Origin of the sequence: Vreelandella sedimenti (assembly GCF_013416325.1) — a bacterium.
GTDB classification, from domain to species: domain Bacteria; phylum Pseudomonadota; class Gammaproteobacteria; order Pseudomonadales; family Halomonadaceae; genus Vreelandella; species Vreelandella sedimenti.
Genome location: NZ_JACCGK010000018.1, coordinates 57109 through 113831 on the forward strand (window position 1 = coordinate 57109; position 56723 = coordinate 113831).

A 56723-nucleotide genomic window follows, 5' to 3' on the forward strand; every position below is an offset into this window, starting at 1 on the left:
GTTCAACACTGCTGGCGGCAGTGCCGCAAATACCAGCAGCACCGCCGCCTGAAGCGAATTTAGTGGCAGTAGCCACATCAACGGCAAAGCAATAACTAATCCGGAAAGCGGACAAAGCACCGCCCCTAGTATCCCCGTGCGCCAATCGCTAAAGTCGATCTCCAAGAGCCGTACCCCTAACGCAAACAGCATTAGCGGAATACATACCCCGCCTAGCATATGCATCGCCTCCAGCAGCCAGCCGGGCAGCGGCAGGCCACTGATATTCACCGCTAAACCCGCCAGACTCGCGAGTACAATCGGCATGCGTAGCATTCGCCATAGCGAGGTGCGCGGGTTAAGCATGTAAAGCCCCACCGAAAAGTGCAGCAGCATTTCAACGATAAACACTACCACCGCCGCAGGAAGTGCCTCAGCCCCAAATGCCAACACCAGCAGCGGCACGCCCATATTGCCCGCATTGTTGAACATCATCGGTGGAAGGAAGATTTTGCTATCCAGCTTTAGCCACTTTGCCAGCGGCCAAAGTACAAGCCCCGACCCTAGCACTACTGCTATCGCTGCCGTGGCCAACCAGGCGTACTCAGCTAACGGCGCTTGCCTGTCAGCCAGCACGGCGAACACCAATAGCGGAACGAACAGCTCCATATTGAGAGTATTGAGACTGCGAATATCCGGTGTACGGTAACGCCCATAGGCTGCGCCACAACCAGCGATTAAAAATACCGGCAATAGCGTGGCCAGAATATGACCAATCATGCGGGCCACCCTGCCCAATTGCTTTTTATCACTGCTGCTTCCTGGTTATTCCGATAAGGCGTCTGACTAGCTGTTATCGGCGGTGGAAGGTTCAAGAAAGCGCTGCCAGAGCGCGATGACTATATCGCGATGAGCACGGAACTCCTCACCATCGCTGAGTGCTTTCTGACCGGTGAGCGCCGCTCGGTGCGTAGCGCTGCGATAAGCCAGATAAGCCTCGCGAAGGCGCTCCGCCTCTTCCGCTGGTAAGTGCCCACTCTCCGTTAGGCTTTCTAGGATGCGGATATTATCGCTGTAAGTAAGTAACGCAGGCGTTTGGTGAGCAAGCGCTAACACTGCGTATTGGCAGAGAAACTCGATATCCACCATACCGCCCGCATCGTGTTTGACGTTAAAGGTATTGCTGGTGGTTTTACTGCCCAGATGGTCGCGCATTTTCTGACGCATCTTGACCACCTCTTCGCGCAGTGCAACTTTATCTCGCTCACCACCTAGAATATCGCCCCGCAACTGACTGAATTTCTCGGCCAGCGCATCGCTACCCGCCACCACTCGGGCGCGCACCAATGCCTGGTGCTCCCAGGTCCAGGCATTCTGACGCTGATACTCGGCAAAGGCTTTAAGCGATGTCACCAATAGCCCTGAATTACCCGAAGGCCGCAGGCGCATATCCACTTCATAAAGCGTGCCGGTGGGCGTTACCGCGGTGAGCAGGTGAATAATACGCTGCCCCAGACGGGTAAAAAACACTGGAGTATCAATGGGTCGTGGTCCGTCAGTCGTGCCCTGACCATCGCTATCGTGAAGGAAAACAAGATCTAAATCGGAGCTGTAGCCCAGCTCAATGCCGCCCAGCTTGCCGTAACCAACGATCAGAAAAGCCGCTTCCCCGGTATTCAGCCCCTCAGGAACACCGTGCTTGCGGGTAATGTGCTTCCAGGCCATCGCCAATACTGCATCGAGAATCACTTCGGCGATAAAAGTTAAGTAATCGCTTACTTTCATTAGATGTCGCGTGCCCACGATATCCGACGCCGCCACGTGTAGCGTTTGAGCATGTTTAAAAACGCGCAACGCTTCTAGCTGGGCCTCCTCATCATCCTCTGGCAAACGATTCAGCGTTTGGCGCAGCTCATCGGCAAGGCGCGCTTTATCGGCGGGGGTATACAGCGTTTCTGGCGTCAGCAGCTCGTCGAGCAGAATGGGGTAACGTGACAGCTGTTCAGCTATCCATGGGCTCGCGGCGCACAGGCGCATCAGGTGTTCAAGCGCCTGGGGGTTTTCGCGCAGTAGCGCAAGGTAAGCTGTACGCCGCAGTACGGCCTCAATCAGCGGCTGTACCCGTTCAAGCGCGGTATCCGGTGCCTCATTGTCCGCCACGGCATCCAACAGCAGCGGCATTAGTGCATCCAAGCGCTCGAAGCCAATTCGCTGCATGCTTTGCACTTGCCGAGAATGATAAAGGCTATGCAGCCGCTTCAAGGCTTTTTCTGGCTCGTTAAAACCCGCCTCGGCAAGGTGCGCGCTGGCCTCCTGCACTTCTAACTCGCCGCACCAAATAAGCCGCCACTGAGCCAAGCCAAGCTGGCTATCATCGTTGGCCTCATCGACATCCTCTTCGGGGTCGGCAATGACGGCATCAAAATGTTGGCGCACCCGCTCGCGCACTTCGTCAAGTTGGGCTATCAACCCCGGCCAATCTTCATGCCCCATGGCGAAGGCTACCCGTTCACGATCAGCATCGTCGCTAGGCAAGGTTTGTGTCTGGCGGTCTTCCAGCGCTTGTAGAGCGTGTTCGACATCGCGCAGAAAAGCGTAATCGGGCAGCAGCTCATCGACCACTTCCTGCGGCAACAGGCCCAGCTCGGGCAAACGATTGAGCGCAGCTTTTAGCGATGTCACCTGCAGTTCCGTATCGCGGCCACCGCGAATCAGCTGGAACGCCTGCACGACGAACTCAACCTCACGAATGCCGCCGGAGCCAAGTTTGATATTGCTCTGCATGCCTTTGCGCTTTACTTCGCGATTGATCATCGCTTTCAGTTCACGCAGCGACTCAATGGCGCCAAAATCCAGATATTTGCGATACACAAAGGGGCGCAGGCCGGCCAACAGTTCATCGCCCGCGTCCAGATCCCCCGCGACCGGGCGCGCCTTGAGCATGGCGTAACGCTCCCATTCGCGGCCTTGATCCTGGTAGTAGCTGGAGAGCATGGCAAAACTGCCCACCAGCGGCCCGCCGTCGCCCAAAGGCCGCAAGCGCATATCGACACGGAAGGCGAAGCCGTCGGCGGTCATGGCATCCAGGGCGGCGATCAGCTTTTGCCCCAGCTTGGTAAAGTATTCCTGGTGCTCTAACGGTTTGCGCCCACCTTGTGTCTCACCTTTTTCAGGGAAGGCAAAGATCAGATCGATATCGGAAGAGAGGTTCAGTTCCCCAGCACCTAGTTTGCCCATACCCAGAATCACCAGGCGCTGGGGCGTGCCGTCTTTACGTGGGGCAGGTAAGCCCCAACGCGGCGCGTAAAACCGTTCAAGCCAGGTTAATGCCGCTTCCAAACATATTTCGGCAAGCTCAGACACCGCCGCGGCGGTACTCCACATGCTATGATCAGAGGCACGGTTAAGGTCACGCCAGATAATCCCCAGCATACGCTTGCGGCGAAAACGACGGATCACCCGCTGCATCGCCTCTTCGTCTTCGGCACCCTCAAGTGACTCACTCAGCCAGCTAGCCAGCTCATCTCGACCTGGGTTTACGTCCAACTCACCGGCAATATCCAACTCGGCCAACCACTGGGGGTAGCGAACCAAGGTATCCAGCGCGAAGGTCGAGATGGTCAATACTCTAGCAAGCGCCTCGCGACGCTGTTCCGAAAGCCCTTGCCAGTTACTGGAAGGCAATTCCTGCTTGGTCATCTCGGCGACATTATCGGCTTGAGCAAGCGCCTCGCTTAGCCGCTTCCAGGCGGATTGGGTGGCGGTATGTAACGACGCTGGCAGCGTCGACAACGGTAAGAAATCGTCGTTCAATTGCATAACTACCTCGCTGACAGCGCGTCAAAAACGTTCGTTTTCAATCACCTACTTAGCTAAAGAACTTTTCCCAGCCCAATAATCCCCAGGTAAGCCCGGCCATGATCAGCGACAACATCACCGCCGCTGAACCAATATCCTTGGCCCGCCCTGAAAGTTCATGGTGCTCGGTACCAATCCGGTCCACCACGTTCTCAATCGCACTATTAAGCAGCTCCACTATCAGTACAAAAAACAGACTACCCACTAGCAGTAGCCAACTGATAGGCCCTTCACCGATCCACCAGGCAAGCGGCAGCAGTACTACCGTAATGCCGACCTCTTGACGGAAAGCTGCTTCGTTTCTGAACGCCGCTTTCAGGCCTTTCCACGAATAGCGCGTGGAGTGAACCAAATGTGTTAAACCGGTATGCCCAGGTTTCATGCAGATCGCCTCACCTTGTGAGCGTAGAGTTTGTTCAATTCGCTAACATCATTGCTTCTAGATCCTGTGACAACGGATCCAGCACTTCAGACCAGCTTAAATAAGGCGTACTGCCGTTACCATTGACCATGACACTAAACACCCCCCAGCGCCCTTGCGCAGTGCGAAAATAGCCCGCCGCGGCGCGTACTGCAAAAGGTTGGTTAAGCGTGCCAGTTTTGATCATGACATTGTTTTGAAACGTGGAGGAACCTCGCCGAATGAAGCGCATTACCCCGTTAGCGGGTGACTGAAAGGCCGCCACAAAGCTGGGAAACAGGCTACTTTGACGAAACATGTCCTCCAGCATTACGTTAACGCCCTGAGCCGATGTACGGTTTTCAGTGGTCAGCCCGCTGCCACTATACAGTGTTAACGGTCCGTGCCCGGGCAGGCTTTGCGCGTAAGTTTCAATCGCCTGGCCCGCCTGACGTAGCTGCGCCTGGGGTGTCTCGACGAGATCCAGCGCCAGCACGTCGGCCATATAGTTATTGGAGTAGTTCATGATGCGCAGCAATAGCTCTTGCAGTGGCTGGCTGTCCACCGCCGCCAGACGCTGGGCGCTGCTAGGCGGCTGAGACGAGCTAACGCGCCACGGTTCGCGCACCTGTATACCCGCCTGGCTCAACATGCCCATTAGCACTTGCGCGGTCGTTTCGGCGGCATCCCCTGCCCCACGGTAGACATCGCGTGCAGTGGCATTGGTGGAGATCTGCCCCGTCAAGCGCATCACGTCGCCACGCTCATCGGTAATTCGTTCAGCGCTAATCTCCGTACCGCTATTGGCGGGGCGAGTGATTACTTGGTTATCAATGGTGATCAGCGACGTCTGGCTATCGCATAGCCCCACTTGGGCGGGCTCACCCGCGCTAATCGCTGGCGCGACATTAACGCACCAGCTACCAAAGTTAACGCCAGCCGAGGAGAGCGGCGCGCTATAGGCATTGGCAACCCGAGTCAGGGCATTGCAGCGGTCAGTGGTAATACAGTCCACTGAACCAAAGCGCCACTGGCTGACCACCAACGCCCCCTCGACCTCACCCACCCCGGCTAAGTGCAAACGCTGCACCAAGCGCCAAAGGTTTTCAGTGGTTAGGCCCGGGTCCCCGCCACCCTCAAACACCAAGTCACCGCGTAACACTCCATTTTCGATGCTAGCGGAACTGACCAATTGGCTGGTGAAACGGTGCTGAGGGCCAAAACGGTTTAGCGCCGCCGCCGACAAGTAGGCTTTAGTGACCGAAGCGGGCGACAGCTGGCGGTCCGGGGTGATGCTGCCCAACAACGCATTGGCGCCTGCAGCAGCATCCAAAAGGCGTGCTTCTGCGCTAATCGAAAAGCCTTTGCTCTGCAGTTGGCCCAGGCGATTGAAATCGGCGAACAGACTGGTGCTGACACACAGCGCCAGTGTGGCTACACCTGTCACCAGCGACCAGCGCTGCATACGTTTAACAGCAAAAAAACACCCCATTACAGTTCCTCAATGCACATTCATTTTTGAAAACATTTGCAGCATGACCACGCCTGCTACTATCAAACTAATTCCTATCACCGCCGGCAAATCAGGCTTCTCACCGAATACCACTATGCCGACCAGGGTGACCAGCACAATGCCCAGGCCTGCCCAAATCGCATAGGCAACCCCTACCGGGAGCGTGCGCAGCACCAGGCTGAGCAAATAAAAAGCTAACCCGTAACCCACTACCACCACCACGCTGGGTAGCGGGCGCGTGAAGCCCACGGAGGCTTTTAAGGCACTCGTGGCGATCACTTCGGCCACAATCGCCAACACCAAATAGACAAACGTCATGTTCGCTCCAACTCAACGCATAAACGCCACAGAGCCTGGCCACTCTGAGCATACTTAGCTTCGAAAGGGGTTAAATAGTCCCCTTTAGGCGCAATTTCACTCACCGCTGCCTGTTTGCCGGTTACCTGAGCTACTGCCAAAGCAAACTCTTCAACGTAGAGTGACCAGTTGGAGCGCAACTCAAGGCGCCCGCCAAGCGCCAACAGTGTGGGTAAAACCGCATGGCCATGCCAGCGCATTTTTAGGTGCCCCGCCTTGGGATAAGGGTTTGGATAAAGGAGAAAGTGATGCTCTGGCACCCAGCCAGCCTGATAGGCCAAGCGCCAAAAGTCGACCAGATCCGCTCTTACCAGCAGCGCATTGTCAGGCAACTGGCCGTGGTTGCGCCCCAAACGATCCTCGCTGCGATCCACGCCGATTACCGCATGGGCAGGGAACTGCATCGCCAGTTGGCGGGTCGATATCCCCACGCCACAGCCCGAATCGAGTATCAACGGTGCCTGACGGCCCACGAACCACTCCGCCGCCAGGGCGAAACTGCGCTGCGTGTGTTCGGCGATTGGTTTACGTAGCGGATGCGTTAACGCTCGACTCACTCGTCGGGCAAGATCCTGATGTGGGCCTGGCTGATTAGAAACCACTGGTCGAGAAGTATGCTGCATGCCATTACTCGGCTGAAAAGCGTGATTCTATCAGTCTCGAACGCTTGCGGCATGACGCCGTTGCTCAGCCGGTGCTATGATCACGCATAACGTGCTTCTTAGCGTACTTATTAAGCGCATGGTACTAGGCATCACATACCGAGTACTTTTGCCGATAATTGTTATTACCACCACCGCACCACGAGGAACCCGGCTTGTCACACTTACCGGTGATTGTCGGCATGGGCGGCATCAATCCCGCTGGCAGAACCTCTGGCCATCAGGCCTTCCGCCGCACCGTGCTTGATGCCCTTCCTGCTGACCAGCAACGCCAGACACTGGAAGGCTTGGCCGCGCTTATGCGTCTAGTCGAGCACTCCGAAGAGGGGTGGCACGATAGTCAAGGTCAGCCCGTAGAGGCCCCAGCGCAGTCGCTGCGCGATCAGGTGCTGAACCACACCCTGATCCGACGCAACGAAGACCCGCGCTTTCTCGACCCTGGCATGCCGTCAAACCGGCAAGCCAGCATGCAGTTGGCCGAGCCGCTACGCTTTACCCTGCGCCGCCGCCAGTTACCCGAACATCTGCCGGAGGATTGGCAGGTGCGCGACATTGATGCCCGCGAGGTAGAGGTGAGTGTACCTGCAGGGGTGTTAGAGGTACTGCTTCCCGACGCGCAGTTACCCAAGGTACGAGCGGCCGCCCAGCTACCCAGCGGCTTTGACCCTGCAAACCTCTACCGCAGCGTGCACCATCCCCGCGGACTATCGCTGGCGGTATTTGGTGCCAGCGACTGCCTGGGCGCCAGCGGTCTTTCCTGGGAGACGCTTCGCCAGCAGTTGAATCCGGATCATATTGCCGTGTACGCCGGAAACTCCATTGGCCAGCTAGACGATCAGGGCTGGGGCGGCTTACTGAAAAGCCTGGTGAGTGGTCAACGCGCCACCTCCAAGCAGATGCCCCTGGGCTATGGTCAGATGCCCGCCGACTTTTTGAATGCCTATGTGCTGGGTAGCGTAGGTGGCACCGGCGCAGCCTTAGGCGCCTGTGCCAGCTTTCTCTATAACCTGCGTCTGGGTATTGATGACATTCGCGCTGGACGCTGCCGTGTGGTGATGGTGGGTACTGCAGACGCTCCCATCACCCCGGAAATAATTGAGGGTTTCCGGGCCATGGGTGCGCTAGCTGACGACGCTGGTCTGAAAGCCCTGGATGCTCTGGAGCTGCTCACCGACAGCGATTATCAGCGCGCCTGCCGTCCGTTTGCGCGCAACTGTGGCTTTACCATGGCGGAAGCCAGCCAGTTCGTACTGCTGATGGACGATGCCCTAGCATTGGAAGTCGGCGCGGATATTCTCGGTGCGGTGCCTGATGTGTTCGTTAATGCCGACGGTTACAAGCGCTCGATTTCGGCGCCGGGCATCGGCAACTACATCACCCTCGGCAAAGCGGCTGCGTTGGTGCGCGATATGCTGGGCGAAAAATCCCTTAAAGAGCGCAGCTTTTTGCACGCTCACGGCACCAGCACACCCAAAAACCGCATTACCGAATCCCATGTGTTCGACGAAATTGCCCGCGCCAACGGCATTAGCGACTGGCCCGTAGTGGCCATTAAAGCCTTTATAGGCCACTCACAAGGCTCCGCGGCAGGCGACCAGCTGGCGAGCGCACTGGGTAGTTTTGCCCACGGCTTGCTGCCGGGCATTCCCACGCTGGATGCAGTGGCTGACGATGTCTATGCTGAGCGGCTGCGCTTTTCACAAACGGCGCAAACTTTCCACGCGGACGCTGCTTTTATTAACGCCAAGGGCTTCGGCGGCAACAACGCCACCGGCGTGGTGCTATCGCCTGCGGTGACCGAACGCCTGCTGACTCAGCGCCACGGCGCGGCGGCGGTGAACGCCTGGAAAACCCGTCGCGAAACCACCCGCAAAGCGGCAGCAGCCTACTTGGCCCAGGCAGACCGTGGCCACTACGCTCCACGCTATCAGTTTGGTGAAGCGGTGCTGGAAGGCCCAGAGCTGGATATTCACGCTGACCGGATTCATATCCCCGGTTACGACCACGCCGTCTCATTAACCAGCGATAACCCGTTTGGCTGCCTGGACGAGGAGAGCGAGGAATGACCACGCGCAAACTGAATATCGCCGTCTATCCCGGCACCTTCGACCCTATCACCAATGGCCATTTTGACCTGATCGAGCGCGGCGCACGGATGTTCGACAAAGTGGTCATAGCGGTGGCGGCAAGCCCTGGCAAAAGCCCCCACCTCGACTTGGAAACGCGCATGAGCCTAGCGAAAGCGGTCTGTGCGCCGCTGCCCAACGTTGAGGTGATCGGCTTCTCGACCCTGCTCACAACCATGATGTACGAACAGGGTGCGACAATCATTCTGCGTGGCCTGCGCGCAGTCTCCGACTTTGAGTACGAGCTGCAATTGGCCAATATGAACCGCGCACAAAACCCAGAGCTGGAGAGCGTGTTTTTAACCCCCGCGGTAGAAAATTCGTATATTTCTTCAACCATCGTGCGCGAAATTGCCAAGTTAGGCGGCGATATTTCCCCCCTGGTGCATCCTCAGGTCGCCGAAGCGCTGCGTAACCACTACACTAGCTAGCCAACGCCATTGTTGAGTAAAACACTCAGGTATCTATACGCTACCTGGGTGTTAACGCCATCCGCGAGGTATGCCCATGGCCCTGATGATTACCGACGAGTGCATTAACTGCGACGTCTGCGAGCCCGAGTGCCCCAATGATGCGATCTCCCCCGGTGAGGAGATCTACGTCATCGACCCTAATCTATGCACCGAGTGCGTCGGTCACTATGACGAACCTCAATGCCAACAGGTCTGCCCGGTGGACTGCATTCCGCTTGACCCTGAACGCCACGAAAGCCAAGAACAGTTGATGAAGAAGTACCGCATCATCACTGCCGCCTAAGCCGAATGCGGATTTGGGCCCTTGCCTGGCCAATCATCCTCTCCAATATCACCGTCCCGCTGCTCGGGTTGGTGGATACCGCTGTGGTCGGGCACTTGCCCGACTCCCGCTACTTAGCCGGCGTTACCCTCGGTGCCACACTGTTTAGCTTCCTCTATTGGGGGTTTGGCTTTTTGCGCATGGGCACTACGGGGCTTGTCGCACAAGCCATGGGGCGCGAGAACGACACAGACGTGCGCAACCTGCTGGGACAATCGCTGATCATGGCGCTGGTGGTTGGGAGCCTGCTGATTGTGTTTGCCTCACCTCTTATTACACTGGGTCTGTGGCTGTTAGATGGCAGTGAGGTAGCGACTGACTTAGCCCGAGAGTACGCCCATATACGCCTCTGGTCTGCACCTGCGGTGCTCGCCAACTACGCCATTCTGGGCTGGTTTTTGGGCCAACAGAACTCCCGCGTTACGCTGATGATTCTACTGCTCACCAACAGCGTTAATATCGTGCTGGATTTATGGTTTGTGGTGGGTCTGGGAATGACCAGCAACGGCGTGGCCTGGGCGAGCGTAATCGCTGACTACAGTGCCCTAGCATTTGGCAGCTACCTGGTACTACGCCAGCTAACCCGACTGGATGGCCATTTTTTGCGTGAGCGTCTGCTGGCACTCGCGGCTTACACAGCCCTGTTTAACGTCAACGCCAATCTATTTGTGCGCACCCTCGGCCTGCTGTTTGTCATGGCGTTCTTTACCGCCCAGGGTGCCCGTCAAGGCGACACAGTGCTTGCTGCCAACGCTGTGCTGCTGCAATTCATCATGCTCACCAGCTACGCCCTGGACGGCTTTGCTCACGCTGCCGAATCACTAATTGGACGCGCTTATGGCCGTCGGGATTGGCAGGAGTTTGCCGCCACCGTGCGCGCCGCCGCGCGATTTTCATTCTGGACGGCTGGCGCGGCCGCCCTACTGTTCGCGCTGGGCGGCAATGCGCTCATTGCGCTGCTCACCGGCCTTGAAGAGGTGCGTGCAACGGCGGCGCAGTACTTGCCCTGGATGGTCGTCATGCCGCTGATTGCGGTATGGAGCTACCTGCTTGATGGGGTGTTTATTGGCACCACTGCGGTGCGTGAAATGCGTAACAGTATCTTTATTGGCCTAGCCGCCTATCTGCCCATTTGGTGGCTAACCCAGGGACTGGGCAACCATGGGCTCTGGCTGGCATTTATGCTGTTCACGCTGGTGCGCTCTGCGGTGCTGATCGTCTACTACTATTTTCACTACCATCGCCCCTACCGGTTAAACCATTAGCGTTAAAACAGGCGCAATTAACCTCAACTACGCTAACGTAAGATTAAGCGGGCAGCTTCAACGTGAAAATTTACGTACTCCCCCGTATATTAGCTATGCCGTTACACTTCCAAGACCTTGCTTAGCCACTTCCTAATAATGAATAAAGAGAGCATCCCATGCTTAAAATGATCTCAAAACCAGCGGTAAAGCTGGTGGAGCGCTATCTCCCCGACCCGTATATTTTCGTTCTATTGCTGACGTTAATTGCCTCGGCCGCCGCGATCGCCATTGAGCGGCAAACACCGCTGGCAGTATTGCGCTTCTGGGGCGATGGTTTCTGGGGCTTGCTGACGTTCTCTATGCAGATGCTGCTGGTGCTGGTTACCGGTTTTATGCTGGCAAGCTCACCGCCAGTAAAACGCATTCTGCAGAAAATAGCCGGTACTGCGAAATCCCCTGGCGGCGCAATCATTCTAGTAACGCTGGTCTCATTGGCGGCCAGCTGGATTAACTGGGGGTTTGGCCTTGTGGTCGGCGCGCTATTTGCCAAAGAGCTGGCCCGATTGATTCGCGTTGACTATCGGCTATTAGTGGCCAGTGCTTACTCAGGCTTTGTGGTGTGGCACGGCGGTTTGGCAGGTTCAATCCCGCTAACCATCGCTACCGAAGGGCATTTTTCCGCCGATCAAATTGGAGTGATTGGTACCGGCTCTACGATTTTCGCCTTCTTCAACCTCGCTATTGTGGTCTGCCTATTTATTGCCATCCCGCTGGTAAACCGCATGATGCTGCCGGATGAGAAGGATAGCGTCTATGTCGACCCAAATGTTCTGAATGAAGAGCCCGAGCCGGTTGGCCGCATTACTCGTCCTGCTGAACGTCTGGAAAATAGCTTTATCCTCGCCCTGCTGGTCGGTGTGCCGGGGCTGCTGTTCTTGCTTGATCACTTCCTGCTACGGGGTGGCGGCTTAAACCTTAACATCGTTAACTTTATGTTTCTGTTCCTAGCCATTGTTCTGCACCGCACGCCGCGTAATCTGCTCAATAGCCTGCACGAAGCGATTAAAGGCGGCGCAGGGATTGTCATCCAATTCCCATTTTACGCTGGCATCATGGCCATCATGGTGCAGTCCGGGCTAGCAGAGAGCATGTCCGAGTGGCTGGTCTCCTTTGCCACCACCAATACACTGCCGTTCTGGTCGTTTATCAGCGCGGGTATTGTCAACCTATTCGTCCCTTCCGGCGGCGGCCAGTGGGCTGTTCAGGCGCCGGTGATGCTACCGGCTGCTCAGGCCTTAGGAGCTGATATTCCGCGGGTTGCCATGGCGGTGGCTTGGGGCGATGCCTGGACTAACCTGCTACAGCCCTTCTGGGCACTCCCGGTGCTCGCCATTGCGGGCCTAAAGGCGAAAGATATTATGGGCTTCTGCCTGATTCAGCTTTTTATCACCGGCATTATTATTTCCGTCGGTCTGGTATGGTTTTAAACAACCGCCAATGACTGCCCACCGCTCAATTTGCCCAGCATATGGGTGGCGGGTAGTCGTTATTAGTTTCAAGTAACAGCAGGAGCACCGTATGACAGACGCCGAGATCAGCGCTAACGCTGCCCTGCCTGGGCAGCATGAACTCTCCATGACCGTATTGATGACGCCCGATATGGCGAATTTCAGCGGCAAAGTGCATGGTGGCGCGATTCTTAAAAAGCTCGATGAAGTCGCTTTTGCTTGCGCTAGCCGCTATTCGGGCCACTATGTGGTGACGCTGTCGGTGGATCAGGTGTTGTTTAAGCAGCCGATTCATGTCGGCGAGCTGGTTACCTTTCTAGCCAGCGTTAATCATGTTGGTCGCTCGTCGATGGAAGTGGGCATCAAGGTCGTGGCTGAAGATATTCGTAATAAGTTGATCCGTCATACCAACAGTTGCTACCTCACCATGGTAGCAGTGGACGCTGATGGTAAACCCACTAGCGTACCGCCGCTCAATTTAGCCACGTCGCTACAAAAACTGCGTTTTGAAAAGGCGGCACTGCGCAAAAAGCTACGCAAACAGGCAGAAAAAGAGGAACTGCTGACCCAGCAGCATTACCAGTCCCAGGCCCATTAAAAGACCCAACGACAAGGAGTTCGTATGCCCGCCAGGGAACGCTATCCGCACCTGCCTAAAGCGGTTGAATACGCCCATATTGGTTGGGATTTTTTTATTCTGACGCTGGTGGTGATTAACCTCACGCTGCTGCTGTTTGATTCGCTGTTTCTGCTTGGCCCTATTAACCAGGGCATCGCCAACCTCGCCCCCGGTTTTCACACCTTCTACGATGACGTGATTCATAGCCGTTTTATCACCATCGACCTGGTGTTTGTCAGCTTTTTTATCGCCGATGTACTGCTGGGCTGGTCAATCGCAATTGCCGAGCGGCGCTACCACCGCTGGTTCTTTTATCCCTTCGTGCACTGGTACGACGTGCTGGGCTGTATTCCCCTCGCGGGCTTCCGCCTGCTGCGTATTCTGCGCGTCGTATCGCTGCTCCACCGCCTGCAACGCCTCGGCTTGATTGATGTCACCCGCTGGGATATCTATCTGTTTTTTGCCAAGTATTACGACATTCTCCTTGAGGAGCTTTCTGACCGCATCGCCCTGCGTCTGTTGGGCAATGTACAGCAGCAGATACGTGCCAGCGATTCGCTGACCGAGCGCGTCATTGAACGTGTGATCATGCCTCGCAAAGCTCAGCTGATTCATGAGATCGCTCAGCGGCTAGAGAGCACTATCGGCAAAGCCTACCAGCACAATCGCCAATCCATTATGGGGGCAATCAGTGATTTAGTTAGCCGCACGCTACGGGAAAGCCCCGAGATTCAGCGCCTTAAACGCCTGCCCATGGGGCAGCAGGCCACCAGCGCGATGGAAGCATCACTCAGCGGCGTTGCTCAACGGCTAGTCGATGAGCTGCTGCTAGGCATTCATTCGGATGAGTTTAGGCAGTTAGTGGAGCGCACCGCCGACAGCGGCTTCGACACCTGGCTGACGGTTGACGAAGGCAGCAATCGGGTCACCGAGCAGGTGCTGTACGACGTCCTCGAAATGCTTAAAGACCAGGTGCGCCACCAGGGCTGGAAAGACCGCTACGAGTAATTCACAAAGTAACAGGGGCTAATGGGCGCTCAGTTAAACAGGCGGCGATGATACTCAATGCCTGAATTAATTCACTGCGATCCGCCGCGGCCCCAATACATAGCCGAATCGCTTGGGGCGCTGGCGTGCTCCCGACACAAAAGGGCTCTGCGCTGCTGACCTTAACGCCCCCCAGCAGTAGCCGTTCACACAGCTCTACGGCCCGGCTCCCCTCTGGCAGCGCAAGCCATACATTGCTGCTGTGCGAACGCCCGCTTAAGGAAAAATCTTTTAGCCATTCGGCAGCCAATTGCTGACGCTCCGCGAGCTCTTGGGTTTGCCAAGTAAGTAGCTTCTCAGCCGCGGCCTGGTTAATCCAGTGGCAGACCACATCGACCATTAATGGCGGCACCATCCAACTCTGGGCGCGCAGGCCAGTCGCTAACCGCTCGTGCAAGCTTTTAGGCGCACGCAGTACGCCAATTCGTAGCCCACCCGCCAGCACTTTGGCGGTACTAAACACAAACAGCGTGCGCTCCGGCGCAAGCCTGTAAAGGGGTGTACCGCGCTGCTCAGCGGGCAGATACTGCACGCCATCTTCAATCAGCCAGATATCGTAGCGTCTTGCCAACGTTACCAGTCGCTCGCGGCGCGATTCGCTTAAACACGCGCCGGTGGGGTTGTTCTGTTCCGGCGTTAGATAAATCGCTCTAGGCGGCTGCCGGGCACACTGCGCCTCAAGCAGATCCATGCGCATCCCTTCACCATCTTGACCAATCCCCACCAGCTTTAAATGGCCCTGCTGCGCTGCGCTGATAGCACCGGGATAGGTCAATGCATCAGCAGCCAGTAGCTCACCCGGCCGTAGCAAGGTGCTGAGCGCCAGACTAATACCGTGTTGGCCACCCTGGGTGATGAGCAGTTCATCAGCCATCAGCGGCATGCCTAAGGTATGTAACCAGCGAGCGAGTACTTCACGATGTTCATGGCATCCCTGGGCCTGTTGGTAGGTGACACCGCGCGCTAATGCTGCCGCGGACTGGCTTAAGGCGAGCAGCGCTTCGCTCAACAGCGTCTGCCGCAACGGGTGGGGCGGTGGCAGGCTAAGGCTTAAATCGATCACACCGGCCGTTTCGTCAGCGGGAAACGTCAGGCTAAAAGCATTGTTTTGGGTTTGGCTTTTCACATAGGTACCGCTACCCACCCGTGCCGACACCCAGCCATTGCGTTCAGCCTCAGCGTACCCCCGGGTTACCGTGCCGATGGTCACACCTAGTGCATCCGCCAAGCGGCGCTGAGGCGGCAATCGCTCCCCTGGCAATAGTGCTCCCGACTGAATAGCGGCTTCAATGGCGCTGGCAATAGCACGGTAGCGTGAACCAGAAAACTCAGCAAGCAAGGGCACCCACATTGTCATGGTGACAATAAAACCTTTGACGTCAATTTAAACCCCATTATGCTAGCAAAAGCGGCAACAAAACAATCCTTATCACAAAATTGTATGGATACAATAAATGAATAGCGAATGGGTAATCCTCGGTCCGGCCGCGCTCTATATGATGTCGATGACGCTTACCCCAGGGCCGAACAACGTTATGCTTACCGCCTCTGGCGCTAACTTCGGCTTTAAGCGCACGCTGCCACATATGTGGGGGATTTTAGGCGGCTGCTTTTTGTTGTTTGCAGGCATAGCACTGGGCTTGGGCGTGCTGTTCGAACGCTACCCGGCGATTCAAACGGCACTGCGTTGGATAGGCAGCGCGTATTTGCTCTATTTGGCTTGGAAAATTGCTAGCGCCCCACCGCCCAATCTTAAGGCGCAGGCCCATAGCGTACCCTTTACATTTTGGCAGGCAGCGGCGTTTCAGTTCGCCAATCCTAAAGCGTGGGTAATGGGGCTGGCATTGATGGCGGGTTTTCTACCTGAAAGCGGCCAACCGGTATTTAATGCACTGTTACTGGCAGGCTTTGCAGAAATGGTAGCCCTGCCCTGTATTACCTTATGGGCCGCCTTTGGCACGGCGATTGGGCAGTGGATCAAAACGGATACCGCGTGGCGGGCGTTCAACATCACCATGGGCGTATTGACCGCCGCCTGCGTCGTGCTGATTTTAGGTTAGCCGCAGCGCAGCGCTTCAATGCCATCTTGATCATCAAGATGGATATTCAAGCGATCTGGACGGTGATCCATGGTGGCCATATCTCCAGGACGCAGCACGCGCACCTGTCGAGCACCGCTATCGCTTTGTAACTGCGAAACGTTAGCCTCGTCGAAGGGCTCACCGATAGCGGACTGAATAGCGTCTAGATCACAGCTGGCAGACTGCTCACCACTGGAACCGTTTGGCACTACCGTTGGCGGCGGTGGCGCTGCGTCTACGTCGTCATTGGCAGGGGAAATCGGCATTTGGGAACTAACGCAGGCCGTTAGCAGCAGCGCACAAGCGCTAACAGCGGCAAATTTAACCAGAGCAATACGGGGTTTCATCCTTGAATCTCCAAAAAAACAAGTTATCAGAATCGACTATAAACCCCACGGGCCAAGCTAACGCCTAGCCCGTGGGATACCACTTATTTTAAAACGCAGACTTATTTATTCAGCTGCATCTTGGACGGCTTTACCGCCCTCTTGCACATCCTGACCAGCGCCAGAGATGGTGTTACAACCAGTTAGAACACCCGCAGTCATCAGCAGCATAAAGCTCATGGCCAATAATTTTTTCATTTTCCGTTCTCCTTAACGAGTCATTCAATATCGGGAAACTCCACTGGCAATGTAATTTGCCACTTGGGAGTTTTTTCAGGGTAACAGCGTTTTGGTAATCGCGCTTGCTTTCCCTACTTCACTTCGCGGCTGCTATGCTAACAATTATCAAAACCGCTATCTGGAGCCTATTACTTGATCAAATTCGAGCTAGATGAACGCCTTGCCGCCGACACCTTACCCATCGCAGACCTCCCGCTAAGCCGTGCACTGCTGATGAATGACGCGCGCTACCCCTGGGTGATTTTAGTACCACGCCACGACGCTATCAGCGAGGTATTCGAGCTTTCTGCCAACGACCAGCAGCAGCTTTGGCGTGAAGCCACTCAGCTAGGCGAAGCAATGAAAACAGCGCTGGGAGGCAACAAAGTCAATATTGCCTCGCTAGGCAATGTGGTTAGCCAACTGCATGTACACATTGTGCTTAGACGGCACGGCGATGCGACATGGCCAGCACCGGTATGGGGCAATGGCAGCCCAGAACCCTACGATCTGGATGGCCAGGCGCAGTTACGGGATCAGTTGCTGGCACTTATCGACGGGCTTGATATATAGACGACTTTTATCCCGTTAATGGGTGGCCTTGACGAACAGGCGGCTCATTGAGAAGCGGCCCACTGGCAGGCTGTGCGACACCCGCAACGCTAAGCGAAATCCCCAGCACCACTATCAACGCACCGCCGGCCAGAGCCACCCAGCCGGTAGCTTTTTGTACACCGCGCTGGCTGTACTGCTGCTTGGATAAGCGTCGCTGCGCCCAGCCACGGGCAAAAATGCTCGCCAGGGCGAGCGCTGACACAGTTATCCCCGTGCCGATAGACATGGCCACTACCGATGCCACGCCCACCTCAAACTGACCCAGCAAGCTGGCTGCCCCCAGCATTAATACCGCCCCACTACAGGGACGCATACCAATGGCGCCGACCGTCATCATTGCTGTTCGCCAATCCAATACTTGCTGCGGCTCAATATGGTGAGCACCGCCGCAACAGTGTCTGTGGTCATGGCTCTGGCTATGTTCATGGTTTGGATTATGTTCGTGGCCTGGACTGTGCGAATGAGCCGCTCGCTCCAGCTGATAGGCTCGCCGCAACTGCTTGACAGCCCGCCAGCATAGCCACGCCCCTAACGCCGCCACCAGCAGAAAACTAGCCTGCTCTACCCAGGCAACGCTGCCCATGGCCTGCCGAGTTATCCAGCCTAGGCCGTAAACCAGCACAACGACCAGCGCAATGGCGGTCACGCCTTGCAGTAAGGAGGCGGCAAAAGAGAGCCCCAAGGCGCGCTTTACCGCACCGCCGTGGGTGGCTAAGTAGGTCGCCAAGACGGCTTTACCGTGCCCCGGCCCAGCGGCATGAAACACGCCATAGGCGAAGCTAATGCCTAACAGACTCACCCAGGTCGCCATGGTGGGGGTGCGCGACAGTTCGGTAATCGCCAGCGTTAGCGAACGGTGCAGGTCACGCTGCCAACCGAGTAGCTGGTAGCTCGCGCCCTGAAAGCCGCCTTGCCAAACGATGATGAGCACTGCCGCGACTAGCAGCAGGCCCAGCATTAACCCTAACTGACGTGTAAAGGGTCGTGTTAAGAACATCTAACCGCTCCATTGAGAAGTTGTTATAAGGTAACATAGCTATAAAATAACACGACACCGCCTGTTTTCGAACAGCGCCTAGCGACAATCAATTTGGCCGGTTTCGGCAAAATAGCGCCCCAAGCCGGGCTCACCACTCTCATCTTTATCGAGCAGCGCCGCTTGCATCACCAGCTCAGGGTCGGGGTCAGCGGGGAGAATAGACAACTTGCAGCTAGGCTCACCGTGAAGAATCAGCGCATCATCCCGTGGCTGGCCATCCTCCTCCTCGTGCACCACTTCGATGTAGTAGGTAGGGTCAAACACTTGGTACGTAAGCAGAGCATCATTCAGCGCTTGAGGGGCCGCCAGCGGCAGAATAAACATAAAGGTTAGCCGTCCTTCGCGCTCCATGGCGGTATATTCGCTTACCTCGCCCAACGCCTGACGTTCACCATTAATACTCACTTCGGTTAAATAGTGCTGCACGGCGAGATTATCGCGAATCTCTTTGCCAAGCTGATCCAATCCCTCTTCTAGACTGGCGTTTTCCACCTGCTGTAGTTCTTCAAAAACGACCAGGCTGTAGAAGGGATCCATCCGCCAGGTTTGATGCAGGCCACTCACCCTGCCCTGCTCATCGGTGATGACCCGCACACTCAGGTCGATCCAGCCGTGAGGGTGGGCACGGGCATCGGGACTAACCACAAGGCTACTCATGCCCAAGCAAACGGCGACTACGGCACCTGTCCACTTCATGGCGCGACACCTAATTTATGTTGCAAGGCGACAAGCCAAGGGTCGAGCAAATAGGGCGGCAAGGGCTGGTTACCTCTCAGCGCCGAGACGCGAACGCGGCTGCCACTGCCCTCTTCACTCACCTGCAACTGCAGGCGGTACTCTGGCCAGCGGGCAAGGGATGCCTCGGCGCGCCCCAAGGACAGATCCGCATGGCGTACCACGTAGCCCTGCTCCACCATCAATTCCACGGCTTCGCGGAAGGTTTCCTCTGAAGAGGTAGCGTAAACCAGTTCACGGGGTTCCAAAGGCGTTGTCGTCGCGCAGCCAACCAATCCCCCCAGTAGCCCGATTAACAACCAGTGGCGCATTTTCATAACGGCCTCCCGGTCACAGGGGCGGTTTGCGTAAAACTGGTCTGAAAACGCTGACAGAAATCGTCGTTGCTGGCACTGTAGGATTCACGCAGATCACCCCAGTGATCGAAGCGGCGAATATCGCGGGATATACGTATATGCGCGTCGTCCACCAATAGCGACACACGCTCCACCTCCACCGGCTGCTGGCCCACGCCACCGCCATAACCAATCCCCCCGATGCCAAAACCGACACCGGAACCACCGCGCCCTATGCCCACACCACCAAACAGGCGCATTCCACGCCCATAGCTGTAGGCATCGTCGTAAGGATCATAATAGCCGTGCAGTGGCCGTTCGCGGCTGGCGCTGATCAAGCCCAGGGAGGTATCGGTAGAGTTCAGGGTAAACCCCCACTCGGTGAGCACCTCAACGCTGGTTTCCAGCGCCTGCTCATGGGTGGCGGGGAAATAGCACGAAGCCGCTGGCGCTGGTTCCGCTTGGGGCAGACGGTCAGGAACCACTTGGCAGCCAGCAAGTACCAGCAGACAGGTTAAGCTTATGGGTATCGACTTCATGTTAGTCCCTCTAAATGGGCGAGGCCGCTGGTTTGGCGCAGGCTAGCGCGCTAAGCTCGCCAAAGGTGGTCATACTTAACTGATATTGTAGGGTAATGAAGACACCGTATTGAAGACACCGTTTTGCGGAGATCGTGCTAATGAATGTTTTGCTTTGCCCCGACAGCTTCAAAGATGCACTAAGCGCCCAAGACGCCGCAGCCGCCATGGCGCGGGGCGTGCAGCGCGCTGTACCTGATGCGCACGCTCAAGTTTGCCCTTTAGCTGACGGCGGCGAAGGCAGTTTAGACGCACTCATCGCCGCTACTGGTGCCGAGCGGCGCCAGCTAAACGTTCAAGACGCCCTGGGGCGCCCTCGCCAAGCAGCCTGGGGCTGGCTGAGCGACCAGCGTACCGCGTTTATTGAGTTGGCTGAAGCCAGCGGATTACAGCACTTAGCGCTCGACGAGCGTAATGCGCTACACACCTCTACCTTTGGGGTGGGTGAACTACTGCTGGCGGCACTGGATCAGGGCGCAGAAAAAGCGCTGCTGCTGCTTGGCGGCAGCGCTACCAATGACGGCGGCGCCGGCATGCTGCAGGCATTGGGCGCACGCTTTTTAGATCAACACGGCGAACCGCTTCCCTCCGGCGGCGCGGCGCTGAACCAATTGGCTAGCTTAGAACTCGATGGGCTAGACCCACGGCTAGCCAAGTTTACCCTGGAAGCCGCCGTCGATGTGGATAACCCGCTGCTGGGGGAACGCGGTGCCAGCGCGGTATTTGGCCCGCAAAAAGGTGCATCACCTGAAGAAGTCGAGCAGTTGGATCGTGCGCTTGGTCACTTCGCCGATATTAGCGCTCATGCATTAGGCGACGATTATCGAACGCTGCCGGGCGCAGGGGCCGCGGGCGGCATGGGGTTTGCGGCCAAAGCTTTTTTAAATGCCACGCTAAAGCCCGGCATTGAGATGATTATGCAGCAGGCCGACATGGCTTCGCTCTTGGCCCGTGCCGACCTGGTGATTACCGGCGAGGGTCGTTTGGATGGGCAGAGCCTGGCGGGAAAAACGCCCATTGGCGTTTCCCGTGCTGCCAAACGCCTTAACAAACCCGTTATCGTGTTAGCAGGCAGTCTAGGCGATGGTTGGCAAGCCTGTTTTGATGAAGGCGTCACCGCTGCTTTCGCGTTAGCCGATGGCCCCATGACATTAGCTGACGCACTACCGCGTACCGCTGAACTGCTGGAAGCACGCAGTGAAAGCCTGCTTCGACTGTGGGTGCATAGACGTTGAAACACACTCAGACCTTGAAAAAAAACCCTACCGCCAGCATCTAATTAATCAGCAAAGGGTAACAGCAGTGACTTAATGTCGAAGCACGAATGCCAAAGCCCTAATGTCAAAGTGCTAATTCCTAAAATCTAATTTCAAAGTTCTAATTTCAAAGATCTATGGCCGCGATGCAAAAAACTTGTTTTGCATCGCCTCTATGACACTCTATTCTGAAAGCATGTATCAACCACCGCCTACTGTGGCATAAACACTTCGGCATAAAGAGGAAGCAGGATATGACTGACACCAACAGCATTGGCCTACACGAAGGTAGCGCTAGTCAACTCGCCGAAAAGCTCAACCACCTGCTGGCCAATTACCAAATTTTCTATATGAACGTACGCGGCTACCACTGGAATGTTCGCGGTAGCGACTTTTTTGAGCTGCACGCCAAGTTTGAAGAGTTCTACACCGACCTGCTGACCAAAGTGGACGAGGTTGCCGAACGCATTCTGACCCTGGGCCACAAGCCGGTACACGTCTACAGCGACTACGTAACGCTGTCACGTATTCAGGAAGATAAAGACGTTCACGATGGCACCACCTGCGTCAAAGGCGTGCTGAAAGGCTACCAAACCATCATTGAGCTTCAGCGTGAGCTGCTGGCACTCGCTTCTGATGCCGACGATGAAGGTACCGCGGCGCAAGCCGGTGACTACATCCGTGAGCAGGAAAAAACCATCTGGATGCTCAACGCCTATTTAAGCAAGTAGGCGTCATCTTTTGATGCAAGAACGGCACCGTCTAGGTGCCGTTTTTGTATTCGCGCAGGAGAACTAGCGCTGATCGGCAAGATCTTCAATCAGCGCACGCAGCATTGACCAAAACTCCTCCACAGAGGCGATCTCCGCCCGCTCATCTGGCGAGTGGGCGCCACGAATCAGCGGTCCAAAAGAGATCATATCCAAATGCGGGTATTTGCCGCCAAGAATGCCGCACTCGAGCCCGGCATGAATCACCTTCACCTCCGGCTCGCGGCCCAGTAGCGTCGTGTGGCGGGCTTTAAAGGTCGCCAATAGCTCGCCATTCGGATTAGGCGCCCAGCCTGGGTAGCTGTTCTCAACTTTTACCCGTGCGCCAATCAATCCAAACAGCGCTTGAAAGCGATCCGCCATGGCCATTACCGCACTATCGTGCAGTGAGCGTACCAGTGCGCAGAGATGCAGCCGCCCATTATCCAGACTTAGCACACCCAGGTTATTGGAGGTTTCCACTACGCCTGGTACGTCCGCACTCATCCGCTCGACGCCGCAGGGGGCTGCGTGAAGCGCTGCTAGCAGCATCACACTGGCGTCCAAGGTTAAAGGTTCCGCGTCGGGCGCCTTAGTCAGGCGCTGGGCGCTGATGCGAAGGCCACTATCACCACTACCTAATTCTCTTAACAGGATCGTTTCAAGCCCCGCGATAGCCACCATGGCAGCATCTACTTCGTCGGCGGGCAGCGCCACCTGGGCAAAGGCTTCCCGGGGAATCGCATTGCGCAAGGTGCCGCCATGGTAGCTAATCAAGCGCGCATCAAACGCTTCAAGGGAGCGCAGCACTCTGACCAACAATCGGTTGGCGTTACCCAGCGGCTTATGGATATCCACGCCGGAGTGGCCGCCCTTCAGGCCGGTCAAGGCGATTTCGATCACCCGCTCGTGGTCGCCAGTGGCGGCACTGGGGAGTTGGGCATCGACTTCAACGTCGGCCCCGCCCGCACAGCCAATATAGACCTGCCCCCGATCTTCGCTATCCAGGTTGAGTAGCAGCGAGCCAGCGAGCCAATTCTCAGCCAGGTTCAGGGCGCCGCCCATGGAGGTCTCTTCTTCCAAGGTGAATAGCGCTTCCAACGGCCCGTGGCGTAAATCAAGGTCTTCCAGCACGGCGAGAATCGCCGCCACGCCCAATCCGTTGTCTGCGCCCAAAGTGGTGCCATCGGCGTGCAGCCAGCCGTCGGCCACATAGGTGCTGATAGGGTCGCGGGTAAAGTCGTGAGCATGATCGCTGTTGGCCTGGGCCACCATGTCCAGATGCCCCTGGAGTACCACGCCAGGCGCCTGTTCGCAGCCGGGAGAAGCTGGCTTAAGCAGGCGTAAATTACCGAAGGTATCCCGGTCGTGGGCGAGGCCTTGAGCATCGGCCCAGCTTTCGAGGGTAGCGACGAGTGCCGCCTCATACCCAGAGGGGCGCGGCGTATTACAAAGCATTCGAAAGTGGCGCCAAACCAAGGAGGGCTCAAGCGCGTCAAGATGTGCGTTCATAAAGACTCTTCGTTATCGGTAACCGGCCTACTTTACCTCAATGAGGCTGTTGACAGCGAGGCGCAGGGATTTCACTGCGTCGTTATGAGCATCCGCCAGAGCGATATTTTGGAACGCCCAGGCAGATAATTGTTGATGTGCCTGCTGTTGTGTCTCAGTTAAAGCGCGGTGGCTGGCTATGCGGGCCAAGGCTTGCAGAGCCGAGCGGGCAAGAGCGGGGTCGCGATGGGCGGTCGTTACGTCCTCGATATCCTGCCACTCGCGGTCACTCAGTGGCATGCTTGGCATTTGAGCGAGCAGCACTACGAGCACTGCTGCGGGTAGCGCCTTGAGTTCAAAGGCAAGCAGACCAGGGAGCGCGGCCAGAAAGCGTTCGCTGAGTTCAGCAAGCACCACCTCGCCCTCTGAATTCAACGCTTTAGCCACCATAACAGCGAACTCCCCGGTGGATGTCTCCCGGGTAATCCCTAAGCGCACCGGCGTAAAACCCAGCGCCAGCCAAAAGCGCAGCAGCGACGCTTCAGCGCCGAAGGTCGCGCCATAAAGTGCAGCACCTTGCTGCTTGGCAGCGTCCATATCCTCGCCTAGTAACGTTTGCCCCAAGCCTTGGCGTCGCCGCTCGGGGTGAGTAGCAATACGCACCACTCGACGCCAGCGGGCGGTCAATGCCCCGCGACTACCGGCATGGGTTGCCAGCGATTGCGCCAACAAATGCCCCTGGGGACGTCGTTCACCGCGGGCAACCTGGTTGGCAAGAGTGGCCTCAAAGCCGCCCTCTTCACGGGTGACCAACACCGCTTGAGGTTCACCTGCCTGCTCAATCATGCGTAGCTGAGCGCCTGGGCTGTCAAGCAGTTGGCGCAGGTCATTGGGAGAGGTGCGGTAGTGCGACTGTACCAGCAGCCCAAACAGCTTCTCCAACATAGCGTCTTGATGGGCGAGGCGAGCTCGATCAATCACCTTGGTTGCCCCTGCGCGGCCAGCCGTCTGAGCGCTGGGCAACGGTGCTTTTAACAACAGCAGTTGGTTGACCAGAGCTTCCAACGGGTCGCCGCTGCGCCAGCGGATGGGCGCGCTAAGCGTTAGCGCTTTCCACTGGGGCGTCAGGCGATCAAGGGTCGCGCGAAAGCGCAAGGCGAAGCCTCTTCCCGACCCCTCATAGCCGTGCACCGTGGTGGCAAAAGCAATACGCGGAAAGACCGCGAGCCACTGGCCCAACAGTGCAGAGGGAATCGCTGCCGCCTCATCGACCATTAGATAACTGCCATCACCGCCCTGCTGCTGAGCGTTAACCTGCTCGGTGAGCACATCTGGGGGTAAAAAAATCAGTTCGCTGCCCTCGGCCAACACAAAGTGGCCGGTAGCGACACGACGGCCGTCCGGGCAGAGTGCCGCTACCCGCTCGAACACGCTCTCCACCGCACTCAGCCGCGGCGCGGTGAGCACTACCCGTTGGGCTTTGTGGGTCAGCAGCCGAGCACAGGCAATGCCCAGCGCGGCGCTTTTGCCGCGCCCACGATCAGCGGTTATTACCAACGGGCGGCGGCGCTTTAAGCCAACCAGCTGTGTCACTGCGTAGGCTTGGTCTGAGGTCAGGCAGTCGCTATCACCACTTTCGGCTTCATCTGCTTTGCGCACAGGCAGTCGAGGTAGATACAGCGTCTGGTCAGCGCGCCAGCGCACTACCTGAGACGAGGCCTGCAACTGGCGCGCTAAGCGCGCCAGGTAGTGGCAGCTCAGCTCTGACCAGTGCCAGGGGTGATCAGCAAAACGTGCGTAGTCTGGATCAGGCGACTCTCCCCACGGCTGCGGGGTGAGCAATACCAGTAAACCACCGGCGGTGAGCGTTCCCGCCAGCACCCCCAAGGCTTCGGGATCAAACCCGGTGCGGTGGGTGTCGAGCACTACCAACTGGTGCTCTGCGCCCAGGCGCGTGCGCGCCTTGCGTGGCGACAGGTGTTCGCCCCCCACCCATAACGGCGCACTCCAGGGGTGGGCTTGCCATAAAGCCTGTGCAAGGGATTGGCACTGCTCGGCATCGCCGCTTAGCCACACAAGCTGGCGCCAGCAGCGGCGGGCCAAACGCTGCGCATGATGAACCAACGCCGCCACCATCCGAGCTTGCTGTTTATTCTCTAAATGGATATTTAACAAATGATTTCCTGCTCCAGCGCGACTGCTTCCCATCACGTTACCCTATTAAGTGTGTAAGTGTGCCGCTGAGCGTCTTATGGAGCGCTTTATGCTACAACTTTGGTTGAATAATTTAACTCCTTTCAACGTTCTTGAGCTACTTAACCATTCATTTCGACGCTTACAAAACAACATAACCAACTGTTTTAATTAAAATAACAGGGTTACCCTCTAAAAACCAACGACTGAAATCTCTTACATTACTGATATTGCACTGCAGCGGGGTTGTTGTGCTAATTTAGCTCTGCAGCGCTAAAACCCATGTTTACGTAAACGTAACCCAGCAGCGCTGCACTTTCCTGCATCCAGGTACCCAACACTAATAACGCCACGCGCCAAACCAGGAAATACATCATGAAAACAATGAACAAATTTGCCCTCACCGGCCTTGCCGCTGGTATTGCCTTCGCTGCTTTAACGACCACCGCCCAAGCGCAAGAAGAGTGGACAATGACCAGCACCTGGCCTGAAAACCTTGATCTGATCAAGATTGACCAGCACTGGGTGGAACTGGTCAATCAATTGGCGGGAGAAGAGCTACAGATCAATTTCCGCGCAGGCGGTACACTGATGCCCGGCACAGAAGTATTTGATGCCACCGAAACGGGCAGCATTGAAGCCGCGGGCGACTGGCCGGGCTATTGGGCTGGCTTGAACCCCGCCTTTTCGCCACTGGCCACGACCACCAGCTTGTTTAATGGCGTTGATTACCTTAACTGGATTCAGCAGTGGGGCGGCCGCGAGCTGTACGAAGAGATCTACGGTCAGTTCAACATGGTTTATCTTCCTTACGGCATTACCAACAATGAGTCGGGCTTTATGGGCCGCACCCCGATTGAAAGCATTGCCGACCTGGAAGGCAAGCGTCTGCGCCTTTCGGGCCGCGATCAGGGTCGCGTACTCGAAGAGCTGGGCGGCTCGCAAGTCACTCTGGCGGGCGGTGAAGTCTACCAAGCTATTGAGCGTGGCGTTATCGATGCGGGTGAGTTTTCGACCCCTGGCGTTGATTTCAATGCCGGCTTTGCCGAAGTGGCTGACTACTGGGCAACCCCCGGTTGGCACCAGTCTGCCAGCGTATTTGGCGTAATGATCAATAAAGACGCCTGGGACGCCCTATCAGAAGAGACCCAAGAGACTCTGCGTATTGCGGCGGATGCCACCATGGCATGGTCACTAGCCTGGTCTGAGCGCCAGTCTACCGAAGCCACACAGAAGTTCATCGACGCGGGCGTCACGATCAATCAGTTCTCTGAAGAGGACTTGGCGCGCATTCAGGAAGTCACTAACGAGGTGATTCTGCGCGGTGCTTGCGAATCTCCTGACCACGCCAAGGTCTACCAGTCGATGATTGCCTACCTTGAGCACTACGCAACGTGGCGCGATGTTTCCGCTCCCTACAACATGAGCCGCGTGATGGACAACCTGCCCTCACTGGAAGAGATCGAAGCCTGCCTGTAAGGCGCTTCTGTGCCGCCTTGGTGTTTGCCAGGGCGGTTTTTTTGTGCTGACCGCGGAGATCTTCCATGAATGCGATTGCCAAGGCGATCGATGCCATCAATGAAGCTTTTGGGCGTGTCATCGCTCCATTGATTGCCATCATTACCCTGATTGTTCTTTACGACATTGCATCACGTTTTCTATTTGGGCGCCCTAGCGACTGGGCATTTGACGTGACCAAAATGCTGTTTGGCGCCCACTTTATGCTAATGGCAGCCTATGGGCTCAAACATCATGCCCACGTGGAAGTCGATATATTAAAACGTCTGCTGTCGCGCAAAAAGCAAGCGATGCTCGAAGTGATTGGTTACCTGATTTTCTTTGTCCCCTTTATCTGGATGTTGATCACCCTGGGCTGGAGCTTCTTTGAACGCGCTTGGAGCCGCGGTGAAACCACCTATGGCATGGTCTCAATCCCGGTCTACCCAATCAAAGGGGTGATTGTGGTGGCCGCTATCCTGATTCTGCTGCAGGCAATTGCCATTGTGCTGCGTGCCATCATGCAGCTTCGCGAGGAGGCATCAGCATGAACCTAAGTCCTGAAGTACTCACGCTGGTGATGTTTGGCGGCCTGATGGTAGGGCTGTTTATGGGCCACCCGTTGGCGTTTGTGCTAGGCGGTGTAGCCGTTATCGGTGCCTTTCTTGGCCCCGGCGAGCGCATTCTCGGCACCCTGATCAACAATATTTTCGGTAACGCCATGGATAACTATGTCCTGGTCGCGATACCGCTATTCATTTTGATGGCGAGGTTCTTAAACGACTCCGGTGTTACTGAGAAGATGTTTGACGCCATGCGCCTATTGCTGGCGAACCTGCGCGGTGGTTTGGCGCTTACCGTGGTCATTGTGTCGGTGCTGCTAGCGGCCACCACCGGTATTGTTGGCGCTTCAATTGCGGTAATGGGCATGATTGCCCTGGTACCGATGCTCAAGTATGGCTACAACAAGGAGCTGAGCGCAGGCGTTATTATGGCCAGCGGCTGTTTAGGCATTTTGATACCGCCCAGCATCATGCTAATTCTGATGGCCAGCTACTCACCGGTTTCCGTGGGCGCACTGTTTGCTGGCGCGCTGATTCCCGGCCTACTGCTTGGGGTCATGTATGCACTCTACGTACTGATCATCTGCTACATCAAACCGCACTATGGTCCCAAGGTGCCGGTAGAAGAGCGTGCCGAAGTCAGCACCAAACAACTGCTGATCATGCTGGCGAAGTATGTGGTGCCACCCATGTCGCTAATCCTCGGCGTGCTGGGTGCGCTGTTTACAGGTATCGCCACCGCCACTGAAGCATCCGCTATCGGCGTCTTTATCGCCTTCATCCTGTTTATGATCTTTGGAGACCGCAAAATCAGCACCTGCTTCTGGACAATGATAGAAGCGGGCAAGACCACCACCATGGTCATGCTGGTACTCGTCGGCGCCACTGCCTTTACCGGTGTGTTCTCGCGCGGTGGCGGCATGACCGTGATTAGCGACCTTGTGCTGGCAATGCCTGGCGGCACCATTGGGGCACTGATCCTGATGCTGTTCCTGGTATTTATCCTGGGCATGTTCCTGGACTGGACCGGTATCGTACTGCTGAGCTTCCCGATCATGCTGCCCATCGTCGAAACCATGGGCGTGGATATGCTCTGGTTCGTGGTGATGGTGGCGGTAGTACTGCAGACATCGTTCCTGACCCCGCCCTTTGGCTATGCGCTGTTTTACTTAAAAGGCGTGGCACCACCCGGGGTCGAAATCGTCGATCTGTACAAAGCGGTCGTGCCGTTCGTCGCTTTGATTCTGCTGGCCTGTACGCTAATGGCGTTCTTCCCGTGGCTGATTACCGGCCTGCCGAACATGATGCTAGGTTACTAGAACTTTCCCGCCCCAGGTTTAAGGCTTAACCTCCAACCATTATGGCCCGCTCAGGCGGGCTTCTTTTTTGTATTTATGGCTGTACTGCCAAGCTGCAGTAAAACAGCGTCAATGCTACTATTCACGCCCGTCACTATTTCGCATTAAGTGCACTGCGCCACTTTACGCTGCTGCAAGGAGTGTTCGTTTGTTCAGATCCGGCTATCGCGGGCTATTCGCCTTCTCCTCTTCGTTTAGCCGTCGCGCTAGCCCCTGGTCAATTGCCCTGATAGCAGTTGCGTTCGTCGTGGCGCTGCCTGTGCTGGTGGTGTTTGCCCATATTGCGATGCCCACCGATGGCGTTTGGCAACACTTGGCCAGCACCGTACTTGGACGCTATTTGAACAACACCTTCTGGCTCGTTGTGACCGTAGGAATCGGCACGCTAATCATCGGTACCGGGACAGCCTGGCTGGTGGTCATGTGCCGCTTTCCAGGCAAGCGGCTATTCGAGTGGGCGCTACTGCTGCCATTAGCAGTACCCACCTACGTTATCGCCTACGCTTACACCGACTTTCTCCAATTTGCCGGGCCGTTACAAAGCCTGCTACGCGAGACGTTTGGCTGGGGGTATGGCGACTACTACTTTCCCAATATTCGCTCCCTTGGTGGCGCCGCCACGGTAATTACCCTAGTGCTTTACCCCTATGTCTACCTGCTGGCCCGCGCCTCGTTTTTAGAGCAGTCGGTCTGCGTGCTGGATGTGGGCCGCACTCTCGGCCGCGGCCCCTGGAAACTGTTTGCCAGTATCGCCGTACCGTTGGCACGCCCGGCGCTGGTGGGTGGGGTATCGCTGGTTCTGATGGAAACACTTAACGAGTTTGGCGCTGTGCAGTTCTTCGGCGTGGATACCTTTACCACTGGCATCTACCGCACCTGGTTTGGCATGGGTGAACAGGTAGCGGCGGCGCAGTTGGCAGCGTGCCTGCTCACCTTCGTGATTGTGCTAGTGCTGCTGGAGCGCTGGTCACGGGGTAAGCGCCGCTACTTCCACACCACCAATCGCTATCAGCAGTTGCCCGAGTACGTATTGCACGGCTGGCGCGCTGCTGCAGCGACACTAGCCTGTCTGGTGCCGGTGCTGGTGGGGTTTTTACTGCCCAGCGGCATTCTGCTCAATCTAGCCCTGCAAGGGGGCGATTCACTCTGGGGCTCGCGATTTATTGGCTATGCCTGGAACAGCCTGGGGCTGGCAACAGTGGCTGCACTAATCGCCGTGGGCTTGGCCGTTGTGCTGAGCTACGGCGTACGCATGCACGATACGACGTTTGCGCGGGTGGCTTCTCGCGTAGCCTCTATGGGCTACGCGATCCCCGGCTCGGTAGTCGCGGTGGGCATTCTGATTCCGTTTGCCTGGTTGGATAACGCCCTCAACACCTGGCTGAATAATCACTATGGCTACATCGTTGGACTGGTTTTCAGTGGGTCGGCGTTTATTTTGCTATACGCCTATGTCGTGCGCTTTTTAGCTGTCTCATTCAACGCCGTTGAGGCGAGCTTAGGCAAAGTGACCCCCAGTATGGATGCCGCCTCGCGCACGCTGGGTCAAACGGCGGGGGGCACGCTGCGCCACATTCATACGCCAATGATGCGCAGTAGCCTGTTGGCGGCGGGAATTTTAGTCTTCGTTGACGTCATGAAGGAACTGCCCGCGACAATTATTCTGCGCCCCTTCAACTTCGACACCCTGGCCGTGCGGGCGCACAATCTCGCCTCTGACGAGCGTTTGGCTGAAGCATCGACCTCCTCGCTGGCGATTGTGGTGGTAGGCATCCTGCCGGTCATTCTGCTTAGCATGGCAATGCGCCGCTCACGCCCCGGCGCTAACTCCTAGGGCGTGAGCGGGAAAACAAATACCTGTGAAAGGTCGAGGTGAATATCCACCGGCTGCCCCTCCGCGGGTAAAAACACCCCAGGTACGCGGGCGTGCAGATGGGCCTCAAGGCCGTTTTCACCATGGGCACACAGGTGTAGAAGGCTGGTGCGCCCCAGCAGCTTCGCCATTACCACATGGCTGTGGCGGTGCTCATCCGTAGGCAGTTCACGCTCAACAATACGCAGCGCCTCAGGGCGAATCATGACCTGGGCATCGCTGCCTTCCGCTAGCCCACCGGCCGGCACCCGCCCCACTGGCGTATTAACCGCGCCATTATGCACCTTGCCCTGTAGCTCATTAACGTCGCCAAAAAAGGTCACGACAAAAGGGTCTTGAGGTGCGCAGTAAAGCTCTCGCGGCGTTCCCGTTTGCACGATGCGGCCATCCCGCATTAGCGCGATGCGATCGGCCATAAACATGGCCTCTTCGGGGTCATGGGTCACCAACAGCGTCGCCGCGCCGACTTTTTTAAGCACGTGCAGCGTATCATCGCGGATGCGGTCTCGCAGCCGCGCATCAAGGCTTGAAAACGGTTCATCCAACAGCATTAAGCGCGGAGATGGCGCCAGCGCCCGTGCCAGGGCCACCCGCTGCTGCTGTCCCCCTGAAAGCATATGCGGGTAAACATCGATATACGCGGACATACCCAACTGCTCAAGCAGTTTGGCCGCCCGCTCCCGACGCTCGCGAGAAGCTAAATGTTTAAGTCCAAAGGTGACATTTTCCAAAACGGTTAAGTGGGGGAAAAGTGCCGAGTCTTGAAACGCCAGCCCGACATTGCGCTTTTCAGGCGGCACGTGACGCTGGCCTGGGCCTGCAATATAAATATCCTCTAAGGAAACGCTGCCCTCTTGCAGCACTTCAAGGCCCGCAGCGATACGCAGCAGCGTTGTTTTGCCACAACCAGAGGGCCCCAATAGGCAAACCACCTCTCCTGGAGCAACGCTTAAATCCACCCCTTTTACGACCGTATGGCCATCATAAGCGTGGCGTACATTGTGAAGGGTTAACGCCGATGAGCCAGGCGCTTCCTCAGCAGCCCTTCTTTCAGTTACCTTTAGAGTTGCCGTCATAAATCACCGCTATTAATTAGCACTGTCTGAATAGCACTTTCCAGGTGAGCAAACCGCACCTCTAAAAGACTAAACGCGGATTCAGTACATTTGAAAGTTGTTTGCATTCTATTTTTAATTGCCCCGATATGCACGTACCACCTTTTGGGTAGGCATTTACTCTTGACTGAAGGCATACGAAACGCTTCAATAACAATGTTAATAATGTAACTTATTATCATTCAATAAATAAGGATGTGCTTGATGAAAACCGTACGCTTTGTTGCTCCGATGGCAGCGATGATGGTGGGCGCTACGTTTGCCGGTCAGGTCGTGGCAGACGAGCTCAACCTTTACTCCGCGCGCCACTACGACTCTGACGAACGCCTCTACGATGCGTTCACCGAAGAGACAGGCATCGAAGTCAACATCCTTGAAGGCGATTCCGATCAGCTGATCGAGCGTATTCAGCGCGAAGGTGTGGCCAGCCCCGCAGACATCATGCTCACCGTCGATGCTGGCCGTCTCTGGCGCGCTGAAGATGAAGGCATCTTCCAAAGCGTCGAGTCGGACGTTCTTAACGAGCGCCTGCCCGAATCCATGCGCCACCCTGACGGCTTGTGGTTCGGCTTTAGTCAGCGCGCACGGGCGATTTATTACAATCGCGACAACTTCGATCCGAGCCAGATCGAAAGCTACGAAGACCTTGCCGACCCGCAGTTTGAAGGCAAGGTGTGCATTCGCTCTTCCAACAACATTTACAACCAGTCGCTGCTGGCCGCAATGATTGAACACCACGGAGAAGAGGGTGCTGAAGAGTGGGCCCAGGGCGTGGTCAATAACATGGCGCGGGATCCGGAAGGTGGCGATACCGACCAGATTCTGGGCGTGGCCAGCGGAGAGTGTGACATCGCAGTGGCTAACCACTACTACTATGTGCGCCTGCTAAAATCTGACGACGACGCCGAGCGTGAAGCGGCTCGCAAAGTGGGTATTATTTTCCCCAACCAGGATGACCGCGGCACTCACGTGAACGTTGGCGGCGCCGGTGTGGTGGAAGGCGCGCCTAACCGCGAAAACGCCATTCGCTTCCTCGAATACCTCGCCTCAGACACTGCTCAGGAAATTTTCGCCTCCGGCAACAATGAGTTCCCGGTAGTTGACGACATCAAGAAAGACCCGGTGCTGGAATCCTGGGGCAACTTCAAAACGGATGACGTGAACATCAGCGTGCTGGGTGAGAACAATCCTGAAGCGATCCGCATTTTTGATCGTGTCGGCTGGCGTTAAACCGCTACCCTAACCATCGCGGTTCGTCCAACCCCGCAGCCACTTGGCTGCGGGGTTCCCGTTTATGATGGTGGTTACAGAGTTAGTGCGCCTCATCCCAATTGGCACCGCTCTCCGCTTCTACAATCAGCGGTACCTTCAGCTCAGCCGCGCCCTGCATGCGTTTTTGTACCTGCTCAATAAACGCTTCGACCTGCTTCTCGGCCACCTCAAACACCAATTCATCGTGCACCTGCATCACCATCAGCGCATCGAACTCGCCTTCCGCTAGCCACGCATCCACATCGATCATTGCCTGCTTGATAATGTCGGCGGCAGTGCCCTGCATCGGCGCGTTAATCGCGGTGCGCTCAGCGCCTTGGCGGCGGTTGCGATTTTGCGACTGAATTTCCGGCAGGTAAAGCCGCCGCCCTAATACAGTTTCGACAAAACCATCATCTGCCGCTTGCGAGCGAATGCGCTCCATATAGCGGGCCACGCCGGGATAGCGGTCAAAGTAACGATCAATGTAGGTTTGCGCCTGGTTGCGCTCGATATGCAGCTGACGAGACAGCCCCCAAGCACTCATGCCATAGATCAAACCGAAGTTGATCGCTTTGGCGCTGCGGCGCTGATCGCCAGAAACCTTTTCAAGGGAGGTGCCGAAGACTTCCGCTGCCGTGGCGGTGTGAATATCACGCCCTTCAGCAAACGCCTCCAGCAGCCCTTTATCTTCAGATAAATGCGCCATAATGCGCAGCTCAATTTGCGAGTAATCGGCGGCGACAATACGGTAGCCGGGGCGGGCAATAAATGCCTGACGAATTTTGCGTCCCTCTTCGGTACGGATGGGAATGTTTTGTAAGTTGGGATCCGACGACGACAGCCGCCCGGTCGCGGTGACCGCCTGATGATAGCTGGTGTGTACCCGGCCAGTGGCTTTATTGAGCAAACGCGGCAGCTTATCGGTGTAGGTGGACTTCAGCTTGGCCAGCCCCCGATGCTGCATAATCACCTTGGGCAGCGGGTAATCCAGCGCCAACTCTTCCAGCACACCTTCCGCGGTAGAGGGTGCGCCTTTAGGGGTTTTCTTGAGCACCGGAATTTTCTGCTCTTCAAACAGAATCTGCCCTAACTGCTTGGGTGAGCCGAGATTAAATTCGCGCCCGGCCAGTTCAAACGCCTCGCGTTCTAATTCGCCAATACGCTGCTCTAACTGCTGGCTCTGTTGATGCAAGCGCTCGGCATCTACCGCTACCCCATTGCGCTCGATGCGCGAGAGCACCTTGATCAGCGGCAGCTCGATATTATCCAGCACCTCCGCCAGCCGCCCTGCGCTTTCGACCTGGGGACGCAGCGCTTGCTGCAGCCGCAGGGTGATATCGACATCTTCGCAGGCGTAAGGCGCCGCTTGCTCCAGGGCAATCTGGTTAAAGGTCAATTGCTTGGCGCCCTTACCCGCAATCTCTTCAAAGGAGATGGTCTTTTCACCCAAATACTTGAGCGCCAGCGAGTCCATATCATGGCGGGTGGCGGTGGAGTTGAGCACATACGACGCCAGCATGGTGTCAGCAAAAGGGCCTGCCACGGAAATCGCATAGTTGGCCAGCACAGAAATATCGTACTTGAGGTTTTGGCCAATCTTGGTTTTTGTCGGGTCTTCCAGCAGCGGCTTTAGCGCCGCCAACACCGTTTTACGGTCAAGCTGCTTAGGTGCATCCAGGTAGTCGTGGGCAAGCGGAATATAGGCCGCCTCCCCCGCTTCCAGCGAAAAGCCAACCCCAACGATTTCTGCGTCCATGTAATTAAGGCTGGTGGTTTCCAGATCGAAGCAGTAGCACTCGGCGTTTTGTAGCCGACCCAGCCAGTGATCGAAGTCTGCCTGTTCGAGGATGACCTGATCTTCACGAACAGACGCTTGTACAGCAGCGCCCGAACCCTCGGACTCGCTACCACCTTCTTCAGCGCTTACGGGCGCAGGCTCGCCGCCTTTAACGTCATCTACGCCTTCGTCTTTGCCTTCCAGCAGCTCGCCCAGCCACTGGCGGAACTCCATCTTTTTATACAGTGTGACCAGCGCTTCGCGATCCGGATGAGCAATATCCAAATCATCCAAGCCCACCGGCAACTCGCAGTCGACTTTAATGGTGGCCAGCTGATAGGAGAGAAACGCCTGATCGCGATGCTCTTCAAGCTTCTTGGGAAGGGTTTTGGCGCCCCGGAAAGTGAGCGTTTTCACTCGTTCTAAATCGCCATAAATGGTCTCCAGCCCGCCACCCATGCCTTGCAGCAGGCCAATAGCGGTCTTTTCACCCACGCCGGGCACACCGGGAATGTTATCGACCTTATCACCCATCAGAGCGAGAAAATCGATAATCAACGCGGGCGGTAGGCCGAACTTTTCTTCTACGCCCGCCTCATCCAGGGTTTCATCCTTCATGGTGTTCACCAGGGTAATATGAGCATTAACCAGTTGCGCCATATCCTTATCGCCGGTGGAGATCACTGCATCGCGGCCCGCCTGGGTGGCGTGATGGGCCAGGGTGCCAATCACATCGTCCGCCTCTACGCCGTCAACGCAAAGCAGCGGCAGGCCCAGCGCCTTCACGCAGGCGTGCAGCGGAGCGATCTGGCTGCGTAGGTCATCGGGCATCGGCGGGCGGTGCGCTTTATAGTCGCTGTACAGCTCATCACGGAAGGTTTTGCCCGGCGCGTCAAACACCACGGCCATGGGGCTTTCGGGGTAATCCTTAATCAGCCGTTTGAGCATATTCAACACGCCTTTCACCGCGCCCGTTGGCTGACCATTGGAGGTCGTTAGCGGCGGCAGCGCATGAAAGGCACGGTACAGATAGGAAGAGCCATCGACGAGGACGATCGGAGCGCGAGCCATAACCAAGTTCCATTGTTAAATAAGATTGCTTAAAAAGAATTGCCAATAAGAGTGCCTCACATGATACGCGTTGCACAGCCAGCCTGCAGAGCCAAACTTGACTCTCTTATCACAACAACGCTGCCAACTGAGCGTCCAAGCCGCTACAATAATGGGCTTAGCAACCTGGGCGAGATTCTCATGGCTGTATTTACTCCGCTTAGCGACGCACAGGTCGCCGCGTTTTTAGAAAAATTTGATGTGGGCAGCTTTGTTTCCCTTAAGGGAGTCGCGAGCGGCACCGAAAATTCGACTTTTTTTGTGACTACCGACCGCCGCGAACTGGTATTAACCCTGTTCGAACAGGGCGAACACGCAGAACTGCCGTTCTTTGTTGAACTACTGGACTATTTGGATGAACACCGCTTACCGGTGCCCGGCACCATTCATGACCGCGAAGGTATCGCGCTGCATAGTCTGGAGGGCAAACCGGCGTTGCTATTCCCGCGCCTGCCTGGCCGCCATCCCGAGGCGCCCAATGTAGCCCAGTGCCACGCCTTAGGCGATACGTTGGGTCGCCTGCACGTGGTGTCAAAGCGTTTTCCCGGCCACCGCCCCAACCCGCGGGATCTCAACTGGCTGCAGGTGATGCACCATAAAGTATTGAGTTACCTAAGCCCCGCGGATCAAACGTTGATGAAGGATGAAGTCGACGATTTCGAGAGCGCCTTTATGCGACACGGTGAGCTGCCCCAGGGCGCCCTGCACGGTGATCTGTTTCGCGACAACACTCTGTTTGAGGGTGACCAGCTTGGCGGTATTATCGACTTTTATAATGGCTGCACTGGGGATCTCCTGTTTGATTTGGCGATTGTAATCAACGACTGGGCCTCTAACGACGATGGAACGCTCAACGCTGAGCGCTACAATACGCTGTTGGGCGCCTACCAAGCGCGCCGGCCGTTAACTGAGGATGAACGGGAGCTGTGGCCCACCATGCTTCGCATGACGGCGCTGCGCTACTGGCTGTCACGCCTGCTGGTGGTCTATGTTGATCCCCCGGCCCACGATTTGACGCCCCACGACCCTGAACGTTTTCGAACCATATTAACTGCGCGCATTGCCCACGGTGCTTTGCCGCTACCTGAGGTTTCTGCATGAGTGTGATGGCGACGACTAGCCCTGCCCTTCGCGCACGGCGCACCTGGAATATCGATCAATGGGGTAGCGGTTACTTCGACGTGGATGACCAAGGTCAGGCCCTGGTGCGCCCGCTGGGTAGTGATGCGGAAGGCCCGGCGCTACCACTAAGCGGCTTGGTTCGCCAGTTGCAAAGCGCTGGGCTGCGTCTGCCTGTGCTGGTACGCTTTAGCGATATTCTTCATGACCGGGTTGAGCAACTGTGTGGCGCTTTTGATGCCGCCATGAGCGACTGCGACTACCAGGGCGGCTACACCGCCGTTTACCCGATCAAAGTGAATCAGCAGCGCCGAGTGGTGGAAGAGATCCTGGCCACCGCCGAGCGCGGCAACGGCCGGGTGGGTCTGGAAGCGGGCAGCAAGCCGGAGCTACTGGCAGTGCTGGCGCTTTCTGACGGCGGCTCTTCGCTGATCGTCTGCAATGGCTACAAAGACCGCGAGTATGTCCGCTTAGCGCTGCTGGGTGAAAAGCTTGGGCATAAGGTCTATTTGGTGGTCGAAAAGCTCTCCGAGCTGCAGTTGATTTTGGAAGAGGCGCGAGAACTGGATGTTACCCCGCGTATTGGCCTGCGCGCCCGCCTTGCCTCGGTAGGTAAGGGCAAATGGCAGAATACCGGCGGTGAGAAGTCTAAGTTCGGTCTCACCGCCAGCCAAATTCTCGAGGTGGTAGACACCCTTCGTCGTGAGGAGGCGCTGGAAAGTCTGCAGCTTGTGCACTTCCACCTAGGTTCCCAGATCGCCAATATTCGCGATATTCAGCGCGGTCTGCGTGAGTGCGCGCGCTTCTACCAGAACCTGATGCAGTTGGGTGCCCCCATTGACACCGTCGATGTAGGTGGCGGCCTGGGTATCGATTACGAAGGCACCCGCTCGCGCAGCTTCTGCTCAGCGAACTATTCGATGCGTGAATACGCCCGCAACGTCGTCAGCGCCTTTGCCCAGCTCTGCCAAGAGGCAAACCTGCCACAGCCTCATCTCATTAGCGAATCCGGCCGTGCGCTAACTGCCCACCACGCGGTGCTAATCACCAACGTGATTGGCGAAGAGCGCATCGACGACACGCCGCCTGAACGGCATTCGACAGGAGAGAGCCAAGAAGATGCCCAAGTAGAGCTGCTGTGGCGGGTGTTTGAGCAGTTAGCGACCACCCAAGAGCCGCGCATGCTGGTGGAAGCGTGGCACGACCTGCTTCAAGCGGTTAGCGAGCTGCAGGAACGTTTTGTGATGGGTTTGAGTGATATTACGGCCCGCGCTGAAGGCGAACGGGTGTATATGGCTGCCTGCACACGGCTGCGCACTCAGTTGGATACCCGTAACCGTGCCCATCGCGAAATCATGGATGAACTGGCGGAGAAACTCGCCGATAAACTGTTCGTCAACTTCTCGCTGTTCCAATCAGTGCCTGACGTTTGGGGCATCGAGCAGATTTTCCCAGTACTGCCCCTTAGCGGGCTGGATCAAGCGCCCACCCGACGGGCAGTGATTCAGGATATCACCTGCGACTCCGACGGGCGCATCGACAGCTACGTCGACGGCCAGGGGGTAGAGAGCACCCTACCGCTTCCCGAGTGGGCTTCAGACGATGAACGCTGGCTAGGGTTCTTCCTAGTGGGCGCCTATCAGGAAATTCTTGGCGATCTACACAACCTGTTTGGCGACACCGACTCCGTTGATGCTGCGCTCAATGCCGACGGCGAGTGGACACTATCTAACCCGCTGGCCGGGGACTCGGTGGCCCAGGTACTTGCCTACGTCAACTTCAATGCCAATGTGCTCAAGCAGAAGCTCACCGACCAACTAGCAGCAAGCGGCTTTACTGCCGACGAGCAAGCGCGCTTTGCGGCGAGCTTAAGCGAAGGGCTGGAAGGTTACACCTATCTTGAATAACTGATCTTGAATAGCTCGTCTTGAATAGCCCACACTGAATAGCAAGTGTTGGGTTATGCCAAACAGAAACGCCACCCTGATTTTGGGGTGGCGCTTCTGCACGAACCAACACTGTCCAGCAACTCTCTGCTTTTTTCGCTACTCGACTACGCTGGTTTCAACTTCCAAACCACCGGTCAAGGTTAAGCGCAGTGATGAACCGCGAACCAGTTCTCCAACGCCTGATGGCGTGCCGGTCAAAATTACATCGCCCGGCTCTAGAGTGAAGTGACGGCTCATTTCGGCTACCAAAGTCGGTATGGCGAAGATCATATCGGAGCCTTCACCGTGCTGGCGCTCTTCACCATCAATCTCAAGCGTGAAAGCCAGCGCGTTCCAGTTGGGAACACGGCTTAGCGGCAGAAACGACGAAAGCGGGCAAGCGCCATCAAAAGCTTTGGCGATTTCCCAGGGGTGCCCCTTCTCTTTTAGCTTCGTCTGTACATCACGCAGCGTTAAATCCATCGCCAACCCGATACCGACAATCGCGCGCTCGGCCTCATCCAGGGTGGCGTGGGTTAACGTTTCACCCACTAACAGCGCAAGCTCGACTTCATAATGCACATCTCCACGTGAAAACGGCGGATCCAACGGTTTGGTTAGATCCACAACGCTGGTCGATGGCTTTATGAACAGCAGCGGCTCAGTGGGAACCGGATTATCCAGCTCTTTCGCGTGGTCGGCATAATTACGGCCGATGCAGACAACCTTGCCCAGCGGGTGGGGAAACTCCTGGCCATCGGTAAACTGTGGAACAAAACGCATGGCGGGTATTCTCCTTCTCATTATGCGTGCCGCATTCGCAACGACAGGCGCAACAGTTTACCCCACCTATACGAAGGTTCCACACCCTTCGACCATGAATTTGTTTCCCCACTGCACGTTAGCGATATTGCTGAGCCTGTTGATCAGGGCTATGAGCCAAGAAATCAGGCCGTTGCTTAGCCGCCGCATAAGGCGCCCTACAACGATTATCCTGGCGGTTAAACACAAGGAACACGTTGCTACGCGGGTCAGGCGACAGGTTGGCGTTCGAAGCATGCAGCGTATTGCAATCGAACAGTAGCAAACCGCCCGCCTTGCCTTTTGGTGCTTCAATACCGTGTTCAGCCACTAGTTCGGTAAGTGCTTCGGGGCTTGGCACGCCCACTTCCTGCGCTTTCAGTGAGCTTTTGTGGTTATCCTCAGGCGTTTCCCCCAGGCACGGTACAAACTTTTTGTGCGAACCGGGAATCAGCATTAACGGGCCGTTGAACTCATGGTTGTCGGTTAAGATCAGCGACGCGCTAACCGCGTGCATCGCAGGCATACCATCTTCCGCGTGCCACGTCTCAAAGTCGGAGTGCCAGTTAAAACCCTTACCGGCAAACCCAGGCTTATAGTTAATCCGCGACTGATGCACATAAGGGTCGTCGCCTATGATTTGACGAGCAGCGCCCGCGACACGCTCATCGCTGGCCAGTTTTCCCAGCCGCTCAGAGAGGAAGTGCACCGCAAATAGCGAGCGGATTTCCTGGCTCTCAGGCTCAGTGACACTGAAGTCTTGATTGAGATACTCATCGTTGCTCATCAACGCCTTCATTTCCTGACGCAACTCTTCAAGCTCTGCGCCTGCAATGAGGTTGGGAATAAACAGAAACCCTTTACGTTCAAACTCATCAAGCTGTGTCTGGCTTAACGGGCCGGAAAGTTGACGACCTTTGACAACCGCATCTTGGCGCGGCAACCAGGTTTTCTCAGGGGTGGTGGTTAAGCGCGACGGGTAGGCATCCTGTACCTGTTTGCGCTGAACCTGAGTACTGTGAACGTCCTGAGTAGTGTGAACGTTAGGTGTATCGGCCATTTCGCTATATTGCTTATGGGCGGTTACAGCATTTAGCGGTGTGCTTTTGACTGTCATCTAATCCACTCCTTGTATGATTAGGTTTCAGATCGAACATATTGCACGTATAAAGATTAGCGTACATATAAATAAAATGAGCACGATTCTAATGTCGTGCAGGGAGTAGCCTAGACCACTAAAACTCCCTCGCAAGGCATGATTTATGGTTTGATAACGTAGGTTACGTGAAAAAAATTGAAAAGTGGCTTTTTAGGCAATAAGTCACCTAAACAGCTCACTCCAAGCCACAATGTTTGCGACTAATGTTGCTCATCTTTTTATCTAACCAAATGGGGAATCATGCTTTGAAAAGACGGCTACCGATTTCTGGGTTTATCAGCGCTCTATTAGTAACCGCTGGGTGTTCTTCAGCAACAATGGATACCCACGAGACAGCGCATCAGCCTAATGAAGCGTTGATCAACACCTACTGGAAGCTGGTGACGATTGATGGCGCGCCGGTCGTCACCCATGAGAATTTCCGTGAAGCGCATGTGGTTCTTCATCAAGAGGCTTCTCGCTTAGCTGGCGCTACCGGCTGTAATACCCTGATGGGCAGCTACCAGGTGGAAAACGAGCGCATAGCGTTTGGGCAAATCGCCAGCACTAAAATAGCCTGCCCAACACCCCAAATGAAAAATGAGCGAGATTTTCTAGCCGCACTCAAGCAGGCGACAGCATGGAGTGTGGATGGCGCAATGCTTGTACTGTCGGGCAATAACAGTGAACCATTGGCGGTCTTCGAGGCGGTGCATCTTTATTAGTAATATGGTCAGGGAACATTATCTTTTAGGTTATAACCTTAGCTGGTTATCTGACGTATATCCTGGTAAAAGCAAGCATTCTGGATAGCGCGTTATCCACAGGCATATTTAAATAGTGGGTGTGGATAACGTCAATACTGGATAGATACTGCAGATACGAAAAAGCCGCCCTTTTGGACGGCTTAATCTAATTCTCTAACGTTTAGTTTTTAACCACTTTTAGTGGTGCCGACACCAGGAGTCGAACCCGGGACCTACTGATTACAAGTCAGTTGCTCTACCAACTGAGCTATGTCGGCGCTTCACGTTTTCTTGAGAACTTGATTGCTTCGCTGTTAGGCTCTGCAATCAACAAGAAATTTTGTTGGCAATGGCTGGGGTACCAGGATTCGAACCTGGGAATGCCGCTACCAAAAAGCGGTGCCTTACCACTTGGCGATACCCCAGCAGTGTGGTGGCCAGAGACGGAATCGAACCGCCGACACGGGGATTTTCAATCCCCTGCTCTACCAACTGAGCTATCTGGCCGCTGCCAACGGTGCGTATTAAACTAAAAACGCCGCTTTTCGTCAACACCTTTGTGAAACTTTCTTGCGATACCGATGCTTAGAGGTCTTTTTTCCTGCGCCATCTATGGCTCGGCCTTCGATACACCCACACCTAGAGCCACTGATGACAAGTCAGTGACTCGACCAAACCACCCGATACTAGAACGAGCCTCCTCTCTCTTTATGCCTATTATCAATGCTTGCTACTCATGCCTGCGTAGGCGGTACATAGCCTTCGGCTTGGTCGGTTTCCTGGTTATCCAGGAAGCGCTGCATCTGCTCCATTAGGTACGCACGGGATTCTGGGTCGAGCATGTTGAGGTGCTTTTCATTGATCAGGCGGGTTTGCAACGCCTGCCAGGCTTCCCAGGCGGGCTTGGAAACGGTGGCCTGAATCTCCTGCCCCTGCTTACCCGGCAAAGGTGGGAATGGCAGTGCTTCCAACTCTTTTTGGTACTTGCGGCAAAAAACGGTATTGCTCATAACGTGCTCCTGGTTCTGCGACTTCATTCAATGATCTCATCCAATCAGCTAGCAAACGCTTAAGCGTGCCCTGGTGTCGGATTGAGGCTAAAGGGTGTTAGCTGGCTGAGCAGCGCTTTAACGGGAGCAGCAAGGCCCAGTTCAGGCGGATGGTTAACGTCGTACCATACGCCGCTTTCACGAACACCGCCCAGCCTATCGCAGCTCACCGGCTGCGGGGTAATCTCTAAGCGAAAATGGCTGAAGGTGTGGCAAAAGCTAGACGATGTGGTTCCCCGCTTAGGGTTCACAGCATTGACTTCAAGCCAGTCGTTGAGCTCGCTGTGCTTCTCAAACTGCGGCAGACTCCATAACCCGCCCCAAAGCCCGCTGGGAGGGCGTTTCTCAAGCCATATCCGGCCTTCTGGGTCACGTAGCATCAGCATGATCGTTTGTCGTGTGGGCAGCGCCTTTTTGGGTTTGGATTCCGGGTAGCGCTTTGGTTCGCCTTGGGCGTAGGCCAAACAGGCATCGTTAAATGGGCAGCTCAGGCAGTCCGGTTTGCTGCGTTTACATAGCGTGGCGCCAAAATCCATCATCGCCTGGGTGTAATCCGCTAGGCGCTCTGCTGGGGTGTAATACTCCGCCAGCGCCCACAGTTTTCTCTCCACATTGGGCTTGCCCGGCCAGCCGGGCAGCGCATGCAAACGAGTGAGCGAGCGCTTTACATTGCCATCTAAAATAGCCGCCCGCTGCCCTGTGCTTTGCGCAATGATAGCGCCAGCGGTGGAGCGGCCAATACCGGGTAAAGTCACTAACGCGTCGATACTCTCCGTCGGCAGCTCGCCATTGTGCTCCTCCCACGCAACCTGGGCAGCTTTATGCAAGTTGCGCGCACGGGCATAGTAACCAAGGCCCGTCCAGAGATGCAGCACTTCATCCAGTGGGGCCTTGGCGAGACTCTCCAGGGTAGGAAAGCGCGCCATAAAACGCTCAAAATAGCCGATAACGGTGGCAACCTGGGTTTGCTGCAGCATGATTTCCGACACCCACACGCGGTAGGCGCTACGCGGCGACTGCCACGGCAAGTCGTGACGACCGTAGCGGTCAAACCAATCCAGTAGGCGCTGTTGGAATTCGCTTGCCGCTAGCCGCGGCGTGGGCATATCTGCCATGCACGCTCCTTAAACAGAAATGGGTATACGAAACAGCAATGGGCAGACACCAGTGCCAATAAAAAAGCGCCGGCGTTTAGGCCGGCGCAGCACTTACTGTTTCGATAAATGCGTCACTTTACATCCTGCGTCGATGCTCAGTTAAACAGACTGCGTAGGCCATCGCGAAGCTCTTGAGCAGCGCCTTCGCCAAGGCGTTCATCTAGCTCATCTAAAGAGTCGCCTAGACGCTCCTCCAGCTCTTCATTAACACGATCCCCCGTTTCGTTGCGCAGTAGGTCGACCACGGCGGTCTGGAACATCTCACGGTCGAATCGGCACCACTCGGTGCGTTCATCGCCAAGATTACCTTCACAGCGCACGGGCAGCGGCAGTTGTTCCAGGCGCGGATTAACTTCACAGGCCGCGTCGGCGGTGTCGACCAAGCGAGCATTAGCACGAGTATCAAAGTTCAAGCCGGCGAGATCCAGTTCGCCTTCTCCACTCACATCGATGCCGGGCAGGGTGATCAGCAGGTCGTCACTCTCCACTAAGCCATTGCTGATTTGGAAGGTAGCATCAAAACGCTCAAAACGAGTATCGGTGTGCCAATCCCGCAAGGTGCCCTGCCCCTCTAACTGGGCAACCAGCTCACACATCTGCTTGGAAATGTTGGTATTTAAAATGGCGCCTTCGTTTAGACGAGCATTAAGCGCGCCATTGAGGTTACCGATAAGCGCTTCACGGGTATTGCCCTGACTGGTGACATCCCCGTTTAAATTAAAGCGACCACGCAGTGGTGATGCCTCCTCTTTTTCACTGATCGCTTCAATCAACGGCGCCACCTGAACGTTGTTAATAGTCGGCGATAGCGCCCATTCAAGAATGGAATCTGTAGCATCAACCTGGCCGGTAGCGCTGAGTTCACCCTCGTAGAAGCCTGACTCAAACGCCGTTAGCCGATGAACGCCGTCGTCGCCACGCAGTTGCAAGCGTGGATTGTTGAAGGTCAGGCCTGCAAAAATAAGCGTATCGACACTCAGGTCGCCCTCTAGCGCCAGCCCACTGAGTAATGATTGAGGCACTAATGTGTTGTTTTCCTGAGCAAAGGCTTTACGCAGTAAACCGCGACTCGCCTGTTTGGCGGTGGCCTCACCGGGTAGATAGCGATCAAGGTCTAGTTGGTCACCGGCTAAATCGAACGCCAGGCGTGAGCCATTCAGCGCCGCCGTCAGCTCGCCGGTAAACGTGCTGTCGTCGACCACCAACGAGAGGCTAGGCAAAGAGAGTTGCTCGGCATCACCTTCGATAGGACTGGTCATGGCTACATCGCTGAGCGCAGCCTCGCCCGCAGTGGTTAGGGTAACGCCAGCACGGGCAAGCCAGGGGCGTAGCGTAAAGGGGGCAGCGGTTAGCTGACCACGATAACGGGGGGCATCGCGCAATTGCTCAATATTAAGGTGGCCACTCACCTTTAGGCCATCCGGCCCGGTAAGTTGCAAGTCTTTCAACTGCGCCGTTTGTGCCTGCCAGTCGCTCTCCAGGCCAAAGGCGAGCGCCAACGCCAAGCTGCCCTGCCAGTTATCCGCATTGCGCAGCCCCGTTTCAAGTAGTCCCTCTTTAATGGTCAGCTGCTGCTCGCCCATTCGGGCAACCAGTTCGGCGGCCTTCAAGCTCAGTTGCTGTGGCTCGCTCTCTGTACCCTTGGTGGTTCGAGTGGTCAGTGCCATATTTTCCAGGGCGAAAAGCTTATCTGCCAACCCAAGCCGCACGCGTGTTTCCAGATTGATATCGCTGGTCAAATCAGGGGCACGCTCCAATACCTCGGCATCGAGACGGTTATGCTTGGTCAGTGTGAACATAGCCTTCAGCGGAAAGGCACGCAGCGGGTTAACGTTGCTACCCGAGATATTCAGTTGCTGCATACGCCACAGTGCTTGGGTTTGCGCATCGCGGAAGCGAATGTCGGCGTTTTTTACTTCAACGCTGGCAATACTCAACACCACGGCCAAGCTACCGGCGTCCGCATTGGGGCCAGCACTGGCGGGCGCCAGCACCGTTTCAGCCGCGCTTTCATTGTGCTCAGAAAGGCGCTCTAACAAGGGCTCCCAGTTACCCTCACCCTGATCATCGCGCTCTAAGTTAAGGCGCATACCGTCCAACGTTAGGCCGTCAACGGCAATTTCCCCGCGCAGTAGCGGGCCGAATGCCACGCTCACCTCTGCGCGGTCAATGGCAGCAAAGGCGGCACTCTCTTCAGTCTGCTCGGGCAACCAGGCGCGGGCTTTCTCTACACTGACGCCGATACGCGGGTAGAATGACCAGGTAATCGGGCCTTCCAACGCCAAGTTGAGTCCCGTTTGTTCCTCCACGACAGCAGTTAAACGGGGCTTGAAGTCTTCTGGGTCCAGAAAGGTGGTCACATAGACCACGGCGGCGACCGCAACGATGGCGAGAATGCCGACCGCTGCCAGCAAGATACGTAATAGCTGTTTCATTACCCTTTCCCTTGTGGGTCTAACTCAACAAAATCGCTGGTAGCGGGCATACCCGCTACCGGTGTTTCTGGATTGGCCATTGGCCGGTAACCTAGCTTGGAGAGCAGCACACGGTCAGCCAGTGGTAAAGTGGACGTTTCAATGCGCAGGACACGGCCTTCCTGCTTGGCTTGCTCGCCAATCAGCGCCATCAAGCGCGAACCGACGCCACGGCGGCGGGTGGTTTTGCGCACGCAGAGCTCAGATAGCCACCACGCCCGATCTTCGCCCTCCTGAACGGCGACCGCCCCCAGCAGTCGATCGTTGAAGAGTGCGCAGGCAAAAAAGTGCTGGCCTGCAAAATGTTGCTCAATAAATGGCTCAACCGTTGGGGTGGGCATACGCTCTTGGGGCGCATCCTGATAGATGCGCATAAGATCAAGGCGCACCTGCTCATCGGCTTCCCAACGGGCCTGGTCGACATGGTGCAGTGTCACCGGCATGGTGAAATCCTCTTCGCCAAAGCAGCCTAGCTGCTATTTCTGCCGCAATTGATTGCGGCTACATTTCGCGCATTGTAGCGGATGAGGGCGCCGATTCACTATAATGGTCGCTTCGCCACAGGCCGATCAAATCAGTGGTAAGTTGATGATCGCCACCAGCCATCCCTCAGAGTGCGCTTCAGCGCAGGAGATGCAACATGTCAGCGCGTATTGCCACGGTCAGCCGTGACACCAACGAAACGCAGATCAAGGTCAGCGTCAATCTCGACGGCGAAGGCCGTCTTAGCTGCCAAACCGGCGTTCCGTTCCTGGATCATATGCTTGATCAAGTTGCTCGCCACGGGATGATCGATCTCGACATCAATGCCACTGGCGACCTGCATATTGACGACCACCATACCGTAGAAGACCTGGGTATTACGCTAGGCCAAGCTTTTTTTGAAGCAATTGGCGATAAACGCGGCATTTACCGTTATGGTCACGCCTATGTTCCTCTTGATGAAGCACTCTCTCGGGTAGTGATCGACTTTTCCGGTCGGCCAGGTCTGTTTATGAATGTTGAATTCACCCGCGACACCATCGGTAGCCTGGACACTCAGTTGTTCTGGGAGTTTTTCCAAGGCTTTGTCAGTCACGCCCGCGTGACGCTACATATCGACAACATCAAAGGCTTTAATGCTCACCATCAGGCGGAAACGATCTTCAAGGCCTTTGGCAGAGCACTCCGTATGGCCGTGATGGAAGATCCGCGTATGGCAGGCCAAATGCCTTCCACCAAGGGGAGCTTGTAATGCTGCGTGCTAGCCACATTTTGTCTACCTCCACAAGGAGCGCTTCATGACCATTGCTGTGATCGACTATGGAATGGGCAATCTTCATTCTGTAGCCAAAGCGTTGGAGCATGTGACCCATGAGAATGTCGTCATTACCCGCGACCCGCGCCGTATCCTCGGCGCAACGCGTTTAGTGCTACCGGGCCAAGGGGCCATTCGTGACTGCGTTGGCGAACTTGAGCGCACCGAATTACGCGGGTTGGTGGAGGATATCTTAACCCGCCAGGCTAAACCGCTGCTGGGTATCTGCGTGGGCCAGCAGATGCTACTGGAGCGCAGCGAAGAGAATGGCGGCGTAGAGTGCCTGGGGTTCTTTAAAGGCAGTGTAGATCGTTTTCCTGGCGACATGCGCGACGCCCACGAGCAGCGCTTGAAAGTACCGCACATGGGCTGGAATGTTGTCGAGCAGCATCACGACCACCCACTCTGGGCCGGTATTGATAATCGCGAACACTTCTACTTCGTACACAGCTATTACGTGAACGCGGATGACGATGCCCAGGTGTTTGGTACGACCCAATACGGCAAGGTAAGCGCCCACGTGGCCATTGGCCGTGACGCGACCTTCGCGGTGCAGTTTCACCCCGAAAAAAGCTCCCGCGCGGGCCTTCGCCTGCTTGAAAACTTTGTCACCTGGACGCCCTGAGAGGATTTTGTATGTTGGTAATTCCCGCTATTGATCTCAAAGACGGCCAGTGCGTCCGGTTGAAGCAGGGTCGCATGGAAGACGCGACCTCCTACGGTGATGACCCGGTAGCCATGGCGGCGCGCTGGGTAGAGGCTGGCGCCCGCCGCCTTCATTTAGTCGATTTGAACGGCGCCTTTGAAGGCAAACCGGTGAACGGTGACGCCGTGACGGCCATCGCCCGTGCCTACCCGAATCTGCCGATTCAAATTGGTGGCGGCATTCGCAGTGCGGAAACCATCGAGCACTATTTAAGTGCCGGTGTCTCCTACGTGATCATCGGTACCAAGGCAGTAAAAGAGCCCGACTTCGTTGGCGAAATGTGTCGCGCCTTTCCAGGCCATGTGATCGTTGGTCTTGATGCCAAAGATGGCTATGTCGCCACCGATGGTTGGGCAGAGGTCTCCACGGTAAAAGCCACCGAGCTGGCCAAGCGTTTCGCCAACGATGGTGTCTCTAGCATCGTCTACACCGACATTGCTCGCGACGGCATGATGCAAGGCGTTAACGTAGAGGCCACCGCAGCACTTGCCCGCGAAGGCGGCTTGCCGGTGATTGCTTCAGGTGGTGTGACCAACCTGGACGACATCAAAGCACTCTGCGCAGTTGCCGATAGCGGCATTTTGGGCGCGATTACTGGCCGGGCAATTTACGAAGGCAGCCTGGATGTCGCCGAAGCACAGCGATTAAGCGACCAACTGACGGGAGGCGGTTCATGAGCCTTACCAAACGCATTATCCCCTGCCTGGATGTAGACGCCGGGCGCGTGGTCAAAGGCGTTAATTTTGTCGGCATTCGCGATGCCGGTGATCCGGTAGAGATTGCCCAGCGCTATAACCAGCAGGGCGCCGACGAGATTACCTTTCTCGATATTACCGCTAGCCACGAAGACCGCGATACGACGGTGGAGATGGTTGAACGCATTGCGGGCGAAGTGTTTATTCCGCTGACCGTCGGCGGCGGCATTCGCAGCTGTGACGATATTCGCACCATGTTGAACGCCGGGGCTGATAAAGTCTCGATCAACACTGCAGCGGTCACTAACCCTGAGTTTGTGCGCGAAGCCGCCGAGCGTTTTGGTAGCCAGTGCATCGTGGTGGCGATAGATGCCAAGCGCGTCTCGAAAGAGGGCGAAACGCCCCGCTGGGAGATTTTCACCCACGGTGGCCGCCGCCCAACGGGCCTCGACGCCGTTGAGTGGGCGAAGAAGATGGTGGAGTTCGGGGCGGGCGAACTACTGCTCACCAGCATGGATCGCGACGGCACCAAGATTGGCTTTGACCTGGGCGTGACCCACGCGATTTCCGAAGCGGTAAGCGTTCCGGTGATAGCCTCAGGCGGTGTGGGCAACCTGGATCACCTGGTGGATGGCGTACTCAAAGGTGGTGCCGATGCAGTGCTGGCCGCCAGTATTTTCCATTTTGGCGAATACACCATCCCTGAAGCTAAGCGCTATATGGCCGAACGCGGTATCGAAATGCGACTTTAAAATGCCCTTTATCGACCAGGAACTTCGCATGTTTCGTTCACCCCCATGGAGGGGATGGCTAGCAGGCCTGCTATTCAGCATGTCTGCTACAGCGTTCTCTGATTGGCCTCCGTCGTTGGAGTGGGATCATACCCTGGTGCAAACCAGCCTTTATACCCGCCACTTCAGCCCCGACCCGGAACACACTAACCAGCAAGACCTGGTTAGCATTGAACTGCATAATCCGAATCACTGGTTAGCGGGCGGGGCCTGGTTCAAAAACTCCTTTGATCAACCCTCTTGGTACTTCTATGCGGGGCGGGAATTCCCTCTTTGGCAAACCGATCAGGGGATAAACGTGCGCGCCAAACTAACCGGTGGCCTCTTGCACGGCTACCAGGGTGAGTATCGCGACAAAATTCCGCTCAATCACTTGGAAACCGCCCCGGCAGCTCTGCCTAGCATCGGCATACAATGGGGTCAGGTTGAATCAGACCTGATCATTTTCGGCGCTGCAGGCATGATGATAACCGCAGGAGTGCGCTTTTAGTCGCTACTCCTCAGCGTCGTCTAGCGATAAACCCAGATTGCTGATGCCACCATTGCGACCTAATTCACGCACTCCTTTCAGCAACACCTTATCCAGCGGTTCGCTGACGGCTTCCAATACGGCATCCTGAAAATCGTTTTCGTCGTCCATCAACGGATGATCGCGAATAATCAGTGCTAGCTTCTGCGCGTCAACTTCGCCTTCAGTGAGCTCTATAAAGGCGCGTACGCCTGCTCGGGATGTGCGACTAACATCCAGCACGGCCTCTGGGGAGTCGCCTTGCAGGGTGTCTAGCAGCGCTGAGACCGACACCACTGCATCCAGGGCGCGCCGGGCACCAAAGCTGTCATCCTCTTCGGGTGGCTCACACTCAGCTAACTTTTCCGCTTGGCGGGTAAAGTCGATACTGGCATTAGGTACATTAAGCCGCTCCCAGACCAAACTCAGCACGGTACCTAGCGTATGGCTATCACCCTGGCCGGTGGTTTGCTGATAAAGCATATAGTTAGGCAGCAAACGCTCACACAACGCCGCCATAAAGGCTTGCTGGGCAGGTAGTGGGAGCTCTTGTAACCGTTGGTAAAAGCCCTGGGGTTTCGACACCATACTGATTTCCTGGATCGCTTGACGTGGGATATTGGTGAAAGTTAGCGGGTACGTTATCGTTTCTCTGCGCTTGGGGCGATCCCCAACGCTTTGATGATTGTACGGCCGGCGAGGAGATTACCATGCATATTCATCTGCTACAGCACGGCCCTGACCATGGCCCCGCCCGTTTAACCGATTGGCTAACCAGTATGGGCCACAGTTACACCGTTTTTCATCTCTACGCAGGCGAGCTAACGCCCCGCCCAAACGAGTCTGATGCACTGATTATACTTGATGGCCCAGAAGAGCTACTCAGCCATTCACCGGCGTGGTTTAAAGCCGAAGATAAGCTCATCAACCGCTATTTGGATGGCCAAAAACCGCTGCTGGGTATTGGCGTAGGCGCCCATTGGATAGCCCAGGCGCTGGGCTCGGTGGTAGCGCCTGGTACCTATACTGAAACAGGCTGGCATACAGTCACCCTAGCGCCGGAAAGCTCGCTGGATTTACCCGAAACATTCACCGCTTTTATGTGGCATCGCTATGTTTTCAGTTTACCCGACGATGCACTGCCCCTCGGCGGTAGCGAAGCTGCACCGTTGCAAGGGTTTGCATGGGACAGAGGTCGTGTCATCGGCCTGCTGTGCCACCTGGAAGCCACCGCGGCTAGCGTAAAACAGCTGCTGGGCACAGCCGAGTGGCCTGGTGCGTCACCTTCCACTACCCGCTATGTTCAGGATGCGGCCCAAATATTAGAAGACCCCAACCGCTTTATTCACCTCGCGCCACAGCTCGACCGACTGATGACCCAGTGGCTTAAAACAGCGTAACAGTAGCAAGCTATAAGGCCGTCAGCGGTTCCACTGCCTAGCGGCCGCTAGGCAGCTATTCCAATCGCCCACATGAATCTCTGGCGGCGCAGCGGCGCGCTGCTTCTCTAAATGGTAGCGGTAGAGCGGGTCGTAGTACTCGGTGAGTAGCGGCGCGAGCCAGGCTTCATGGGCTTGGGGGTTGCCATGAGCATGCTCTTTGAATGCTAGCGCCTGCAGCCGCTGTAAGCGCTGAAGGCGCGCGTTACCCAAGCGTTTTCCTAGCCGGATAAGCGCATTACTTAACTGCGCCTGTATTAATTGCCAGCCTTGGTAGGCCCCATGACGAGCGGCATAGGCCTGCTCCAGGTCGATAATATAGTCCTGCTGAATCTGAGCAAGGCGCCAATCCAGCGGCATTTCGATACGCACCCGTGGCGCTTGCTGCTGCGCCCGCCAGAAGTTCAAGGGAATATTGGCGTTACCAATCTGACGGGACTCATCTTCGATGACCAGCCCTTCCGTCAGCCCGATTAGCCGCTTGGCCAGCGCATGCTCAAAGTTGATTTGAGTAGCAGGCTCTTCAGGCCTACGTCCAAAAGCAGAGCCTTTGTGGTGCGCATAAGCTTCCAGGTCGACGCCGTTATCAAGCTGATTAATCAGCGCTGTTTTTGCACACCCGGTGAGCCCTGCAACAACCAGCATTGGCTGAAACGCGGCCGTATCAATGCGCTCACAGAGCGCTTGGCGCATAGCTTTCCAGCCCCCCTCCAGCCGCGGCCTTGAGATACCGGCCTCTTCCAGCCACTGCTGAGCAATTTGCGAGCGCAGTCCACCGCGAAAGCAGTAAATCAATGCATCTGGGTATTCGGCTAAGTACTTCTGCCACGCTGCGACCCGAGCCTGCTTGACCTCACCGCTGACTAAACGCTCACCTAGCGCAATCGCCGCGGCTTGACCATGCTTCTTATAAGCAATGCCCACCTGATGACGCTCATCGTCGACCATTAAAGGCAGATTGACGGCACCTGGCAGCGCGCCCTGGGCAAACTCCACCGGGGCGCGCACATCTATTAGCGGTCGCTCTTCTCTGATTAAACTCAATGCCGCCGGTGTGGTGGCTGGGATTGTGGCCAGTGTCACCCGACCACCTCGATGGAGACTTTTCCCTGGCGCGCCTTCATGACGCCGAATGACTGTAACGACAGACCGAATTCGCGGCCAATGCGCTCAACGTCATCCTCCCAGGCGGGGTCAACGCTGAGCAGCAGGCCGCCGGAAGTCTGGGGATCACATAACCACTGCCAGTGGGCTTCATCCATGGCCGGCAGGCTTTCCCCCAGCGCATCACGATTGCGCAGCGTACCGCCGGGCACAGCGCCTTGGCGGCGGTAGGACTCTGCCTCGGCCAGACGAGGCAACTTACGGAAATCAATCTGGGCCATGACATTACTGGCCTGGCACATTTCAGCAAGGTGGCCCGCCAATCCGAAGCCAGTGACATCAGTCATGGCGTTCACCCCTTTTACATCAGCAAGCTTCACACCAATGCTATTGGGCTTAAGCATCGTTTCACGGGCAAGCCCATGGTGGCCCATTTTCAGCAAACCGCGTTTTTCTGCCGTGGTTAGCATGCCCACGCCTAACGGCTTGGTTAAAAACAGTAGATCACCCGGCTTGGCGGTGCTGTTTAGCTTGAGTTTGTCCAGGTCGACTAAGCCATTTACCGCGAGTCCGAAAATCGGCTCGGGCGCATCAATGGAGTGACCGCCCGCCAGGGCAACGCCTAATTCGCGACATACGGCCTGGGCGCCGGCCATTACATCCCCCGCCACTTCAGCGCTTAGCTTATCCAGTGGCCAACCGAGAATACCTAACGCCATCACCGGCGTGCCGCCCATGGCGTAAACATCGCTGATGGCATTGGTCGCCGCAATACGGCCAAAATCGAAGGGATCATCGACAATGGGCATAAAGAAGTCCGTGGTGGCAATCATGCCCCGCCCATCGCCCAGATCGTAGACGGCCGCGTCTTCGCGTCCTTGATTGCCGACGATAAGCCGCTTATGGCCCGCCGCTGGCCCTGCCTTGGCAAGAATGCCATCCAGTACGTCCGGGGCAATCTTGCAGCCACAGCCCGCGCCGTGGCTATATTGGGTCAAGCGAATCGAACTCATCGTGTCTCTCCTTGGCACTTGGGGAATATCATCAGTTTAGCCCAGTATCGTCCAGGCTACAGGGCGTCCAGTGCATCGCTGAGTTTATCAACAGCGATCACTTCCATACCCTTAGGCGCCTGCTTGGGTGCATTAGCGCGTGGCACAATGGCGCGGAGAAATCCGTGCTTGGCCGCCTCGGCAATGCGCTCTTGGCCACTGGGCACCGGGCGTATCTCGCCCGATAGTCCAACTTCACCAAACACCACTAGCTCTTTGGGTAGCGCGCGATTTTGCAGGCTAGAGACCACGGCTAGCAGCACCGCCAGATCGGCACTGGTTTCGAGCACTTTGACACCGCCGACGACATTCAAGAACACATCCTGGTCACCGGTAAACAACCCACCGTGGCGGTTAAGTACTGCCAGCAGCATAGCCAAGCGGTTTTGATCAACGCCGACAGCGACACGGCGAGGGTTGCCCAGCGCGGACTCATCCACCAGCGCCTGTACCTCTACCAGAATCGGCCGTGTGCCTTCCCAGACCACCATGACTAAACTCCCTGGCGCCTGCTCCTCCTGGCGAGAAAGAAAGATTGCGCTGGGGTTTTTAACCTCTTTAAGGCCCTGCTCAAGCATGGCGAAAACACCTAGCTCGTTGACGGCGCCAAAGCGGTTCTTCTGCCCCCTCAGAGTGCGAAAGCGTGAGTCGGCGCCACCCTCTAATAGCAGCGAGGCATCAATCATATGCTCAAGCACTTTGGGGCCTGCCAGAGTGCCGTCCTTGGTGACGTGCCCCACTAATAGCAGAACGGTGTTAGTCTTCTTAGCAAAGCGCGTTAGCGCCGCGGCTGACTCGCGCACCTGGGCAACGCCGCCGGGAGCAGAGCTGATATCTTCCAGATGCATGGTCTGGATGGAGTCAATCACCAGAATCTCGGGCTTCTCCCGTTCAGACACCGCCAATATGGTTTCCACGCTGGTCTCGGCCAACATTTTCAAGCCATTGGTAGGCAACTGTAGGCGGTGCGCACGCATCGCTACCTGGGAGAGTGACTCCTCACCGGTCACATAGAGGATACGCCGCTGCTGGGCTAACTTGCAGGCTGTTTGCAGCAGCAGAGTCGATTTGCCCGCCCCAGGATTACCACCCAACAGAACCGCTGACCCAGGCACCAACCCACCGCCTAGCACGCGATCAAACTCCGCGAAGGTGGAACTCATACGTGGTACTTCGCTAAGATCCACATTGCCCAGGTCGATCACTTCACGGGACAGATCACCCGCGTAGCCAGATCGACCGGGGGCTGTGCCACCACCAGGGCGAGTGCTCGCCAAGTGCACTTCACTGAGCGTGTTCCACTCTTGGCAACTGCTACATTGTCCCTGCCATTTACGGTATTCGGCGCCGCACTCGGTACACACAAAGGCGCTTTTGGCTTTGGCCACTGCCATTACACTCCTACTGTTGCTGTCACTAAGTGGCAACGTTCGCTGAGCTGCCGTTAGCATTCAATGTCATTAAGCACTTTTGACCGCTGCGTACTCTTTATCCATTAGTGCCAGCAAACACAAAAGGCGGCCAATGGCCGCCTTTTGTACTACTGGCTAACGCCTTATTGACGCTTTAGCTGCAGCATTTCACCATTTTCAAAGCGGCGACGCTCTGGGTCAATCAGCTCCAACGTGCTCTCATCAATACGCATGAAGTAGTAGATTTGACCATCGCCATCTGGCGTCAGCTCGTAAACAGTGGCATCTGGGTCAGAGGGTGTACCGGTCAGCACTTCCCAATTCCCCGCGTAGTTCTCATCCGGGGGAGTTTGGGGATGGTTACGGTAGCTGGCGTTCAATGTGAAGGTGCGCTCCTCGGCGGCACTCATATCTTCACCCACCATTGTGACATCCAGATCGATACCATCGCAGTTACGGCAAGGTAGCGAGCCCTGGTAATTTTGCTGGGCGGTAGCCGCTTCTTCTTGCTGCTGCTCCATGGGGCCGCTCGCACAGCCAGCCAGTAGTGCCAACATAGCCGAACCGGCCAGCAAACTCTTAAGTTGCATAGAGTGTCTCCTTAATCTCGTGTTGGACATCACATTTATTTACGCGCACTTATGACAGCATAACCGCTACAAGGTGCGACGCACACCCCTAGTGATGTGAATGCTTGCGCTAAGTTAGCCTTCAAGCGACCATGGTGTACCTTGCTAGGATAATCAGGTTACCCACATGAGCCAATACTGGAGTCCGGCCGTTCGCGAACTTACGCCTTACGTGCCCGGCGAGCAGCCACGCGAGCAGCTTGTTAAGCTCAATACCAATGAAAACCCTTACCCACCTGCGCCAGGTGTCGGTGAGGCACTGCGTGACTACGCGACCGATCATTTACGCCTCTATCCTGACCCCACCTCTAAAGCGCTGCGTGAAGCGTTGGCGGAGACGTTT

The 56723-nt window shown here is 56.2% G+C and carries 54 protein-coding genes and 3 tRNA genes (2 of these 57 only partly in view); 26 read left to right on the top strand and 31 right to left on the bottom strand.

The genetic code is table 11. The features are described 5' to 3' along the window. The 6 genes from HZU72_RS18790 to trmB form a co-directional block, all read right to left on the bottom strand. On the bottom strand, window positions 1-759 hold the 5' portion of the coding sequence (locus HZU72_RS18790; protein ID WP_180094871.1) for an AEC family transporter. It extends 135 nt beyond the left edge of the window; only the first 759 of its 894 coding nucleotides appear in the window; it begins with the start codon at window positions 757-759; its stop codon lies off the left edge, out of view. Window positions 760-825: 66 nt separating this feature from the next. Continuing rightward, window positions 826-3798, bottom strand: coding sequence for a bifunctional [glutamate--ammonia ligase]-adenylyl-L-tyrosine phosphorylase/[glutamate--ammonia-ligase] adenylyltransferase (glnE, locus tag HZU72_RS18795; RefSeq protein ID WP_180094873.1), 2973 nt, complete (start codon window positions 3796-3798; stop codon window positions 826-828). A 49-nt stretch (window positions 3799-3847) separates the two neighbouring features. Beyond that, window positions 3848-4219, bottom strand: a complete 372-nt coding sequence (locus HZU72_RS18800) for a diacylglycerol kinase (protein ID WP_022522083.1) — start codon at window positions 4217-4219, stop codon at window positions 3848-3850. Window positions 4220-4253: 34 nt separating this feature from the next. Continuing rightward, window positions 4254-5729, bottom strand: coding sequence for a D-alanyl-D-alanine carboxypeptidase/D-alanyl-D-alanine endopeptidase (gene dacB / locus HZU72_RS18805; RefSeq protein WP_180094875.1), 1476 nt, complete (start codon window positions 5727-5729; stop codon window positions 4254-4256). Window positions 5730-5738: 9 nt separating this feature from the next. Beyond that, on the bottom strand, window positions 5739-6068 hold the full coding sequence (locus tag HZU72_RS18810) for a DMT family transporter (protein WP_180094877.1): 330 nt from the start codon (window positions 6066-6068) through the stop codon (window positions 5739-5741). Next, window positions 6065-6730 (bottom strand): tRNA (guanine(46)-N(7))-methyltransferase TrmB, encoded by a 666-nt coding sequence (gene trmB, locus HZU72_RS18815; RefSeq protein WP_180094879.1) that lies wholly within the window; start codon window positions 6728-6730, stop codon window positions 6065-6067. The genes HZU72_RS18810 and trmB overlap by 4 nt, the downstream gene beginning before the upstream one ends. A 221-nt stretch (window positions 6731-6951) precedes the next feature. Here trmB and HZU72_RS18820 point away from each other — a divergent pair, with 221 nt between their 5' ends. The 7 genes from HZU72_RS18820 (at window position 6952) to HZU72_RS18850 (ending at window position 14072) form a co-directional block, all read left to right on the top strand. Next, complete coding sequence (locus tag HZU72_RS18820; protein WP_180094969.1) at window positions 6952-8835, top strand: beta-ketoacyl synthase; 1884 nt, start codon at window positions 6952-6954, stop codon at window positions 8833-8835. Beyond that, window positions 8832-9326 carry a pantetheine-phosphate adenylyltransferase gene (gene coaD, locus HZU72_RS18825; RefSeq protein ID WP_180094881.1) on the top strand — a complete coding sequence of 165 codons (495 nt, stop codon included), beginning with the start codon at window positions 8832-8834 and terminating at the stop codon, window positions 9324-9326. The genes HZU72_RS18820 and coaD overlap by 4 nt, the downstream gene beginning before the upstream one ends. Window positions 9327-9402: 76 nt before the next feature. Next, window positions 9403-9651 (top strand): YfhL family 4Fe-4S dicluster ferredoxin, encoded by a 249-nt coding sequence (locus HZU72_RS18830; protein ID WP_008957577.1) that lies wholly within the window; start codon window positions 9403-9405, stop codon window positions 9649-9651. Window positions 9652-9656: 5 nt separating this feature from the next. Next, complete coding sequence (locus HZU72_RS18835; RefSeq protein WP_180094883.1) at window positions 9657-10955, top strand: MATE family efflux transporter; 1299 nt, start codon at window positions 9657-9659, stop codon at window positions 10953-10955. A gap of 158 nt (window positions 10956-11113) precedes the next feature. After that, on the top strand, window positions 11114-12424 hold the full coding sequence (locus HZU72_RS18840) for a short-chain fatty acid transporter (protein ID WP_180094885.1): 1311 nt from the start codon (window positions 11114-11116) through the stop codon (window positions 12422-12424). Between the two features lie 91 nt (window positions 12425-12515). After that, window positions 12516-13043, top strand: a complete 528-nt coding sequence (locus tag HZU72_RS18845) for an acyl-CoA thioesterase (RefSeq protein WP_180094887.1) — start codon at window positions 12516-12518, stop codon at window positions 13041-13043. 24 nt (window positions 13044-13067) lie between these two features. Further along, on the top strand, window positions 13068-14072 hold the full coding sequence (locus tag HZU72_RS18850; protein ID WP_180094889.1) for an ion transporter: 1005 nt from the start codon (window positions 13068-13070) through the stop codon (window positions 14070-14072). Between the two features lies 1 nt (window position 14073). Here HZU72_RS18850 and HZU72_RS18855 read toward each other — a convergent pair whose 3' ends face one another. Then, complete coding sequence (locus HZU72_RS18855) at window positions 14074-15468, bottom strand: aminotransferase-like domain-containing protein (protein ID WP_180094891.1); 1395 nt, start codon at window positions 15466-15468, stop codon at window positions 14074-14076. Between the two features lie 97 nt (window positions 15469-15565). Between HZU72_RS18855 and HZU72_RS18860 the strand changes: the two genes are divergently transcribed. Next, window positions 15566-16171: a LysE family translocator gene (locus HZU72_RS18860; protein ID WP_180094893.1), complete on the top strand. Its 606-nt coding sequence runs from the start codon at window positions 15566-15568 to the stop codon at window positions 16169-16171. On the opposite strand, the gene HZU72_RS18865 is transcribed toward HZU72_RS18860, so the two are convergent. Further along, window positions 16168-16539 carry an I78 family peptidase inhibitor gene (locus tag HZU72_RS18865; RefSeq protein WP_180094895.1) on the bottom strand — a complete coding sequence of 124 codons (372 nt, stop codon included), beginning with the start codon at window positions 16537-16539 and terminating at the stop codon, window positions 16168-16170. The genes HZU72_RS18860 and HZU72_RS18865 overlap by 4 nt on opposite strands. Window positions 16540-16644: 105 nt before the next feature. Then, a complete protein-coding gene (locus HZU72_RS18870) occupies window positions 16645-16776 on the bottom strand; it encodes an entericidin A/B family lipoprotein (protein ID WP_027958626.1) in 132 nt (43 codons plus the stop codon). Window positions 16777-16950: 174 nt separating this feature from the next. On the opposite strand from HZU72_RS18870, the gene HZU72_RS18875 reads away from it, so the two are divergent. After that, window positions 16951-17370 (top strand): HIT domain-containing protein, encoded by a 420-nt coding sequence (locus HZU72_RS18875; RefSeq protein ID WP_180094897.1) that lies wholly within the window; start codon window positions 16951-16953, stop codon window positions 17368-17370. Window positions 17371-17377: 7 nt separating this feature from the next. On the opposite strand, the gene HZU72_RS18880 is transcribed toward HZU72_RS18875, so the two are convergent. From HZU72_RS18880 to HZU72_RS18895, 4 genes are all read right to left on the bottom strand, one after another. Continuing rightward, window positions 17378-18409: a nickel/cobalt transporter gene (locus HZU72_RS18880; protein WP_180094899.1), complete on the bottom strand. Its 1032-nt coding sequence runs from the start codon at window positions 18407-18409 to the stop codon at window positions 17378-17380. Between the two features lie 78 nt (window positions 18410-18487). Continuing rightward, window positions 18488-19147: a DUF1007 family protein gene (locus tag HZU72_RS18885; protein ID WP_180094902.1), complete on the bottom strand. Its 660-nt coding sequence runs from the start codon at window positions 19145-19147 to the stop codon at window positions 18488-18490. Next, window positions 19144-19503, bottom strand: a complete 360-nt coding sequence (locus HZU72_RS18890; RefSeq protein ID WP_180094903.1) for a hypothetical protein — start codon at window positions 19501-19503, stop codon at window positions 19144-19146. Before HZU72_RS18890 ends, HZU72_RS18885 begins: the two co-directional genes overlap by 4 nt. Beyond that, complete coding sequence (locus HZU72_RS18895; protein WP_180094905.1) at window positions 19500-20060, bottom strand: hypothetical protein; 561 nt, start codon at window positions 20058-20060, stop codon at window positions 19500-19502. Before HZU72_RS18895 ends, HZU72_RS18890 begins: the two co-directional genes overlap by 4 nt. Before the next feature lie 140 nt (window positions 20061-20200). Here HZU72_RS18895 and HZU72_RS18900 point away from each other — a divergent pair, with 140 nt between their 5' ends. Beyond that, window positions 20201-21334 (top strand): glycerate kinase, encoded by a 1134-nt coding sequence (locus HZU72_RS18900; RefSeq protein ID WP_180094907.1) that lies wholly within the window; start codon window positions 20201-20203, stop codon window positions 21332-21334. A 275-nt stretch (window positions 21335-21609) separates the two neighbouring features. Then, window positions 21610-22086 (top strand): Dps family protein, encoded by a 477-nt coding sequence (locus HZU72_RS18905; protein WP_180094909.1) that lies wholly within the window; start codon window positions 21610-21612, stop codon window positions 22084-22086. Window positions 22087-22149: 63 nt separating this feature from the next. On the opposite strand, the gene HZU72_RS18910 is transcribed toward HZU72_RS18905, so the two are convergent. Beyond that, window positions 22150-23616, bottom strand: coding sequence for an aminoacyl-histidine dipeptidase (locus HZU72_RS18910; protein ID WP_180094911.1), 1467 nt, complete (start codon window positions 23614-23616; stop codon window positions 22150-22152). A 27-nt stretch (window positions 23617-23643) separates the two neighbouring features. Next, a complete protein-coding gene (locus HZU72_RS18915) occupies window positions 23644-25731 on the bottom strand; it encodes a tRNA(Met) cytidine acetyltransferase TmcA (RefSeq protein ID WP_180094971.1) in 2088 nt (695 codons plus the stop codon). Window positions 25732-26163: 432 nt separating this feature from the next. Between HZU72_RS18915 and dctP the strand changes: the two genes are divergently transcribed. The 4 genes from dctP to HZU72_RS18935 all read left to right on the top strand — a co-directional run bounded on the left by dctP (window position 26164) and on the right by HZU72_RS18935 (window position 31040). Beyond that, on the top strand, window positions 26164-27267 hold the full coding sequence (dctP, locus tag HZU72_RS18920) for a TRAP transporter substrate-binding protein DctP (protein WP_180094913.1): 1104 nt from the start codon (window positions 26164-26166) through the stop codon (window positions 27265-27267). 65 nt (window positions 27268-27332) lie between these two features. Further along, window positions 27333-27836, top strand: a complete 504-nt coding sequence (locus HZU72_RS18925) for a TRAP transporter small permease subunit (RefSeq protein WP_180094916.1) — start codon at window positions 27333-27335, stop codon at window positions 27834-27836. Beyond that, a complete protein-coding gene (locus tag HZU72_RS18930) occupies window positions 27833-29167 on the top strand; it encodes a TRAP transporter large permease (RefSeq protein ID WP_180094918.1) in 1335 nt (444 codons plus the stop codon). Before HZU72_RS18925 ends, HZU72_RS18930 begins: the two co-directional genes overlap by 4 nt. A 187-nt stretch (window positions 29168-29354) precedes the next feature. Then, window positions 29355-31040: an ABC transporter permease gene (locus tag HZU72_RS18935; RefSeq protein ID WP_180094920.1), complete on the top strand. Its 1686-nt coding sequence runs from the start codon at window positions 29355-29357 to the stop codon at window positions 31038-31040. Here the strand turns inward: HZU72_RS18935 and HZU72_RS18940 are convergent. Next, window positions 31037-32155 carry an ABC transporter ATP-binding protein gene (locus tag HZU72_RS18940; RefSeq protein ID WP_180094922.1) on the bottom strand — a complete coding sequence of 373 codons (1119 nt, stop codon included), beginning with the start codon at window positions 32153-32155 and terminating at the stop codon, window positions 31037-31039. The two genes, HZU72_RS18935 and HZU72_RS18940, sit on opposite strands and share 4 nt — an antisense overlap. A 243-nt stretch (window positions 32156-32398) precedes the next feature. Here HZU72_RS18940 and HZU72_RS18945 point away from each other — a divergent pair, with 243 nt between their 5' ends. Further along, complete coding sequence (locus tag HZU72_RS18945; protein WP_180094924.1) at window positions 32399-33424, top strand: Fe(3+) ABC transporter substrate-binding protein; 1026 nt, start codon at window positions 32399-32401, stop codon at window positions 33422-33424. An 82-nt stretch (window positions 33425-33506) separates the two neighbouring features. On the opposite strand, the gene polA is transcribed toward HZU72_RS18945, so the two are convergent. Beyond that, window positions 33507-36296, bottom strand: a complete 2790-nt coding sequence (gene polA / locus HZU72_RS18950) for a DNA polymerase I (protein ID WP_180094927.1) — start codon at window positions 36294-36296, stop codon at window positions 33507-33509. A 180-nt stretch (window positions 36297-36476) separates the two neighbouring features. On the opposite strand from polA, the gene HZU72_RS18955 reads away from it, so the two are divergent. Further along, window positions 36477-37436 (top strand): homoserine kinase, encoded by a 960-nt coding sequence (locus HZU72_RS18955; protein WP_180094929.1) that lies wholly within the window; start codon window positions 36477-36479, stop codon window positions 37434-37436. Then, the gene (gene speA / locus HZU72_RS18960) at window positions 37433-39361 is read left to right on the top strand and encodes a biosynthetic arginine decarboxylase (RefSeq protein ID WP_180094930.1); all 1929 of its coding nucleotides are present in this window, start codon (window positions 37433-37435) and stop codon (window positions 39359-39361) included. Before HZU72_RS18955 ends, speA begins: the two co-directional genes overlap by 4 nt. 138 nt (window positions 39362-39499) lie before the next feature. On the opposite strand, the gene HZU72_RS18965 is transcribed toward speA, so the two are convergent. Both HZU72_RS18965 and thpD read right to left on the bottom strand, forming a co-directional pair. Continuing rightward, the gene (locus HZU72_RS18965) at window positions 39500-40165 is read right to left on the bottom strand and encodes a fumarylacetoacetate hydrolase family protein (protein WP_180094932.1); all 666 of its coding nucleotides are present in this window, start codon (window positions 40163-40165) and stop codon (window positions 39500-39502) included. 118 nt (window positions 40166-40283) lie between these two features. After that, entirely contained in the window at window positions 40284-41300 is a 1017-nt protein-coding gene (thpD, locus tag HZU72_RS18970) for an ectoine hydroxylase (protein ID WP_180094934.1), read from the bottom strand. 359 nt (window positions 41301-41659) lie between these two features. On the opposite strand from thpD, the gene HZU72_RS18975 reads away from it, so the two are divergent. Continuing rightward, window positions 41660-42046 carry an META domain-containing protein gene (locus HZU72_RS18975; protein WP_180094936.1) on the top strand — a complete coding sequence of 129 codons (387 nt, stop codon included), beginning with the start codon at window positions 41660-41662 and terminating at the stop codon, window positions 42044-42046. Window positions 42047-42269: 223 nt separating this feature from the next. On the opposite strand, the gene HZU72_RS18980 is transcribed toward HZU72_RS18975, so the two are convergent. From HZU72_RS18980 to HZU72_RS19010, 7 genes are all read right to left on the bottom strand, one after another. Then, a tRNA-Thr gene (locus tag HZU72_RS18980) sits at window positions 42270-42345 on the bottom strand. Window positions 42346-42417: 72 nt separating this feature from the next. Further along, window positions 42418-42492, bottom strand: a tRNA-Gln gene (locus HZU72_RS18985). Window positions 42493-42498: 6 nt separating this feature from the next. Next, window positions 42499-42574, bottom strand: a tRNA-Phe gene (locus tag HZU72_RS18990). Window positions 42575-42801: 227 nt separating this feature from the next. Beyond that, window positions 42802-43077 carry an oxidative damage protection protein gene (locus HZU72_RS18995; protein ID WP_035585612.1) on the bottom strand — a complete coding sequence of 92 codons (276 nt, stop codon included), beginning with the start codon at window positions 43075-43077 and terminating at the stop codon, window positions 42802-42804. Window positions 43078-43136: 59 nt separating this feature from the next. Then, window positions 43137-44231, bottom strand: a complete 1095-nt coding sequence (gene mutY, locus HZU72_RS19000; protein ID WP_180094938.1) for an A/G-specific adenine glycosylase — start codon at window positions 44229-44231, stop codon at window positions 43137-43139. A gap of 137 nt (window positions 44232-44368) precedes the next feature. Further along, window positions 44369-46708 (bottom strand): AsmA family protein, encoded by a 2340-nt coding sequence (locus HZU72_RS19005; protein ID WP_180094940.1) that lies wholly within the window; start codon window positions 46706-46708, stop codon window positions 44369-44371. Beyond that, window positions 46708-47190 (bottom strand): GNAT family N-acetyltransferase, encoded by a 483-nt coding sequence (locus tag HZU72_RS19010; RefSeq protein ID WP_180094942.1) that lies wholly within the window; start codon window positions 47188-47190, stop codon window positions 46708-46710. Before HZU72_RS19010 ends, HZU72_RS19005 begins: the two co-directional genes overlap by 1 nt. A 197-nt stretch (window positions 47191-47387) precedes the next feature. Between HZU72_RS19010 and hisB the strand changes: the two genes are divergently transcribed. Genes hisB through HZU72_RS19035 form a run of 5 tightly spaced genes read left to right on the top strand, consistent with a single transcriptional unit; the run spans window position 47388 to window position 50726 of the window. Continuing rightward, window positions 47388-47981 carry an imidazoleglycerol-phosphate dehydratase HisB gene (gene hisB / locus HZU72_RS19015; protein ID WP_180094944.1) on the top strand — a complete coding sequence of 198 codons (594 nt, stop codon included), beginning with the start codon at window positions 47388-47390 and terminating at the stop codon, window positions 47979-47981. A gap of 46 nt (window positions 47982-48027) precedes the next feature. After that, a complete protein-coding gene (gene hisH / locus HZU72_RS19020; protein ID WP_180094946.1) occupies window positions 48028-48669 on the top strand; it encodes an imidazole glycerol phosphate synthase subunit HisH in 642 nt (213 codons plus the stop codon). An 11-nt stretch (window positions 48670-48680) separates the two neighbouring features. Beyond that, window positions 48681-49427, top strand: coding sequence for a 1-(5-phosphoribosyl)-5-[(5-phosphoribosylamino)methylideneamino]imidazole-4-carboxamide isomerase (gene hisA, locus HZU72_RS19025; RefSeq protein WP_180094948.1), 747 nt, complete (start codon window positions 48681-48683; stop codon window positions 49425-49427). Next, window positions 49424-50197, top strand: coding sequence for an imidazole glycerol phosphate synthase subunit HisF (gene hisF, locus HZU72_RS19030; protein ID WP_008957631.1), 774 nt, complete (start codon window positions 49424-49426; stop codon window positions 50195-50197). The genes hisA and hisF overlap by 4 nt, the downstream gene beginning before the upstream one ends. A gap of 28 nt (window positions 50198-50225) precedes the next feature. Further along, window positions 50226-50726, top strand: a complete 501-nt coding sequence (locus HZU72_RS19035; protein WP_180094950.1) for a hypothetical protein — start codon at window positions 50226-50228, stop codon at window positions 50724-50726. Between the two features lie 3 nt (window positions 50727-50729). Here the strand turns inward: HZU72_RS19035 and HZU72_RS19040 are convergent, their stop codons facing one another. Then, a complete protein-coding gene (locus HZU72_RS19040) occupies window positions 50730-51332 on the bottom strand; it encodes a YjaG family protein (protein WP_180094952.1) in 603 nt (200 codons plus the stop codon). Window positions 51333-51454: 122 nt separating this feature from the next. Between HZU72_RS19040 and HZU72_RS19045 the strand changes: the two genes are divergently transcribed. Next, on the top strand, window positions 51455-52144 hold the full coding sequence (locus HZU72_RS19045; RefSeq protein ID WP_180094954.1) for a type 1 glutamine amidotransferase: 690 nt from the start codon (window positions 51455-51457) through the stop codon (window positions 52142-52144). A 21-nt stretch (window positions 52145-52165) separates the two neighbouring features. Here HZU72_RS19045 and mnmH read toward each other — a convergent pair whose 3' ends face one another. The 4 genes from mnmH to HZU72_RS19065 form a co-directional block, all read right to left on the bottom strand. Continuing rightward, complete coding sequence (gene mnmH / locus HZU72_RS19050; RefSeq protein WP_180094956.1) at window positions 52166-53266, bottom strand: tRNA 2-selenouridine(34) synthase MnmH; 1101 nt, start codon at window positions 53264-53266, stop codon at window positions 52166-52168. Further along, the gene (gene selD / locus HZU72_RS19055; RefSeq protein WP_180094958.1) at window positions 53263-54300 is read right to left on the bottom strand and encodes a selenide, water dikinase SelD; all 1038 of its coding nucleotides are present in this window, start codon (window positions 54298-54300) and stop codon (window positions 53263-53265) included. Before selD ends, mnmH begins: the two co-directional genes overlap by 4 nt. Window positions 54301-54356: 56 nt before the next feature. Beyond that, the gene (radA, locus tag HZU72_RS19060) at window positions 54357-55727 is read right to left on the bottom strand and encodes a DNA repair protein RadA (RefSeq protein WP_180094973.1); all 1371 of its coding nucleotides are present in this window, start codon (window positions 55725-55727) and stop codon (window positions 54357-54359) included. A gap of 167 nt (window positions 55728-55894) precedes the next feature. After that, window positions 55895-56341: a copper resistance protein NlpE N-terminal domain-containing protein gene (locus HZU72_RS19065; RefSeq protein ID WP_180094960.1), complete on the bottom strand. Its 447-nt coding sequence runs from the start codon at window positions 56339-56341 to the stop codon at window positions 55895-55897. 166 nt (window positions 56342-56507) lie between these two features. Between HZU72_RS19065 and hisC the strand changes: the two genes are divergently transcribed. Then, on the top strand, window positions 56508-56723 hold the 5' portion of the coding sequence (hisC, locus tag HZU72_RS19070; RefSeq protein WP_180094962.1) for a histidinol-phosphate transaminase. Its footprint extends 843 nt past the window's final position; 216 of the gene's 1059 nt are visible here — the first part of the coding sequence; its start codon is at window positions 56508-56510; its stop codon lies beyond the right edge, outside the window.

Bases quoted from the DNA above. Each gene is read 5' to 3' on its own strand.
- HZU72_RS19010 (WP_180094942.1), bottom strand. From the start codon at position 47,190: ATGCCGGTGACACTGCACCATGTCGACCAGGCCCGTTGGGAAGCCGAT.
- HZU72_RS18995 (WP_035585612.1), bottom strand. From the start codon at position 43,077: ATGAGCAATACCGTTTTTTGCCGCAAGTACCAAAAAGAGTTGGAAGCA.
- HZU72_RS18820 (WP_180094969.1), top strand. From the start codon at position 6,952: ATGGGCGGCATCAATCCCGCTGGCAGAACCTCTGGCCATCAGGCCTTC.
- HZU72_RS19040 (WP_180094952.1), bottom strand. From the start codon at position 51,332: ATGGTGTCGAAACCCCAGGGCTTTTACCAACGGTTACAAGAGCTCCCA.
- hisB (WP_180094944.1), top strand. From the start codon at position 47,388: ATGTCAGCGCGTATTGCCACGGTCAGCCGTGACACCAACGAAACGCAG.
- HZU72_RS18910 (WP_180094911.1), bottom strand. From the start codon at position 23,616: ATGAACGCACATCTTGACGCGCTTGAGCCCTCCTTGGTTTGGCGCCAC.
- selD (WP_180094958.1), bottom strand. From the start codon at position 54,300: ATGAGTTCGATTCGCTTGACCCAATATAGCCACGGCGCGGGCTGTGGC.
- HZU72_RS18955 (WP_180094929.1), top strand. From the start codon at position 36,477: ATGGCTGTATTTACTCCGCTTAGCGACGCACAGGTCGCCGCGTTTTTA.
- dacB (WP_180094875.1), bottom strand. From the start codon at position 5,729: ATGGGGTGTTTTTTTGCTGTTAAACGTATGCAGCGCTGGTCGCTGGTG.
- HZU72_RS18850 (WP_180094889.1), top strand. From the start codon at position 13,068: ATGCCCGCCAGGGAACGCTATCCGCACCTGCCTAAAGCGGTTGAATAC.
- HZU72_RS18855 (WP_180094891.1), bottom strand. From the start codon at position 15,468: ATGACAATGTGGGTGCCCTTGCTTGCTGAGTTTTCTGGTTCACGCTAC.
- HZU72_RS18860 (WP_180094893.1), top strand. From the start codon at position 15,566: ATGAATAGCGAATGGGTAATCCTCGGTCCGGCCGCGCTCTATATGATG.
- HZU72_RS19065 (WP_180094960.1), bottom strand. From the start codon at position 56,341: ATGCAACTTAAGAGTTTGCTGGCCGGTTCGGCTATGTTGGCACTACTG.
- HZU72_RS18890 (WP_180094903.1), bottom strand. From the start codon at position 19,503: ATGAAAATGCGCCACTGGTTGTTAATCGGGCTACTGGGGGGATTGGTT.
- hisH (WP_180094946.1), top strand. From the start codon at position 48,028: ATGACCATTGCTGTGATCGACTATGGAATGGGCAATCTTCATTCTGTA.
- HZU72_RS18915 (WP_180094971.1), bottom strand. From the start codon at position 25,731: ATGGTGGCGGCGTTGGTTCATCATGCGCAGCGTTTGGCCCGCCGCTGC.
- HZU72_RS18940 (WP_180094922.1), bottom strand. From the start codon at position 32,155: ATGACGGCAACTCTAAAGGTAACTGAAAGAAGGGCTGCTGAGGAAGCG.
- HZU72_RS19005 (WP_180094940.1), bottom strand. From the start codon at position 46,708: ATGAAACAGCTATTACGTATCTTGCTGGCAGCGGTCGGCATTCTCGCC.
- glnE (WP_180094873.1), bottom strand. From the start codon at position 3,798: ATGCAATTGAACGACGATTTCTTACCGTTGTCGACGCTGCCAGCGTCG.
- HZU72_RS18895 (WP_180094905.1), bottom strand. From the start codon at position 20,060: ATGAAGTCGATACCCATAAGCTTAACCTGTCTGCTGGTACTTGCTGGC.
- coaD (WP_180094881.1), top strand. From the start codon at position 8,832: ATGACCACGCGCAAACTGAATATCGCCGTCTATCCCGGCACCTTCGAC.
- mutY (WP_180094938.1), bottom strand. From the start codon at position 44,231: ATGGCAGATATGCCCACGCCGCGGCTAGCGGCAAGCGAATTCCAACAG.
- HZU72_RS18965 (WP_180094932.1), bottom strand. From the start codon at position 40,165: ATGCGTTTTGTTCCACAGTTTACCGATGGCCAGGAGTTTCCCCACCCG.
- hisF (WP_008957631.1), top strand. From the start codon at position 49,424: ATGAGCCTTACCAAACGCATTATCCCCTGCCTGGATGTAGACGCCGGG.
- HZU72_RS19035 (WP_180094950.1), top strand. From the start codon at position 50,226: ATGTTTCGTTCACCCCCATGGAGGGGATGGCTAGCAGGCCTGCTATTC.
- HZU72_RS18885 (WP_180094902.1), bottom strand. From the start codon at position 19,147: ATGAAGTGGACAGGTGCCGTAGTCGCCGTTTGCTTGGGCATGAGTAGC.
- HZU72_RS18930 (WP_180094918.1), top strand. From the start codon at position 27,833: ATGAACCTAAGTCCTGAAGTACTCACGCTGGTGATGTTTGGCGGCCTG.
- HZU72_RS18835 (WP_180094883.1), top strand. From the start codon at position 9,657: ATGCGGATTTGGGCCCTTGCCTGGCCAATCATCCTCTCCAATATCACC.
- HZU72_RS18900 (WP_180094907.1), top strand. From the start codon at position 20,201: ATGAATGTTTTGCTTTGCCCCGACAGCTTCAAAGATGCACTAAGCGCC.
- polA (WP_180094927.1), bottom strand. From the start codon at position 36,296: ATGGCTCGCGCTCCGATCGTCCTCGTCGATGGCTCTTCCTATCTGTAC.
- HZU72_RS18945 (WP_180094924.1), top strand. From the start codon at position 32,399: ATGAAAACCGTACGCTTTGTTGCTCCGATGGCAGCGATGATGGTGGGC.
- HZU72_RS18810 (WP_180094877.1), bottom strand. From the start codon at position 6,068: ATGACGTTTGTCTATTTGGTGTTGGCGATTGTGGCCGAAGTGATCGCC.
- HZU72_RS18880 (WP_180094899.1), bottom strand. From the start codon at position 18,409: ATGTTCTTAACACGACCCTTTACACGTCAGTTAGGGTTAATGCTGGGC.
- dctP (WP_180094913.1), top strand. From the start codon at position 26,164: ATGAAAACAATGAACAAATTTGCCCTCACCGGCCTTGCCGCTGGTATT.
- speA (WP_180094930.1), top strand. From the start codon at position 37,433: ATGAGTGTGATGGCGACGACTAGCCCTGCCCTTCGCGCACGGCGCACC.
- HZU72_RS18975 (WP_180094936.1), top strand. From the start codon at position 41,660: ATGGATACCCACGAGACAGCGCATCAGCCTAATGAAGCGTTGATCAAC.
- HZU72_RS18840 (WP_180094885.1), top strand. From the start codon at position 11,114: ATGCTTAAAATGATCTCAAAACCAGCGGTAAAGCTGGTGGAGCGCTAT.
- trmB (WP_180094879.1), bottom strand. From the start codon at position 6,730: ATGCAGCATACTTCTCGACCAGTGGTTTCTAATCAGCCAGGCCCACAT.
- HZU72_RS18845 (WP_180094887.1), top strand. From the start codon at position 12,516: ATGACAGACGCCGAGATCAGCGCTAACGCTGCCCTGCCTGGGCAGCAT.
- HZU72_RS18925 (WP_180094916.1), top strand. From the start codon at position 27,333: ATGAATGCGATTGCCAAGGCGATCGATGCCATCAATGAAGCTTTTGGG.
- HZU72_RS18870 (WP_027958626.1), bottom strand. From the start codon at position 16,776: ATGAAAAAATTATTGGCCATGAGCTTTATGCTGCTGATGACTGCGGGT.
- thpD (WP_180094934.1), bottom strand. From the start codon at position 41,300: ATGACAGTCAAAAGCACACCGCTAAATGCTGTAACCGCCCATAAGCAA.
- HZU72_RS18865 (WP_180094895.1), bottom strand. From the start codon at position 16,539: ATGAAACCCCGTATTGCTCTGGTTAAATTTGCCGCTGTTAGCGCTTGT.
- HZU72_RS18830 (WP_008957577.1), top strand. From the start codon at position 9,403: ATGGCCCTGATGATTACCGACGAGTGCATTAACTGCGACGTCTGCGAG.
- hisA (WP_180094948.1), top strand. From the start codon at position 48,681: ATGTTGGTAATTCCCGCTATTGATCTCAAAGACGGCCAGTGCGTCCGG.
- HZU72_RS19045 (WP_180094954.1), top strand. From the start codon at position 51,455: ATGCATATTCATCTGCTACAGCACGGCCCTGACCATGGCCCCGCCCGT.
- HZU72_RS18800 (WP_022522083.1), bottom strand. From the start codon at position 4,219: ATGAAACCTGGGCATACCGGTTTAACACATTTGGTTCACTCCACGCGC.
- HZU72_RS18905 (WP_180094909.1), top strand. From the start codon at position 21,610: ATGACTGACACCAACAGCATTGGCCTACACGAAGGTAGCGCTAGTCAA.